Annotated in this window: 50 protein-coding genes and 1 tRNA gene (2 of these 51 only partly in view); 24 read left to right on the top strand and 27 right to left on the bottom strand. The window is 57.7% G+C overall.

Going from position 1 to position 57,403, the window contains the following annotated elements; genetic code table 11:
* The 6 genes from mukF to ACJ8HN_RS09230 form a co-directional block, all read left to right on the top strand.
* Positions 1-449, top strand: the final stretch of a protein-coding gene (gene mukF, locus ACJ8HN_RS09255; protein WP_442523295.1) for a chromosome partition protein MukF. It extends 874 nt beyond the left edge of the window; 449 of the gene's 1,323 nt are visible here — the last part of the coding sequence; its start codon lies off the left edge, out of view; it ends in the stop codon at positions 447-449.
* Positions 430-1,158: a chromosome partition protein MukE gene (gene mukE / locus ACJ8HN_RS09250; RefSeq protein WP_442523294.1), complete on the top strand. Its 729-nt coding sequence runs from the start codon at positions 430-432 to the stop codon at positions 1,156-1,158. Before mukF ends, mukE begins: the two co-directional genes overlap by 20 nt.
* The gene (gene mukB / locus ACJ8HN_RS09245; protein WP_442523293.1) at positions 1,155-5,603 is read left to right on the top strand and encodes a chromosome partition protein MukB; all 4,449 of its coding nucleotides are present in this window, start codon (positions 1,155-1,157) and stop codon (positions 5,601-5,603) included. Before mukE ends, mukB begins: the two co-directional genes overlap by 4 nt.
* A 220-nt stretch (positions 5,604-5,823) precedes the next feature.
* The gene (ldtD, locus tag ACJ8HN_RS09240; RefSeq protein ID WP_442523292.1) at positions 5,824-7,632 is read left to right on the top strand and encodes a L,D-transpeptidase; all 1,809 of its coding nucleotides are present in this window, start codon (positions 5,824-5,826) and stop codon (positions 7,630-7,632) included.
* Between the two features lie 180 nt (positions 7,633-7,812).
* On the top strand, positions 7,813-8,361 hold the full coding sequence (locus tag ACJ8HN_RS09235) for a YcbK family protein (RefSeq protein ID WP_033637866.1): 549 nt from the start codon (positions 7,813-7,815) through the stop codon (positions 8,359-8,361).
* A gap of 64 nt (positions 8,362-8,425) precedes the next feature.
* The gene (locus ACJ8HN_RS09230) at positions 8,426-9,073 is read left to right on the top strand and encodes an MBL fold metallo-hydrolase (protein WP_033646596.1); all 648 of its coding nucleotides are present in this window, start codon (positions 8,426-8,428) and stop codon (positions 9,071-9,073) included.
* Between the two features lie 76 nt (positions 9,074-9,149).
* Here the strand turns inward: ACJ8HN_RS09230 and ACJ8HN_RS09225 are convergent, their stop codons facing one another.
* From ACJ8HN_RS09225 to ACJ8HN_RS09205, 5 genes are all read right to left on the bottom strand, one after another.
* A complete protein-coding gene (locus ACJ8HN_RS09225; RefSeq protein ID WP_033637868.1) occupies positions 9,150-10,340 on the bottom strand; it encodes an amino acid aminotransferase in 1,191 nt (396 codons plus the stop codon).
* A 244-nt stretch (positions 10,341-10,584) separates the two neighbouring features.
* Positions 10,585-11,712, bottom strand: coding sequence for a porin OmpC (ompC, locus tag ACJ8HN_RS09220; RefSeq protein WP_043147158.1), 1,128 nt, complete (start codon positions 11,710-11,712; stop codon positions 10,585-10,587).
* A 301-nt stretch (positions 11,713-12,013) separates the two neighbouring features.
* Positions 12,014-13,414, bottom strand: coding sequence for an asparagine--tRNA ligase (asnS, locus tag ACJ8HN_RS09215; protein WP_033637870.1), 1,401 nt, complete (start codon positions 13,412-13,414; stop codon positions 12,014-12,016).
* A 213-nt stretch (positions 13,415-13,627) separates the two neighbouring features.
* Positions 13,628-14,833 (bottom strand): nicotinate phosphoribosyltransferase, encoded by a 1,206-nt coding sequence (pncB, locus tag ACJ8HN_RS09210; RefSeq protein ID WP_442523291.1) that lies wholly within the window; start codon positions 14,831-14,833, stop codon positions 13,628-13,630.
* A 255-nt stretch (positions 14,834-15,088) separates the two neighbouring features.
* A complete protein-coding gene (locus tag ACJ8HN_RS09205) occupies positions 15,089-16,789 on the bottom strand; it encodes a GGDEF domain-containing protein (protein ID WP_033637872.1) in 1,701 nt (566 codons plus the stop codon).
* A gap of 336 nt (positions 16,790-17,125) precedes the next feature.
* On the opposite strand from ACJ8HN_RS09205, the gene pepN reads away from it, so the two are divergent.
* On the top strand, positions 17,126-19,744 hold the full coding sequence (gene pepN, locus ACJ8HN_RS09200; RefSeq protein ID WP_033646587.1) for an aminopeptidase N: 2,619 nt from the start codon (positions 17,126-17,128) through the stop codon (positions 19,742-19,744).
* A gap of 56 nt (positions 19,745-19,800) precedes the next feature.
* Here pepN and ssuB read toward each other — a convergent pair whose 3' ends face one another.
* Genes ssuB through ssuE form a run of 5 tightly spaced genes read right to left on the bottom strand, consistent with a single transcriptional unit; the run spans position 19,801 to position 24,114 of the window.
* Positions 19,801-20,574 carry an aliphatic sulfonates ABC transporter ATP-binding protein gene (gene ssuB / locus ACJ8HN_RS09195; protein WP_193169102.1) on the bottom strand — a complete coding sequence of 258 codons (774 nt, stop codon included), beginning with the start codon at positions 20,572-20,574 and terminating at the stop codon, positions 19,801-19,803.
* Positions 20,571-21,365, bottom strand: a complete 795-nt coding sequence (gene ssuC, locus ACJ8HN_RS09190) for an aliphatic sulfonate ABC transporter permease SsuC (protein ID WP_033646585.1) — start codon at positions 21,363-21,365, stop codon at positions 20,571-20,573. Before ssuC ends, ssuB begins: the two co-directional genes overlap by 4 nt.
* 11 nt (positions 21,366-21,376) lie before the next feature.
* Entirely contained in the window at positions 21,377-22,525 is a 1,149-nt protein-coding gene (ssuD, locus tag ACJ8HN_RS09185) for an FMNH2-dependent alkanesulfonate monooxygenase (RefSeq protein WP_033646584.1), read from the bottom strand.
* Positions 22,526-22,545: 20 nt separating this feature from the next.
* On the bottom strand, positions 22,546-23,511 hold the full coding sequence (locus ACJ8HN_RS09180; protein WP_049213677.1) for a sulfonate ABC transporter substrate-binding protein: 966 nt from the start codon (positions 23,509-23,511) through the stop codon (positions 22,546-22,548).
* Positions 23,512-23,535: 24 nt separating this feature from the next.
* On the bottom strand, positions 23,536-24,114 hold the full coding sequence (gene ssuE / locus ACJ8HN_RS09175) for an NADPH-dependent FMN reductase (protein ID WP_154029697.1): 579 nt from the start codon (positions 24,112-24,114) through the stop codon (positions 23,536-23,538).
* A gap of 258 nt (positions 24,115-24,372) precedes the next feature.
* Between ssuE and pyrD the strand changes: the two genes are divergently transcribed.
* Together pyrD and ACJ8HN_RS09165 are read left to right on the top strand one after the other, a co-directional pair.
* Positions 24,373-25,383 (top strand): quinone-dependent dihydroorotate dehydrogenase, encoded by a 1,011-nt coding sequence (gene pyrD / locus ACJ8HN_RS09170; protein ID WP_019454516.1) that lies wholly within the window; start codon positions 24,373-24,375, stop codon positions 25,381-25,383.
* Between the two features lie 176 nt (positions 25,384-25,559).
* Positions 25,560-26,108 carry a cell division protein ZapC gene (locus tag ACJ8HN_RS09165; protein WP_033637882.1) on the top strand — a complete coding sequence of 183 codons (549 nt, stop codon included), beginning with the start codon at positions 25,560-25,562 and terminating at the stop codon, positions 26,106-26,108.
* A gap of 6 nt (positions 26,109-26,114) precedes the next feature.
* Here ACJ8HN_RS09165 and ACJ8HN_RS09160 read toward each other — a convergent pair whose 3' ends face one another.
* Positions 26,115-27,218, bottom strand: a complete 1,104-nt coding sequence (locus tag ACJ8HN_RS09160; RefSeq protein WP_442523290.1) for a YcbX family protein — start codon at positions 27,216-27,218, stop codon at positions 26,115-26,117.
* Between the two features lie 103 nt (positions 27,219-27,321).
* On the opposite strand from ACJ8HN_RS09160, the gene rlmKL reads away from it, so the two are divergent.
* From rlmKL to rmf, 6 genes are all read left to right on the top strand, one after another.
* Positions 27,322-29,448: a bifunctional 23S rRNA (guanine(2069)-N(7))-methyltransferase RlmK/23S rRNA (guanine(2445)-N(2))-methyltransferase RlmL gene (gene rlmKL / locus ACJ8HN_RS09155; protein ID WP_442523289.1), complete on the top strand. Its 2,127-nt coding sequence runs from the start codon at positions 27,322-27,324 to the stop codon at positions 29,446-29,448.
* A 5-nt stretch (positions 29,449-29,453) separates the two neighbouring features.
* Entirely contained in the window at positions 29,454-31,358 is a 1,905-nt protein-coding gene (locus tag ACJ8HN_RS09150; protein WP_103773264.1) for an ABC transporter ATP-binding protein, read from the top strand.
* A gap of 73 nt (positions 31,359-31,431) precedes the next feature.
* Complete coding sequence (pqiA, locus tag ACJ8HN_RS09145; protein ID WP_442523288.1) at positions 31,432-32,748, top strand: membrane integrity-associated transporter subunit PqiA; 1,317 nt, start codon at positions 31,432-31,434, stop codon at positions 32,746-32,748.
* The gene (pqiB, locus tag ACJ8HN_RS09140) at positions 32,735-34,381 is read left to right on the top strand and encodes an intermembrane transport protein PqiB (RefSeq protein ID WP_033637887.1); all 1,647 of its coding nucleotides are present in this window, start codon (positions 32,735-32,737) and stop codon (positions 34,379-34,381) included. The genes pqiA and pqiB overlap by 14 nt, the downstream gene beginning before the upstream one ends.
* On the top strand, positions 34,378-34,938 hold the full coding sequence (gene pqiC, locus ACJ8HN_RS09135; protein ID WP_033646576.1) for a membrane integrity-associated transporter subunit PqiC: 561 nt from the start codon (positions 34,378-34,380) through the stop codon (positions 34,936-34,938). Before pqiB ends, pqiC begins: the two co-directional genes overlap by 4 nt.
* A 270-nt stretch (positions 34,939-35,208) precedes the next feature.
* Entirely contained in the window at positions 35,209-35,379 is a 171-nt protein-coding gene (gene rmf / locus ACJ8HN_RS09130; protein ID WP_004928150.1) for a ribosome modulation factor, read from the top strand.
* Between the two features lie 63 nt (positions 35,380-35,442).
* On the opposite strand, the gene fabF is transcribed toward rmf, so the two are convergent.
* The 4 genes from fabF to ACJ8HN_RS09110 form a co-directional block, all read right to left on the bottom strand.
* On the bottom strand, positions 35,443-36,720 hold the full coding sequence (fabF, locus tag ACJ8HN_RS09125) for a beta-ketoacyl-ACP synthase II (RefSeq protein ID WP_442523287.1): 1,278 nt from the start codon (positions 36,718-36,720) through the stop codon (positions 35,443-35,445).
* Positions 36,717-37,244 carry a winged helix-turn-helix transcriptional regulator gene (locus ACJ8HN_RS09120; protein WP_442523286.1) on the bottom strand — a complete coding sequence of 176 codons (528 nt, stop codon included), beginning with the start codon at positions 37,242-37,244 and terminating at the stop codon, positions 36,717-36,719. Before ACJ8HN_RS09120 ends, fabF begins: the two co-directional genes overlap by 4 nt.
* Before the next feature lie 328 nt (positions 37,245-37,572).
* The gene (gene fabA / locus ACJ8HN_RS09115; RefSeq protein WP_019454507.1) at positions 37,573-38,091 is read right to left on the bottom strand and encodes a bifunctional 3-hydroxydecanoyl-ACP dehydratase/trans-2-decenoyl-ACP isomerase; all 519 of its coding nucleotides are present in this window, start codon (positions 38,089-38,091) and stop codon (positions 37,573-37,575) included.
* Positions 38,092-38,159: 68 nt separating this feature from the next.
* Complete coding sequence (locus tag ACJ8HN_RS09110; protein ID WP_033646573.1) at positions 38,160-39,908, bottom strand: AAA family ATPase; 1,749 nt, start codon at positions 39,906-39,908, stop codon at positions 38,160-38,162.
* A gap of 210 nt (positions 39,909-40,118) precedes the next feature.
* On the opposite strand from ACJ8HN_RS09110, the gene matP reads away from it, so the two are divergent.
* The gene (matP, locus tag ACJ8HN_RS09105) at positions 40,119-40,577 is read left to right on the top strand and encodes a macrodomain Ter protein MatP (protein ID WP_442523285.1); all 459 of its coding nucleotides are present in this window, start codon (positions 40,119-40,121) and stop codon (positions 40,575-40,577) included.
* Between the two features lie 88 nt (positions 40,578-40,665).
* Here the strand turns inward: matP and ompA are convergent, their stop codons facing one another.
* Positions 40,666-41,745, bottom strand: coding sequence for a porin OmpA (gene ompA / locus ACJ8HN_RS09100; protein ID WP_033638719.1), 1,080 nt, complete (start codon positions 41,743-41,745; stop codon positions 40,666-40,668).
* A gap of 357 nt (positions 41,746-42,102) precedes the next feature.
* Positions 42,103-42,609, bottom strand: a complete 507-nt coding sequence (sulA, locus tag ACJ8HN_RS09095) for an SOS-induced cell division inhibitor SulA (protein WP_033654220.1) — start codon at positions 42,607-42,609, stop codon at positions 42,103-42,105.
* A 229-nt stretch (positions 42,610-42,838) separates the two neighbouring features.
* On the opposite strand from sulA, the gene ACJ8HN_RS09090 reads away from it, so the two are divergent.
* Positions 42,839-43,495 (top strand): TfoX/Sxy family DNA transformation protein, encoded by a 657-nt coding sequence (locus ACJ8HN_RS09090; protein WP_033646570.1) that lies wholly within the window; start codon positions 42,839-42,841, stop codon positions 43,493-43,495.
* A 4-nt stretch (positions 43,496-43,499) separates the two neighbouring features.
* Here ACJ8HN_RS09090 and yccS read toward each other — a convergent pair whose 3' ends face one another.
* Together yccS and ACJ8HN_RS09080 are read right to left on the bottom strand one after the other, a co-directional pair.
* Positions 43,500-45,635 carry a YccS family putative transporter gene (yccS, locus tag ACJ8HN_RS09085; RefSeq protein WP_442523284.1) on the bottom strand — a complete coding sequence of 712 codons (2,136 nt, stop codon included), beginning with the start codon at positions 45,633-45,635 and terminating at the stop codon, positions 43,500-43,502.
* Between the two features lie 26 nt (positions 45,636-45,661).
* Positions 45,662-46,114 (bottom strand): YccF domain-containing protein, encoded by a 453-nt coding sequence (locus ACJ8HN_RS09080; protein ID WP_033637896.1) that lies wholly within the window; start codon positions 46,112-46,114, stop codon positions 45,662-45,664.
* Between the two features lie 166 nt (positions 46,115-46,280).
* On the opposite strand from ACJ8HN_RS09080, the gene helD reads away from it, so the two are divergent.
* Positions 46,281-48,335: a DNA helicase IV gene (gene helD / locus ACJ8HN_RS09075; protein ID WP_033637897.1), complete on the top strand. Its 2,055-nt coding sequence runs from the start codon at positions 46,281-46,283 to the stop codon at positions 48,333-48,335.
* 32 nt (positions 48,336-48,367) lie between these two features.
* On the opposite strand, the gene ACJ8HN_RS09070 is transcribed toward helD, so the two are convergent.
* Both ACJ8HN_RS09070 and ACJ8HN_RS09065 read right to left on the bottom strand, forming a co-directional pair.
* Complete coding sequence (locus ACJ8HN_RS09070) at positions 48,368-48,826, bottom strand: methylglyoxal synthase (RefSeq protein WP_015377363.1); 459 nt, start codon at positions 48,824-48,826, stop codon at positions 48,368-48,370.
* A 123-nt stretch (positions 48,827-48,949) separates the two neighbouring features.
* The gene (locus tag ACJ8HN_RS09065; RefSeq protein ID WP_060429882.1) at positions 48,950-49,615 is read right to left on the bottom strand and encodes a DUF2057 family protein; all 666 of its coding nucleotides are present in this window, start codon (positions 49,613-49,615) and stop codon (positions 48,950-48,952) included.
* Positions 49,616-49,870: 255 nt separating this feature from the next.
* Between ACJ8HN_RS09065 and ACJ8HN_RS09060 the strand changes: the two genes are divergently transcribed.
* Positions 49,871-50,284 carry a CoA-binding protein gene (locus tag ACJ8HN_RS09060; RefSeq protein ID WP_033637899.1) on the top strand — a complete coding sequence of 138 codons (414 nt, stop codon included), beginning with the start codon at positions 49,871-49,873 and terminating at the stop codon, positions 50,282-50,284.
* 57 nt (positions 50,285-50,341) lie between these two features.
* Here the strand turns inward: ACJ8HN_RS09060 and hspQ are convergent, their stop codons facing one another.
* The gene (hspQ, locus tag ACJ8HN_RS09055; RefSeq protein ID WP_033637900.1) at positions 50,342-50,659 is read right to left on the bottom strand and encodes a heat shock protein HspQ; all 318 of its coding nucleotides are present in this window, start codon (positions 50,657-50,659) and stop codon (positions 50,342-50,344) included.
* 60 nt (positions 50,660-50,719) lie between these two features.
* Positions 50,720-51,904 (bottom strand): 23S rRNA (cytosine(1962)-C(5))-methyltransferase RlmI, encoded by a 1,185-nt coding sequence (rlmI, locus tag ACJ8HN_RS09050; protein ID WP_060420513.1) that lies wholly within the window; start codon positions 51,902-51,904, stop codon positions 50,720-50,722.
* Positions 51,905-52,277: 373 nt separating this feature from the next.
* On the opposite strand from rlmI, the gene ACJ8HN_RS09045 reads away from it, so the two are divergent.
* The 3 genes from ACJ8HN_RS09045 to yccX all read left to right on the top strand — a co-directional run bounded on the left by ACJ8HN_RS09045 (position 52,278) and on the right by yccX (position 54,446).
* Complete coding sequence (locus tag ACJ8HN_RS09045; RefSeq protein ID WP_146224402.1) at positions 52,278-52,676, top strand: hypothetical protein; 399 nt, start codon at positions 52,278-52,280, stop codon at positions 52,674-52,676.
* Positions 52,677-53,047: 371 nt separating this feature from the next.
* Complete coding sequence (locus ACJ8HN_RS09040) at positions 53,048-54,010, top strand: acyltransferase family protein (protein WP_442523283.1); 963 nt, start codon at positions 53,048-53,050, stop codon at positions 54,008-54,010.
* A gap of 157 nt (positions 54,011-54,167) precedes the next feature.
* On the top strand, positions 54,168-54,446 hold the full coding sequence (yccX, locus tag ACJ8HN_RS09035) for an acylphosphatase (RefSeq protein ID WP_442523282.1): 279 nt from the start codon (positions 54,168-54,170) through the stop codon (positions 54,444-54,446).
* A gap of 34 nt (positions 54,447-54,480) precedes the next feature.
* Here the strand turns inward: yccX and tusE are convergent, their stop codons facing one another.
* Positions 54,481-54,810, bottom strand: coding sequence for a sulfurtransferase TusE (tusE, locus tag ACJ8HN_RS09030; RefSeq protein ID WP_442523281.1), 330 nt, complete (start codon positions 54,808-54,810; stop codon positions 54,481-54,483).
* Between the two features lie 111 nt (positions 54,811-54,921).
* Positions 54,922-55,581, bottom strand: coding sequence for an FtsH protease modulator YccA (yccA, locus tag ACJ8HN_RS09025; RefSeq protein WP_004928091.1), 660 nt, complete (start codon positions 55,579-55,581; stop codon positions 54,922-54,924).
* 230 nt (positions 55,582-55,811) lie between these two features.
* On the opposite strand from yccA, the gene ACJ8HN_RS09020 reads away from it, so the two are divergent.
* Positions 55,812-55,899: transfer RNA gene (locus ACJ8HN_RS09020), tRNA-Ser, on the top strand.
* 227 nt (positions 55,900-56,126) lie between these two features.
* Entirely contained in the window at positions 56,127-56,342 is a 216-nt protein-coding gene (locus ACJ8HN_RS09015; protein WP_442523280.1) for a hypothetical protein, read from the top strand.
* Positions 56,343-56,435: 93 nt separating this feature from the next.
* On the opposite strand, the gene ACJ8HN_RS09010 is transcribed toward ACJ8HN_RS09015, so the two are convergent.
* The gene (locus ACJ8HN_RS09010) at positions 56,436-56,918 is read right to left on the bottom strand and encodes a hypothetical protein (protein WP_033646562.1); all 483 of its coding nucleotides are present in this window, start codon (positions 56,916-56,918) and stop codon (positions 56,436-56,438) included.
* A protein-coding gene (locus tag ACJ8HN_RS09005) for a winged helix-turn-helix domain-containing protein (RefSeq protein WP_442523279.1) crosses the window boundary here: on the bottom strand, positions 56,919-57,403 show its 3' portion. It continues 313 nt past the right edge of the window; only the last 485 of its 798 coding nucleotides appear in the window; its start codon lies off the right edge, out of view — the gene reads right to left on this strand; its stop codon occupies positions 56,919-56,921.

Below are 57,403 nucleotides of genomic sequence, written 5' to 3'. Positions count from 1 at the left end.
ATAAAAACCGCGTGTTCGCCCAACGCCTGCGCCAGTCGGTGCAAACCTATTTCGACCACCCGTGGGCGCTGACCCATGCCAATGCCGATCGTCTGCTGGACATGCGCGACGAAGAACTGGCGCTGCGCAGCGAGGAAGTGACCGGGGAACTGCCGCCGGATCTAGAGTTCGAAGAGTTCAGCGAAATTCGCGAACAGCTGGCGGCGATGATCGAAGAGGCGCTGAAGGTGTATCAGGAACAGCAGATGCCGCTCAACCTTGCAGCGGTGATGCGCGATTATCTGGCGCAATATCCGCGTGCGCGTCATTTCGACGTGGCACGTTTAGTGGTCGACCAGGCTGTGCGCCTCGGTGTGGCTGAAGCAGATTTTTCAGGGTTGCCGGCGGAATGGCAGGCAATCAATGATTACGGAGCCAAGGTCCAGGCCCATGTCATCGACAAATATTGAACAAGTAATGCCAGTCAAGCTGGCCAAAGCGCTGTCCAACTCGCTGTTCCCGGCGCTGGACAGCCAACTGCGCGCGGGTCGTCACATCGGTATCGATGAGCTGGACAACCACGCCTTTTTAATGGATTTCCAGGATGAGCTGGAAGAATTTTACAACCGTTACAGCGTCGAGCTGATTCGGGCGCCGGAAGGTTTCTTCTATTTGCGTCCGCGCTCCACCACGCTGATCCCGCGTTCGGTGCTGTCCGAGCTGGATATGATGGTGGGCAAGATCTTGTGCTACCTGTATCTCAGCCCCGAGCGCCTGGCGCACGAAGGCATTTTCAGCCATCAGGAGCTGTACGACGAGTTGCTGAGCCTGGCTGACGAGAACAAACTGCTGAAGTTCGTCAACCAGCGTTCCACCGGATCGGATCTCGATCGGCAGAAGCTGCACGAAAAGGTGCGCACCTCGCTGAACCGCCTGCGCCGCCTCGGCATGGTCTACTTCATGGGCAATGACAGCAGCAAGTTCCGTATTACCGAGGCGGTGTTCCGCTTCGGCGCCGACGTGCGCAGCGGCGACGATCCGCGTGAAGCGCAACTGCGCATGATTCGCGACGGCGAGGCGATGCCGGTTGAAAACAGCCTGTCGCTGAACGATGAGAATGAGGCTGAGGATCAGCAGGTTGATAACGCTCCTGACGGTGCAGAGGATGAACAGGAATGATTGAACGCGGTAAATTTCGCTCGCTGACGCTGGTAAACTGGAACGGTTTCTTCGCCCGCACCTTTGATCTGGATGAGCTGGTGACCACGCTGTCCGGCGGTAACGGGGCGGGGAAGTCCACCACCATGGCGGCCTTCGTCACCGCACTGATCCCCGATCTGACGCTGCTGCACTTCCGTAACACCACCGAAGCGGGCGCCACCAGCGGTTCGCGCGACAAAGGCTTGCACGGCAAGCTGCGCGCCGGCGTGTGTTACTCCACCCTCGACGTCGTCAACTCGCGCCACCAGCGCGTGGTGGTGGGCGTGCGTCTGCAGCAGGTGGCGGGGCGTGATCGTAAGGTCGACATCAAACCGTTCACCATTCAGGGCCTGCCGACCGCGGTGCAGCCGACCGAGCTGCTGACCCAGACCGTGGGTGAGCGCCAGGCGCGCGTGCTGTCGCTGCAAGAGCTGAAAGATCGCGTGGAAGAGATGGAGGGCGTGCAGTTCAAGCAGTTCAACTCCATCACCGATTACCACTCGCTGATGTTCGATCTGGGCGTGATCCCGAAACGTCTGCGTTCGTCCGCCGATCGCAGCAAATTCTACCGTTTGATTGAAGCGTCGCTGTACGGCGGTATTTCCAGCGCCATCACCCGCTCGTTGCGCGATTACCTGCTGCCGGAAAACAGCGGCGTGCGCAAGGCGTTCCAGGACATGGAAGCGGCGCTGCGCGAAAACCGCATGACGCTGGAAGCGATCCGCGTCACCCAGTCGGACCGCGATCTGTTCAAGCATCTGATCTCCGAGGCCACTTCCTATGTGGCGGCGGACTATATGCGCCACGCCAACGAACGCCGTATCCATCTGGACGGCGCGCTGGCGCTGCGTAGCGATCTGTTGGGCAGCCGCAAGCAGCTGGCCGCCGAACAGTATCGCCATGTGGAAATGGCGCGTGAGCTGAGCGAACAGAGCGGTGCCGAATCCGATCTGGAAACCGATTACCAGGCCGCCAGCGATCACCTGAATCTGGTGCAGACGGCGATGCGCCAGCAGGAAAAGATCGAACGTTATGAAGCCGATCTGGAAGAGCTGACCTACCGTCTGGAAGAGCAGAACGAAGTGGTGGCCGAGGCGAGTGAGCAACAGGCCGAAAACGAAGCGCGCGCCGAAGCGGCCGAGCTGGAAGTGGATGAGCTGAAGAGCCAGCTGGCCGACTACCAGCAGGCGCTCGACGTGCAGCAGACCCGCGCCATTCAGTACCAGCAGGCGCTGCAGGCGTTGGAGCGCGCGCGCGCGCTGTGCCAACTGCCGGATCTGACCGCCGACAACGCCGAACAGTGGCTGGACACCTTCCAGGCCCGCGAGCAGGAAGCGACCGAAGCGTTGCTGATGCTGGAACAGAAGCTGAGCGTGGCCGACGCCGCGCACGGCCAGTTCGAACAGGCCTATCAGCTGGTGGGCAAAATTGCCGGCCAGGTCAGCCGCAGCGAAGCCTGGCAGTGCGCGCGCGAATTGCTGCGCGACTGGCCTTCGCAGCAACATCTCGCCGAGCGCGTTCAGCCGCTGCGTTTGCGCCTGAGCGAGCTGGAACAGCGCCTGCGCTCGCAGCAGGATGCCGAGCGTCTGCTGAACGAATTTTGCAAACGTCATGGCCAAGAGTACCAGCCGGACGATCTCGACATGCTGCAACAGGAGTTGGAAGAGCGCCTGGAGGCGCTGTCGCAGAACGTCAGCGAAGCCGGCGAACGCCGCATGGAGATGCGCCAGGAACTGGAGCAGATCCAGCAGCGCATCCGTGAGCTGACGGCGCGTGCCCCGGTGTGGCTGGCGGCGCAGGACGCCCTGGGCCAGCTCAGCGATCAGAGCGGAGAGCCGCTGGAAAACAGCCAGCAGGTGACTGAATACATGCAGCAGTTGCTGGAGCGCGAGCGTGAAACCACCGTCGAGCGCGACGAAGTGGCGGCCCGCAAACGTGAAGTGGAAGCGCAGATCGAACGTCTCAGCCAGCCGGGCGGCGCGGAAGATCAACGCCTGGTCACGCTGGCCGAACGTTTCGGCGGCGTGCTGCTGTCGGAAATTTACGATGACGTCACCATCGACGACGCGCCTTACTTCTCGGCGCTGTACGGCCCTTCGCGCCACGCCATCGTGGTGCCGGATCTGTCGCTGGTGCGCGAGATGCTGGAAGGGCTGGAAGATTGCCCGGAAGATCTTTACCTGATCGAAGGGGATCCGCAGTCGTTCGATGACAGCGTATTCGCCGTCGAAGAGCAGGAAAAAGCGGTGGTGGTGAAAATCGCCGATCGCCAGTGGCGTTACTCCCGCTACCCGGAAGTGCCGTTGTTCGGCCGCGCGGCGCGCGAAAACCGCCTGGAAGTGCTGCATGCCGAGCGTGAAACGCTGGCGGAGCGCTACGCCACGCTGTCGTTCGACGTGCAGAAAACCCAACGTTCGCACCAGGCTTTCAGCCGCTTTATCGGTACCCATCTGGCGGTGGCGTTCGACGCCGACCCAGAAGCGGAGATCCGCGGCCTGAACGCCCGCCGTGGCGAAATCGAACGCGCGCTGAACAATCACGAAGCGCAGAACCAGCAGCAGCGTCAGCAGTACGATCAGGCCAAAGAGGGTATTTCCGCGCTCAACCGCCTGATGCCGCTGGTGTCGTTGCTGAACGATGAAACGTTGCAGGACCGCGTCGACGAGATGCGCGAAGAGCTGGAAGAAGCGCAGGACGCCGCGCGTCATATTCAGCAGCACGGCGTGTCGCTGGCCAAGCTGGAGCCGCTGCTGTCGGTGCTGCAGAGCGATCCGCAGCAGCATGAACAGCTGCAGCAGGATTACGCGCAGGCGCAAAGCGTGCAGCGTCAGGCTAAACAGCAGGCGTTCGCGCTCACTGAAGTGGTGCAGCGTCGTGCGCACTTCAGCTATACCGACTCCGCCGGCATGCAGAACGCCAACAACGATCTGAACGACAAGCTGCGCCAGCGTCTGGAGCAGGCGGAAGCCGAACGCGCCCGCGCCCGTGAGCAACTGCGCCAGTATCAAACCCAGTTCACCCAGTACAGCCAGGTGCTGGCTTCGCTGAAAAGCTCGTACGACGCCAAGCGCGACATGCTGAAAGAGCTGAGCCAGGAGCTGGTGGACATCGGCGTGCAGGCCGACGCCAATGCCGAAGCGCGCGCCCGCGCGCGTCGCGACGAACTGCATGCGGCGCTGAGCAACAACCGCGCTCGCCGCAATCAGCTGGAAAAACAGCTGACCTTCTGCGAAGCCGAAATGGACGGCCTGCAGAAGAAGCTGCGCAAGCTGGAACGCGATTATCATCAGCTGCGCGAGCAGGTGGTGACCGCCAAGGCGGGCTGGTGCGCGGTGATGCGCCTGGTGAAAGACAACGGCGTGGAACGCCGCCTGCACCGCCGCGAGCTGGCGTATATGGATGGCGACGAGCTGCGCTCGATGTCGGATAAGGCGCTCGGCGCGCTGCGTCTGGCGGTGGCGGATAACGAACACCTGCGCGACGTGCTGCGCCTGTCGGAAGATCCGAAGCGGCCGGAGCGTAAGATTCAGTTCTATATCGCGGTGTACCAGCACCTGCGCGAGCGCATCCGTCAGGACATCATTCGCACCGACGATCCGGTCGAGGCCATCGAACAGATGGAGATCGAGTTGGGCCGTCTGACCGAAGAGCTGACCGCGCGCGAGCAGAAGCTGGCGATCAGTTCGAAAAGCGTGGCCAACATCATTCGCAAAACCATTCAGCGCGAACAGAACCGCATTCGCATGCTGAACCAGGGGCTGCAGGCCGTTGCCTTCGGCCAGGTGAAGAGCGTGCGGCTGAACGTCAATGTGCGCGAAGCGCACGCCACTCTGCTGGACGTGCTCTCCGAGCAGCAGGAACAGCATCAGGATCTGTTCAACAGCAACCGCCTGACCTTCTCCGAAGCGTTGGCCAAACTGTATCAACGCCTGAATCCGCAGATCGACATGGGGCAGCGCACGCCGCAGACCATCGGCGAGGAGTTGCTGGACTACCGCAACTACCTGGAGATGGAAGTGGAGGTATACCGTGGCTCCGACGGCTGGCTGCGTGCGGAAAGCGGCGCGTTGTCTACCGGTGAAGCCATCGGTACCGGGATGTCAATCCTGGTGATGGTGGTGCAGAGCTGGGAAGAAGAGTCCCGTCGCCTGCGCGGCAAAGACATCTCGCCGTGCCGCCTGCTGTTCCTCGATGAAGCGGCGCGTCTGGATGCCAAGTCGATCGCTACGCTGTTCGAGCTGTGCGACCGTCTGGAGATGCAGCTGATCATCGCGGCACCGGAAAACATCAGCCCGGAGAAGGGCACCACCTATAAACTGGTGCGTAAGGTGTTCCAGAACCACGAGCATGTGCACGTGGTGGGGCTGCGCGGTTTCGCCGGCGAGCCGCCGGCGCTGGGTGCTGCGGCGGTTGAAACGCCGTAACGCAGAAAAACGCCCTAAAAATCCGAAAATAGCCGCCGCAGGGTGGCTATTTTTTTGTGCGCGTGGATGATAGTCCTGCTTTTTTATCCGTTGAAAAGCGGTTAGTTTAATCACATAAACAGTTATTCGGCGCCCGCAGGGCGAAACGGCCTTTCTGTTTGTATACTGAAACTATATGCAGTTTTTGACGTTTTTTTTGTGAGCATACAGGGGGCAAGGGATGTTGCTTAAAAAGGGAAACTCTCTACGACGTTTGGTGCTGAGTGGCGCTATCGCCTGTAGTCTTGTGTCGTCGTTTTCCGCATCGGCCACCGTCCCGGCGTTGCCGGTGGCATCAGCAGGCATGTCCGTTGCGCAGAGCCGTTCTGAACTGCTGGCCGCGTTGCCGCGCGGCATGGATTTGCACTACCTGTCCACGCTGGCGCCGCTGTATGCGGCGAATCACATGCAGCCGATGTGGCAGGATCGCGAAGCCGTTCAGCAGTTTCAGCAGCAGCTGGCCGAGCTGGCGATGTCCGGCGTGCAGCCGCAGTTCACCCAATGGGTGAAGATGTTGACCGATCCGGCGCTCAGTGAAGCGGGCCGCGATGCGGTGCTGTCCGATGCGATGCTGGGCTATTTGCAGTTCGTCTCCGCCATCGGTGCCAACGGCAACAACTGGCTGTACAGCAATATTCCCTACAAGCTTGGCTTGCCGCCCACCGCGGTGATCAACCAATGGCAGCTGGCGGTGCGCCAGGCGCGTACTCTGAGCTACGTGAATTCGCTCGCGCCGCAGCATCCGCAATACGCCAAGATGCATCAGGCGCTGCGCGACATGCTGGCGGATAATCGTCCCTGGCCGCAGGTGGGCAGCGGCCCGAGCCTGCGTCCAGGCCAAATGAGCAATGATATTCCGGCGCTGCGTGAGATCCTGACGCGCACCGGTATGCTCGCCGCCTCGGCGCCGGAAGCGGATCCGGAACCGGCGGTGGTCTCGGCGAAGATCAATGAGCCCGACGACGGCGGGCTGACGGTAGACGAAGAGAAAAGCCGCGTGACGGTCAGCCCATCGGCAGCGCCGGTGACGGAGCTGACCGCGGAACAGACGCCGCCGCAGATTGGCAGCGTGGTGAGCGATAACCTCTATACCGACGAACTGGTGGAGGGCGTCAAGCGCTTCCAGAAATGGCAAGGGCTGACGGCGGATGGCGTGATCGGCGTGCGCACCCGCGAGTGGCTCAACGTGTCACCGAAAACCCGCGCCGCACTACTGGCGCTGAATATCCAGCGCCTGCGGATCCTGCCGGGGCATGTCGGCACCGGCATTATGGTGAACATTCCCAACTACTCGCTGACTTACTACCAGAACGGCAATGAGGTGCTGTCTTCCCGCGTTATCGTCGGGCGGCCGAGCCGCAAGACGCCGCTGATGAGCAGCGCGTTGAACAACGTGGTGGTCAACCCGCCGTGGAACGTGCCGACTACCTTGGTGCGTGAGGACATCGTGCCGAAGGCGATGCGTGACGGTAACTACTTCCAGAAACACGGCTATACCGTGCTGTCGGGCTGGAGCAACGATGCGGAAGTGATCAACCCGGCGATGATCGACTGGAGCATGGTCTCTGCGCGCAACTTCCCGTATCGCGTGCGTCAGGCTCCGGGCGCGACCAACTCGCTGGGGCGCTTCAAGTTCAATATGCCGAGCTCGGACGCTATCTACCTGCACGATACCCCGAACCACAGCCTGTTCCAGAAAGACATCCGCGCGCTCAGCTCCGGCTGCGTGCGGGTGAACAAGGCTTCCGATTTGGCGAATATGCTGCTGCAGGACGCCGGCTGGAACAACAGCCGCGTGTCTTCCACGCTGAAAGAAGGGAATACCACTTATGTGAATATTCGCCAGCGTATTCCCGTAAAACTGTATTATCTGACCGCCTGGGTTTCGGATGACGGCCAACCGCAATTCCGTACAGATATTTACAATTATGATAATACGGTGCGATCGGGCGCACAAATTTTGGCTCAGGCCAAAAAATTAATGCAGTAAATGCAGTAATTATAAATAAATAACGGTCAGAATGTTTGGCTATACCGCAGGCCCTCGTAGCCGGGGGCCTGTAAACCTAGGCGTATCGCGGGTTGACTCAGCATACGCAGGCGGTTATGGTTCGGACAGTGCGCTGCTTTGTGCATTTATTTTGACATTCTTGCCGGGTTTAACAGAGTCATGGACAAAATTGATCATCACCGCCGTAAATGGCTGGCGCTAGGTGGCGCCGCTATGGGCATAGCGCTGCTTCCAGGGCAGGCGTTTGCCAGTATTTCCACCGCTCGACCGCGTATTTTAGTGTTGAATAACCTGAATACCGGTGAATCTATTAAAGCCGAGTTCTTTGACGGCAAAGGTTACAATAAAGAAGAGTTGGTGCGGCTAAATCATCTGTTCCGCGATTATCGCGCCAACAAGGTTAAATCGATCGATCCCCGCTTGTTTGATCACCTCTATCGTCTGCAGGGGCTGCTGGGCACCAGCAAGCCGGTGCAGCTGATCTCCGGATACCGTTCCGTAGACACCAACAACGAACTGCGTGCGCATAGCCGCGGCGTGGCCAAGCACAGCTACCACACCAAAGGCCAGGCGATGGATTTCCACATTGAAGGTATCCAATTGAGCAATATCCGCAAAGCGGCGTTAAAAATGCGCGCCGGTGGTGTAGGATATTACCCACGTAGCAACTTCGTACACATCGATACCGGCCCGGTTCGGACCTGGTAATCGCTGTGCCGTCAGTGAATAACGCCGCCCCTTGCGGAAGCGGCGTTATTGTCGTTGGAGCCTTATGAAATACCATCTTATTCCCGTTACCGCCTTTAGCCAGAACTGCAGTCTGATTTGGTGTGAAAACACGCAGCAGGCGGCGTTGGTCGATCCCGGCGGTGAAGCGGAAAAAATCAAAGCGGAAGTCGCGCGGCAGGGGGTGACGGTCACCCAGATTTTGCTGACGCACGGCCATTTGGATCATGTCGGCGCGGCGGCGGAGCTGGCGGACCATTATCAGGTGCCAATCTATGGCCCGGATAAAGAAGACGCGTTTTGGCTGGACGGTTTGCCGGCGCAGAGCCGGATGTTTGGGCTGGAAGAGTGCGCGCCGCTGACGCCGACCCGCTGGCTGTCGGAAGGCGATGAGATGCAGGTGGGCGAGATGACGCTCAAGGTGTTGCATTGCCCTGGGCACACGCCGGGCCACATCGTCTTTATCAATGAGCAGGCGCGTTTGGCGCTGGTGGGCGACGTGCTGTTTAACGGCGGCGTGGGGCGCAGCGACTTCCCGCGCGGTGACCATCAGGCGCTGATCGCCTCTATTCGCACCAAACTGCTGCCGTTGGGCGACGACATGCGCTTTATTCCCGGCCACGGCCCGATGTCGACCTTCGGCCACGAGCGCCAGACCAACCCGTTCCTGCGCGAAGAGCCGGCGGTGTGGTAACGATTATTTCCCGGCAGAAATAATCAAGGGCGCATAGAGCGCCCTTTTTTACGATTTATGACCTGCGTCGATGCCTTTAGAGCACGGCGACGATGGCTTCACACAGCGGCGCCATGTTGTCCGGCGTCATGCCGGCCACGTTCACCCGGCCCGAGTTCACGGCATAGACGCCGAACTCTTCGCGCAGACGCAGCACCTGTTCTTTGGTCAGGCCGCTGAACGAGAACATGCCGTTCTGCTGGATGATGAAGCTGAAGTCCTGCTGCGCGCCTTTCTCCTGCAGGGTGTTCACGAACAGCTGACGCATGCGGTGAATACGCTGGCGCATGTCGGTCAGCTCCTGCTCCCACATCGCGCGCAGCGCATCGTTGCCCAGAATGGTGGCGACAACCGCCGCGCCGTGTGACGGCGGGTTGGAGTAGTTGGCGCGAATGGCCGCTTTCACCTGGCTGAAGGCGCGATCGGCGGTTTCGGCATCGGCAGCCACAATGGTGCAAGCGCCGACGCGCTCATTGTACAGGCCGAAGTTTTTCGAGTAGGAGCTGGCAACGATCAGCTCTTGATGTTTGGCGGCGAAAATACGCAGGCCCTGCGCATCTTCTTCCAGACCGTTGGCGAAGCCCTGGTAGGCGAAATCGAACAGCGGCAGCCAGCCATTGGCGACGGAAAGCTCAGCCAGCTGTGCCCACTGTTCCGCCGTTGGATCGATACCTGTCGGGTTATGGCAGCAGCCGTGGAACAGCACCACATCACCGGCCTGTGCCTGTTTCAGGCTGTTCAGCAGGCCGTCAAAGTCCAACGCGTGGTTGGCGGCGTCGTAGTAGGCGTACTCCAGCACTTCCAGGCCTACGGCGCTAAAGACGTTCTTGTGGTTTGGCCAGCTTGGGTTGCTGATCCAGATGCGCTTGGCGCTGGTCTGGTTGGCGATAAAGTCTGCCGCCACGCGCAGGCCGCCGGTGCCGCCGGGCGTCTGTGCGGTACGCGCGCGCCGCGCGGTAACGATCGGGCTCTCTTTGCCGAACAGCAGCTCTTGCGTGCAGCTGGCGAAAGCCGGAATGCCTTCAATGCCGAGATAGTTTTTGGTGGTCTCGTTTTCCAGCAGATACTGTTCAGCTTTTTTTACGCTGGTCAGCACCGGCGTTTTGCCGGTTTCGTCTTTATAAACGCCAATCCCTAAATTGATTTTATTCGGGCGGGCGTCGGCGCGGAAAATGTCGGTCAGGCCCAGGATCGGGTCGGCGGGTGCGGCGGTGATTTTTTCAAACATGTCAGGTGCTTCCAAATCTCGGAGTTAAGCAGACAGAAGCATCAGGGTAGCGCCAGTTATCGGCTTTGCCAACCGTTTGCGATAAAAACACCGCGATCTTGTGAACGGGAAGGATTCGACAGAAAAAATGATGGGGAAGGGGAAATCTGCAGGATAAAACGTTACCGGGAGACACAAATAAAAACAGGGCCGAAGCCCTGTTTTTTAACTTAGCCGACGGTAAACCGCCGTTAAGCGAGACAACTTAGAACTGGTACACCAGACCAACGGCTACGATATCGTCGGTAGCGGTGCCGGTTGCTTTGGTGAACTCGTTGTCATCCAGCAGGTTGATTTTGTAATCAACGTAGGTGGACATGTTTTTGTTGAAGTAGTAAGTGGTACCAACAGAAACATATTTAACCAGATCCTGGTCAGAGCTTACGCCTGGGACGTTCAGGTTCTTGCCTTTAGACTGCAGGTAAGACACTTCTGGACGCAGACCGAAGTCGAACTGGTACTGAGCAGTGACTTCGAAGTTCTGAGTTTTGCTCGCGAAGCCACCGCACTTGTCATCGGTAGCTGCACAGCCTGCACCGAAGTTACCGCCGCCGAACGGAGTCATGTTGCGGGTTTCTGCGTACATCGCCGCCAGGTAAACGTTGTTGGCGTCGTATTTCGCACCCACGGTCCATGCGTCAGCCTTGTCGCCACGTTCGTTGGAACGCAGTTTCTGGTCGTCGGTACGGTTGGAAGAAGCGTATGCAGCGCCGAAGCTTACGCCTTCGCCGATGTCATAAGTAGAGGAGATGCCCCAGCCGTCGCCGTTTTGTTTCTTGATGTCGCGATCGTCGTTCTGGTTCTTGCCCTGGTATTGCAGAGCGAAGTTCAGACCGTCAACCAGACCGAAGAAGTTGTTGTTACGATAGGTCGCAACGCCGTTGGTACGGCCGGTCATGAAGTTGTCGGAGTAGGTGTAGGTATCGCCACCGAACTCTGGCAGCATATCGGTCCAGCCTTCCACGTCGTACAGTACGCCGTAGTTACGGCCGTAGTCGAAGGAGCCGTAGTCAGCGAATTTCAGACCGGCAAAGCCCAGACGGGTTTTGGTGCCTTCGGTGCCCTGAGATTCGGCGTGGTTGGACTGAACGTTGTATTCCCACTGGCCGTAACCGGTCAGTTGGTCAGTAATCTGGGTTTCACCTTTGAAGCCGAAACGAACATAGGTCTGATCGCCGTCATTGCCTTTGTCGTCGGAGAAGTAGTGCAGACCGTCAACTTTGCCGTACAGATCCAGCTTGTTGCCGTCTTTGTTGTAGATTTCAGCTGCGTTTGCTGCACCAGCAGCCAACAGAGCCGGGATAACCACTGCAAGAATGTTGCGCTTCATCATTATTACCCTCATTGGTGTTATTCGGACACCTTTGCCACTGCCGCCAATAATTCTTTGGGAACTATTGTTGATAGATTGGTGTCGTCCTGTGTCTGAACGCAGTGTTCCATTCACAGGCGGGTTAATCTAGGACGAAAATGATACCAATGTCCCAATCAGGTTGCAAAAGGAAAGTATGTGTAACCAAATGTAATTTTTCGGGAACTTTGTGATGTGCGTCAATATTAAAAAATGCGAAAGGCCAGCGAGGCTGGCCTTTGTTTTGTAACGAAATCGTTTAAAAAACGTTTGATCGTATGAATTAGAAGCTTGCGTTACGTGGTGTGCGTGGGAACGGGATCACATCGCGCACGTTTTGCACGCCGGTGACATAGGCGATTAAACGTTCAAAACCCAGGCCGAAACCGGAATGCGGCACGGTGCCGTAACGACGCAGATCGCGATACCACCAGTAGTCTTCTTTATTCAGGCCCATCTCTTCCAGACGTTGATCGAGCATGTCGAGGCGTTCTTCACGCTGCGAACCGCCGATGATTTCACCGATGCCCGGCGCCAGCACGTCCATGGCCGCGACGGTTTTACCGTCTTCGTTCATGCGCATATAGAACGCTTTGATGTCTTTCGGGTAGTTCTTCACCACCACCGGCGCCTGGAAGTGTTTCTCCGCCAGATAACGCTCATGTTCGGAAGAGAGATCGATGCCCCAGGAAACCGGGTTTTCGAAGGTTTGGCCAGAGGCCAGCAGGATCTCAATGGCGTCGGTGTAGTCCACCTGGGCGAAATCGGAAGAGACGAAGCGCTCCAGACGAGAGATTGCGTCTTTATCCACGCGTTCGGCGAAGAATTTCAGATCGTCTGCACGTTCATCCAGCACCGCCTGGAACACATACTTCAGCATGCTTTCGGCCAGGCCGGCGACATCGTCCAGCGTCGCGAAGGCCACTTCCGGCTCGATCATCCAGAACTCCGCCAGGTGGCGGCTGGTGTTGGAGTTTTCGGCACGGAAGGTTGGGCCGAAGGTGTATACCTTGGACAGCGCACAGGCGTAAGTTTCGCCGTTCAGCTGGCCGGAAACGGTGAGGAAGGCTTCCTTACCGAAGAAGTCCTGGCTGAAATCGACGGCGCCCTTGTCGGTGCGCGGCAGGTTTTCCAGATCCAGCGTGGACACGCGGAACATTTCGCCGGCGCCTTCGGTGTCGGAGGCGGTGATCAGCGGGGTGGACACCCAGAAATAACCATTTTCATGGAAGAAGCGGTGGATTGCCTGCGCCAGGGTATGACGCACGCGCGCCACGGCGCCGATCAGATTGGTGCGCGGGCGCAGGTGGGCCACTTCGCGCAGGTATTCGATGCTGTGGCGTTTGGCCGCCATTGGGTAAGTATCCGGATCGTCGACCCAGCCGACCACGTTGATCGCGGTAGCCTGCAGCTCGAAGCTCTGGCCTTCGCCCGGTGAGGCGACGACCTTGCCGGTAACTTCAACTGAGCAACCGGTGGTCAGGTGCAGCACTTCATCCTGATAATTCGGCAGAGAATTATTAACGACGGCCTGTAACGGATCAAAGCAGGAACCGTCATAGACGGCCAGGAAGGAGATACCAGCTTTTGAATCTCTCCGGGTACGTACCCAGCCGCGTACGGTGACTTCACTGTCAACCGCAGCACGACCTTGCAGTACGTCGACTACAGGCACTACGCTCATAGATTTCTCTCTTTAATAATTTGGTTTAGAAATAGCTTACAACCCAAGAATATGGGGGTAATGGCTATGTTACTTGCCGCGGTGCAGAGCACAAGCAGAAATCATCGGATTGGCGCAACATTTATCGTGGCTGGCTGAAAAGAGGGCGGTCGAGATAAAAACAAAAAAGCCGGCGCCTGAACCGGGCCGGCTTTCTCTCTATATATAGAAGGCTCAGCTGGCTTTCTTCACCAGTGGCAGATCGAAGGCCTTGCGCAGAGCCCTGACGAACGCCTGATCCTGGCAAATGGTTTTGCCGGGGCTGTCGGAGAGCTTGGCCACCGGCTTGCCTTTGCACTCGACCAGCTTGATCACGATATTCAGCGGTTTGACGCCGGGAATATCGCAGGTCAGGCGCGTGCCGATGCCGAAGCCGAGATTGATGCGCTGGTAGAAATGGCGATAGAGCGCCAGCGCTTTTTCCAGCTCCAGGTTGTCCGAGAACACCAGCGTTTTGCTCATCGGATCGATGCCCAGCTTTTGATAATGGGCAATGGCCTTTTCACCCCACTCGACGGGATCGCCAGAATCGTGGCGCAGCCCCTGATAACGTTCGGCGAACTGCGGGCCGAAGTCGCGCAGGAAGGCATCCATGGTGATACAGTCGGTGAGCGCGATGCCAAGCTGATCCGGGTATTCATCCAACCAGGCTTGCAAGGCGGCGCGCTGGCTGTTGGCCAGCACCGGGCTTATTTGCTGATGCGCCTGGAACCACTCATGTGCCTGAGTGCCGACCGGCGCCAGGCCGAGCTGATGCGCCAGATCGTAATTGCTGGTGCCCGACAGGTACGGGAATTCGGCCTGCAAGGTGCTGACGATGGCCTGTTGCACGCCTTGAGAGAAACGGCGACGGGTGCCGAAGTCCATCAGCTTGAAGCGCGAAAGATCCAGATCGCCCGCCAGCGTCTTGAACTGAGCCAGCTTGGTTTGCAGATGCGCCACCGCCTGTTCCGGCGTCGCCAGCGGAGAGCGCCGACGGTGCACCACTTCGCTGATCACCGCCAGCAACGGCACTTCCCACATGATCACTTCACGCCAGGGGCCGGCGATGCGGATTTGCAGCTTGCCGTCGCGGTTGTCTATGGTGACCTGCTGCGGATCGTAGCGGAACGTTCGCAGCCAGTTCAGGTAATCCTGACGGAAGAAGGGCAGGCCCGAAAGATAAGCGAATTCGGCGTCGGTCAGCGCCAGCCGGCTCATCAACGCCACCTGCGCGCGGATCTCGTCGGCATATTCGCCCAGCAGTTCGTCGCCGCGGCAGCGGAATTCCGCCGCCACGCTGATCGCGGGATAGCGATGGAACACTGCTTGCTGCATATGAAGCTTATAAGCATCGGTATCAAGCAGTGATGTCAAAATCGGGGAAGCGTATTGAGTCATAGCGCGTTACAGCATCCTCGTCAGGCGCGTGTCCAAATCCGGATAATCATAAAAGTGGGGGGGGAGTATACCCGGATTATCCTGTTATTGAAGCTGCATCACACCATAAATCACCAAAGCGGGTCGAGGATTAAACGTGCCTTTATGGCGGCCTGATAGCGGCGGGGAGGAAAAAAAGCCAGATATGCCTGTAAGGTGAATGACTTAGCCTAATTAGTCATAAAAATTATAATGTTAATTATTTTAAACAGCGAATCAGATATAGCCGGCCTGGGTATGCACGCTGACCCGATCCTTGCCGTTCTTTTTGCAAAAATAGAGCGCTTCGTCCGCCTGTTTGATCGCCGCCTGCAGCGCGGTGAATGCGTTGACCGGCGCAATGCCGCAGCTGGTGGTAAAACGCACTTGCCGTCCATCGGCCAGATTTAGCGTCAGGCGATGAGTGCGGGCGCGCAATTGCTCCATGATGTCCCGCGCGTTGTCCAACGAACAGTTGCCCAGCAGCACCGCGAACTCTTCGCCGCCGTAGCGGCAGAAGATGTCGCTGGCGCGGAACGCGCGTTGCAGCAGGTGGCCGAATGCCACCAGCGCCCGGTCGCCCACGTCGTGGCCGTAGCTGTCGTTGAGCTGTTTGAAGTTGTCGATGTCAATCAGGCAAAAGGCCTGCGGGTAGCTGCCGTCGCCCAGCAGCTGACATTCAAGGAAGAATTTACGGCGGTTGTAAATATTGGTAAGCGGATCGAGGAAAGAAGAGGCCTCGAGCTCTTTAATCAGCAGTTGTTTCTCACTTTCCAGCGAGACCTTGTCCAACTGGTATTGCCTGAGCTGCTGAATGGCGTCGCTGATGGCGATCAATTCCTGGCTGTAGAAGGCGTCGTTGCGATCGATATTTATCTCGCCGCGCGACAGCCGCACGATATTGTTGTGGGTCTTGGTCAGCCAGCGGTTGATGCTGGTGCAGAACACCAGCGCCGGCAAAATGAACAGCAACACCACCAGGCCGGCGAGTGCAATCATGCCGTAAATGGTCGTCTGGCTGTCGTAAATCTTGTGACGCGACGCGAGGGTTTCCAGTTCGAAGCTGCGTTGATACAGCGCCTGCGACAGCCCGCTCACATCGTCGACATAGCGCGAAATAAGCGCGGTGGGGTAGGGCTGATGGGTATCGATAGCGGTGTACAGCCCATGGGTAATCTGTTGGAGGCGCTCAGCGGAAACCTGGGCGAGCAATGCATTGACGATGTTGGTGATTTGTCCATCGTCGTAGTTGATCTTCATGAAGATCAATCGGGTGCTCAGCGCGTTCAGTACGCCGGTCAGCTGAATGGACTTCAGGTAGGCGTCTTTGCGAACGAGCGGTCTGACGTTGACGTCGATAATCTGATCGCTCAATTCCGTCAGTGACATATTCAGCCGGTTATTAAGGCGGATGGCCTCGAGAAACATAAAAGAGTCGGTATCCACCATCCGGGTATCGTAGGTGTAGCGGTAATAGCTCTTACTGGTTTGCGAGATGTAATAGGCGCTGTTGATGTTGAACAGATTGGCGTTGGTGTTATTGACCTGCGAAAGCTGCAGGTTGTCATTATCCAGCAGCTGTTCCATCAGGCTGATCATCGACAGCGCGGCGATTTTTTGCCGAACCCCGAGCTGTCTGGCGACCTCATCGTCCAGATGTTCGCGGATGCGGGTAATTCTTTCGCGCGCCGCCCGATCGGCGGCCAAACATTGCGCTCGGGTGATTTGCGGATCGATCAGGCTCAAGCGTTTGAGGCGGTGCGCCTGCAAGGCAGCCTGAAAGGCTTCGGAGATTTCTTTGGCGCGATCAATTTTGTACAGATTGAGTTGGTTATCGCGGTAGTCGGTATGGGCTTCGAGCAGCTCATCGACGATGAACAGAGAGAAGGAAGTCATCAGGCACAGGGTAAAAAAATAGATTGCGTATTTAATTTTCATAGTGCGAGTCATCCTGAGCCTGATGCCGCAATTATACCACCATGCCGCCTGCGTCGCCTCAACTATGCCGGCGCCCTCCGGTGGCGGTTTTTTAGCATTAAATGCTGATTTTTATTTAGCCATTGGTCACCTGCGCTATCGCCTGGCGGGCGATTTATGATTTGCCTCTGATTTCTCTCTCGTGGTCGCCCGGCGACTCTGGGCTTTTCGGCCAGCTGTGATACAGTTTATTCACAATTCAGGCCCACCGCGCGCCGCAGGGGAACACTCCGGCTGCGGTACGAAGCAGAAGAGCGGCCTGGCACCTATAACTCACCGAGACGTTTAAGGGTTTTTATGACACAACAGCCACAGGCAAAATACCGCCACGATTATCGCGCGCCCGATTACACCACGACCGATATCGATTTGGACTTCAGTCTGGACGCGGAAACCACGCGCGTGACCGCCGTCAGTAAAATCAAACGTCAGGGCGCGGCCGGCGCACCGCTGGTGCTGGATGGCGAAGATCTGACGCTGGTGAGCATTCAGGTGGACGGCCAACCGTGGAGCGCCTACCGCCAGCAGGATAACCAGCTGATCATCGAAGCGTTGCCGGCACAATTCACTCTTACCATCGTCAACGACATTCACCCGGCGAAAAACACCGCGCTGGAAGGGCTGTACCTGTCCGGCGATGCGCTGTGCACGCAATGCGAAGCCGAAGGTTTCCACCACATTACCTATTATCAGGATCGCCCGGACGTGCTGGCGCGCTTTACCACCCGCATCGAGGCCGACAAGGCGCGCTATCCGTTCCTGCTGTCGAACGGCAACCGCATCGGCCAGGGCGAATTGGCCGATGGCCGCCACTGGGTGCAATGGCAGGATCCGTTCCCGAAACCTTGCTACCTGTTCGCGCTGGTGGCGGGAGACTTCGACGTGCTGCGCGACAGCTTCACCACCCGTTCCGGCCGTAAGGTCGCGCTGGAGCTGTTCGTCGATCGCGGCAACCTGGATCGCGCCGACTGGGCGATGACGTCGCTGAAGAACTCGATGAAGTGGGACGAGACCCGCTTCGGCCTGGAATACGATCTCGACATTTATATGATTGTGGCGGTCGATTTCTTCAATATGGGCGCGATGGAGAACAAAGGGTTAAACATCTTTAACTCCAAATACGTGCTGGCGAAGGCGGAAACCGCCACCGACAAGGATTACCTGAACATTGAAGCGGTGATCGGCCACGAATACTTCCACAACTGGACCGGTAACCGCGTAACCTGCCGCGACTGGTTCCAGCTCAGCCTGAAAGAGGGGCTGACGGTGTTCCGCGACCAGGAGTTCAGTTCCGATCTGGGATCGCGTTCGGTCAACCGCATCGACAACGTGCGCGTGATGCGCGGCGCGCAGTTCGCCGAAGACGCCAGCCCGATGGCGCACGCCATCCGCCCGGACAAAGTGATCGAGATGAACAACTTCTACACCCTGACGGTGTATGAAAAGGGTTCCGAAGTGATCCGCATGATGCACACCTTGCTGGGGGAGGAGAACTTCCAGAAAGGGATGCAGCTCTATTTCGAACGCCACGACGGCAGCGCCGCCACCTGCGACGATTTCGTGCAGGCGATGGAGGACGCGTCCAACGTCGATCTGTCGCGCTTCCGCCGTTGGTATAGCCAGTCCGGCACGCCGCTGTTGACGGTTCGCGACGATTACGACGCGGAAACCCAGCAGTATCGCCTGCATGTCAGTCAGCAAACCGCGCCGACCGCCGATCAGCCGGAGAAATTGCCGCTGCATATCCCGCTGGATATCGAACTGTACGACAGCGAAGGCAACGTCATTCCATTGCAAAAGGGCGGCCTGCCGGTCAATAACGTGCTGAACGTCACCGAAGCGGAGCAAACCTTCGTGTTCGACGGCGTGGCGCATAAGCCGGTGCCGTCGCTGCTGCGCGAATTCTCCGCGCCGGTGAAGCTGGACTATCCGTACAGCGATCAGCAGCTGACCTTCCTGATGCAGCACGCGCGCAATGAATTTGCGCGTTGGGATGCGGCGCAGAGCCTGCTGGCGACCTATATCAAGCTGAACGTGGCGCGGCACCAGCAGAAGCAGCCGCTGTCGCTGCCGCTGCACGTGGCCGATGCGTTCCGCGCAGTGCTGCTGGACGAAAAACTGGATCCGGCGCTGGCGGCGCAGATCCTGACGTTGCCGTCGGAGAACGAAATCGCCGAGCTGTTCGCCACCATCGATCCGGAAGCGATCGCCGCGGTGCATGAAGCGATCGTTCGCTGCCTGGCGCGGGAGCTGGCCGATGAGTGGCTGGCGGTATATCACGCCAACAAGACCGACGGCTACCGCGTGGAGCACGCCGAGATCGCCAAGCGCGCCTTGCGTAATGTGTGCCTGGGCTATCTGGCGTTCGGCGAAGATGTGGCGCTGGCGGATCAGCTGGTGAGCGAACAGTATCGCCAGGCGGACAACATGACCGACTCGCTGGCGGCGCTGTCTGCTGCGGTCGCGGCCCAGCTGCCGTGCCGCGATGCGCTGCTGGCGGCGTTCGACGAACGCTGGCATCAGGATGGCCTGGTGATGGATAAATGGTTCGTGCTGCAGGGCAGCAGCCCGGCGGCAGACGTGCTGAGCAAGGTGCGCGCGCTGCTGCAACACCGTTCGTTCAGCCTGAGCAACCCGAACCGCACCCGTTCGCTGATCGGCGGCTTCGCTTCCGGCAACCCGGCGGCGTTCCATGCCGCGGACGGAAGCGGCTATCAGTTCCTGGCGGAGATCCTCAGCGATCTCAACCAGCGCAACCCGCAGATCGCCGCGCGCCTGATTGAACCGCTGATTCGCCTGAAGCGTTACGACGCGGGCCGCCAGGCGCTGATGCGCAAGGCGCTGGAACAGCTGAAAGGATTGGAAAACCTGTCCGGCGATCTGTACGAGAAGATCAGCAAGGCGCTCGACGCCTGATCTTTTCGCGCTGGATAGATCAAGGGACGGCCTGCGCCGTCCCTTTTTTCATCCCTTCAATTCGCCGCCCGACGGCCGCTGGCCGCTGTGGCCAGCGGTGATAACACCCGCTCCAGCACTTCGGCCTCCAGTTCCGCCAGCCGGGCGGAACCTTTGCGGCGCGGCCGCGGCAGATCGAGAGTCAGATCCAGCCCGATGCGGCCCTCTTCAATCAGGATCACCCGATCCGCCAGCGCGATGGCTTCGCTGACGTCGTGCGTGACCAGCAGTACGGTAAAACCGTGCTGTTGCCACAGCGTTTCTATCAGCCCCTGCATCTCGATGCGCGTCAGGGCATCCAACGCCCCGAGCGGTTCATCCAGCAGCAGCAGGCGAGGGCGGTGGATCAGCGCGCGCGCCAGGGCGACCCGCTGCTTTTGCCCGCCGGACAGCGCCGCCGGCCAGTCGCGGGCGCGATCCGCCAAGCCGACCGCGTCCAGCGCCTGCAGCGCCGCATCGCGCCACTGGCCGCGCAGCCCCAGGCCCACGTTGTCGATCACCGTTTTCCACGGCAGCAGGCGCGCATCCTGAAACATCAGCCGGGTATCCTCTTTAGCGGCGGCAAGCGGCGCGTTGCCGCTGAGCAGCGCGCCGCTGCTGGGTTGTTCCAGGCCGGCCAGCAGGCGAAGCAGGGTGCTCTTGCCGCAGCCGCTGCGGCCGACCACCGCCACGAACTGCCCGGCGGAAATGCGCAGCTGAATATTGTCCAGCACGGTGCGGTTGCCGTAACCTTTGCCGATGGACTCCAGCGTCACCGGCGTGCCTTGCGCAAGGCGAGCGGGAAGGGTCATAGCGCTTCTCCCTGTTTCAGTTGGTAGGCCGGATGCCAGCGCAACCAGACGCGCTCCAGCAGTTGCGCGCCCACGTCCGCCAGCTTGCCGAGCAGGGCGTACAGCACGATCGCCACCACCACCACGTCGGTTTGCAGGAATTCACGCGCGTTCATCGCCAGGTAGCCGATGCCCGAATTGGCCGAAATGGTTTCGGCGACGATCAGCGTCAGCCACATGAAGCCGAGAGCGAAACGCACGCCGACCATAATCGACGGCAGCGCGCCCGGCAGCACCACCTGCGTAAACAGGCGGAAACCGCTCAGGCCGTAGCTGCGGGCCATCTCCAACAGGCCGCGATCGATGTTCTTGATGCCGTGATAGGTATTGAGATAAATCGGGAACAGCGTACCGAGCGCCACCAGAAAGATCTTGGCGGATTCATCGATGCCGAACCACAGGATCACCAGCGGGATCAGCGCCAGGTGCGGCACGTTGCGGATCATTTGCACCGAGCTGTCCAGCAGGCGTTCGCCCCAGCGCGACAGCCCGGTAATAAAGCCGAGGATCAGCCCGATGCTGCCGCCGATGGCAAAGCCGATCAGCGCGCGCTGGCTGCTGATGCTCAGGTGCTGCCATAGTTCGCCGCTTTGGCTCAGGCTCCAGAAGGCGGCCAGCACCGCGCTCGGCGCCGGCAAAATGCGGTTGGACAGCCAGCCGGTTTCGACGGCGATCTGCCAGAGGATCACCAGCGCCAGCGGCAGCGCCCAGGGGGCCAGCCGATACAGGATGCGTTGCGCGTTCTTTGCCATCGGGGCGCTCCTCAGCTCTGCGACACTTTTTGCGGAACATAAATGTTGGCCACCACTTCGCCCTGCGGGCGCACCGGCTGAAGGCGCGCGGGCGTTTCCTCCTGCGCCAGATCGAGGTGCGGGAACAGCAGTTCGCCGACGCGGTAGGCCTCTTCCAGATGCGGATAGCCGGAGAGAATAAAGGTGTCGATGCCCAGATCGGCATATTCCTGCATGCGCGCCGCGACCGTCGGGCCATCGCCCACCAGCGCGGTGCCGGCGCCGCCGCGCACCAGGCCGATGCCGGCCCACAGGTTCGGGCTGATCTCGAGGTTGTCCTTCTTGCCGCCGTGCAGCGCCGCCATGCGCCGTTGGCCGACGGAATCGAAGCGCGCAAAGGCCTGCTGCGCGTCGGCGATGGTTTCCTCATCGAGGTGGGCGATCAGCCGATCGGCGGCGCGCCAGGCCTCTTCGGTGGTTTCCCGCACGATGACATGCAGGCGGATACCGAAGCGTACCTGGCGGCCTTTCGCCGCCGCTTTGGCGCGCACCTCTTCGATTTTCTCTTTAACCTGCGCCGGCGGCTCTCCCCAGGTGAGATACATTTCTACCTGTTCGGCGGCCAGATCCTGCGCGGCGGCGGAGGATCCGCCGAAATAGAGCGGCGGGCGCGGCTGCTGCACCGGCGGGAACAGCAGTTTGGCGCCTTTCACCTGAATGTGCTTGCCGTCGAAATCGACGGTTTCGCCTTCCAGCACCCGGCGCCAGATGTGGGTGAACTCGGTTGAGGCTTCGTAGCGCTCTTCATGATTGAGATGCAACCCCTCCGCCGCCAGCTCTTCCGGATCGCCGCCGGTGACCAGATTGAACAGCGCGCGCCCGTTGGACAGGCGATCCAGCGTCGCCGCCTGGCGCGCCGCCAGCGTAGGGGAGATGATGCCCGGCCGCAGCGCGACCAAAAACTTCAGCCGCTGGGTGACCGGGATCAGCGAGGCGGCCACCAGCCAGGAGTCTTCGCACGAGCGGCCGGTGGGGATCAATACGCCGCCGAATCCCAGCCGATCCGCCGCCTGGGCGATCTGCTGCAAGTAACCGTGATCGACGCTGCGCGCCCCCTGTGCGCTGCCGAGATAGTGGCCATCGCCGTGGGTGGGTAAAAACCAGAAAACGTTCAGGCTCATCGTCAGTGTTCTCCCATTGTTTATTGCGCGCTTGGGCGCCAGATGCGTTGTGAGATGTCGACCTTCACCGGCACCAGCCGGTTGGCGTAAAACAGGTCGGCGGTTTGCTGCTGCGCGGCGATCGTCTGCGCATCGAGCGGTGTGATGGCGGTCGGCGGGCGGTGATCCAGATAGCTGGCGATCACCGGCTCCGGCAGCCCCATGGCGTTGGCCAGCAGGGTCACGCTTTGCGCCCGGTCGCTGCGGGTGAGCGCATCGGCCTGGGTCAGCACGGTCAGAACCTGGCTGATAAAGCTGCCGTTGGCTTCGGCGTAGGGGCGCGCCGCCAGATAGAAGGAACCGGTCTGGTTCAGATCGGTGCCGTCGCCGAGCACCCGTACGCCGCCCTGCAGCAGCGCGGCGGAATAATAAGGATCCCAGATGGCCCAGGCATCGACGTTGCCCTGCTGGAAGGCGGCGCGCGCATCGGCGGGGGTCAGATAGGCGGGCTGGATATCCGTAAATTTCAGGCCGGCCTTTTGCAGCGATCGCAGCAGCAGGTTGTGCGAGCTGGATCCTTTCTGGAAAGCGACCTTATGGCCTTTCAGATCGGCGACGGTTTTGATCGGGCTATTTTCCGGCACCAGGATCACCTCCGCCTTCGGTTTGGGCGGCTCAACGCCGACATACAGCAGGTCCGCGCCGGCGGCCTGCGCGAAGATCGGCGGAATATCGCCGGTGCTGCCCAGATCGATGCTGCCGACGTTCAAGGCCTCGAGCATTTGCGGGCCGGCGGGAAACTCGATCCAGCTGATGCGGGTAGCGGGGAAACGTTCCTCCAGCAGCCGGTGGCTCTTCGCCAGCACCAGGCTGACCGATCCTTTTTGGTAGCCGATGCGGAACTGCGCCGGATCCTGCGCGGCGGCGGCAGTGGCCCAAACCAACGACAGCAGGCCGGTGAGGGTAGCGGCGCTCAGCCAGCGCCGTAAAACGATGTGTTTTTTCATTCAGGCTCTCCTTTTCCAGGCATTTCAGGCGGTCTGACGCGCCGCCAGCGGCGAAGCGACGCGCAGCGCGGGTGGTTTGCGGCGGCCAAGCGCCAGATAGAAACTGGCGAGCGCCTCTTCCAGCCGGGCGGCGACGGCGTCGGTGAGCGTGGCGCCTTCGCCGGCCAGTTGGATCTGGCTGTCGTCGGCGAACACGCCATGCAGCACCTCTTGCGCTTTCAGCGCCGCCAGCACCGGTTTCAGCGCGTAGTCCACCGCCAGCATGTGGCCGATCGAACCGCCGGTCGCCAGCGGCAGCACCACCTTATGATCCAGTGCGCGTTCCGGCAGCAGATCCAGCAGGGTTTTCAGCGCGCCGGAGAACGACGCTTTATAAACCGGCGTGGAAATCAGCAGGCCGTCGGCCTGCGCCAGCTGGTCGGCAAACGCCTTGATCGCCGGGCTGTTGAAGTTGGCATACAGCAGGTCTTCGGCATCGAAGTCGTGCAGGGTATAAGCCGTCACTTCCACCCCTTGCTGCCGCAGCCAGTTCTGGCTCAGCGCGAGCAGTGCGGCGGAACGTGATGGGATGCGTGGGCTGCCGGCCAGTGATATAACGCGCATTGCCACTCCTTATAACTAAAAGTTAGGTTTAATTAGAAAATCAATGAGAAGTGTTTTAAACCTACCAGCAACCGGGCGCGTTTTTTAAATCTCATTTTTTGATTTGGATATGCGCAAAAGCGGATTGGCGCCGATTTGGCGGTGAAGCGGGAAAACGATTGCGTAAAAACCGCTTTTTTTGCCTTTAATCAATTCCAATTAGGCGGGGGATACCGGATAATACGCCCCCGGTTTGCAACCGGGAAATCAGGAGAGTCCATGTACTACCCCCTCATCAGGAAAGCGTTGTTCCAGCTCGATCCCGAGCGCGCGCACGAAGTGACCTTTCGTCAGCTCAGCCGTATTACCGGCACCCCATTAGCGTTTCTTGTCCGTCAGTCCGTGCCGACCAAACCGGTCAGCTGCATGGGGCTGTCGTTTAAAAACCCGTTGGGATTGGCCGCCGGTCTGGATAAAAACGGCGAATGCATCGATGCGTTCGGCGCGATGGGCTTCGGCCATGTGGAAGTCGGCACCGTGACGCCGCGCCCGCAACCGGGCAACGACAAGCCGCGCTTGTTCCGCGTGGTTGAGGCGGAAGGCCTGATCAACCGCATGGGGTTCAATAACCATGGCGTGGACAATCTGGTTGAAAACGTTAAGAAATCCCATTTCGGCGGCATTCTTGGGATCAATATCGGCAAGAATAAAGACACCCCGGTCGAACAGGGTAAAGACGATTATTTGATCTGCATGGATAAAGTTTATCCGTATGCCGGTTATATCGCGATTAACATCTCTTCACCGAATACCCCGGGGTTACGATCCTTACAGTATGGCGAAGCGCTGGACGATCTTTTAGCTGCGATTAAAAATAAGCAGCAGGAATTACATGCGCGCCATCACAAATATGTGCCGGTGGCGGTAAAGATCGCGCCGGATCTTTCAGAAGAAGAATTGATCCAAATTGCCGATAGCCTGGTGCGGCATAATATCGATGGCGTGATCGCCACCAATACCACTTTGGATCGAAAATTGATCCAGGGGTTAAATTACTGCGAACAAGCGGGCGGGTTAAGTGGGCGTCCGTTACAATCACGCAGCACGGAAGTGATCCGTCGTCTTTCCACCGAACTTCAAGGGCGCCTGCCGATTATCGGCGTGGGCGGCATCGATTCGCTGACGGCGGCGCGCGAAAAAATGGAGGCCGGCGCGAGCCTGCTGCAAATTTATTCCGGATTTATCTATCACGGCCCGCGTTTGATTAAAGATATCGTTACCCATATCTAATATTTTTCCTCTCATTTTATTCCGGGGGTTTATTTCTGCCCCCGGCTCGTCTATATTTTGTTCGTTAGCATAAATATCGTTCGCGGAATTATCCGATGTTTAAGCTATTTTATCGGTGATAAAATCGCCTTTTAGGGTGAGTGCGGCGTTGGCATAGGCAGCGAGAAGGATACGAAATGAAGATAAAACCTGACGATAATTGGCGTTGGTATTTTGATGCCGAACACGATCGGCTAATGCTGGATTTAGCTAATGGTATGATCTTCCGTTCACGTTTCCCGGCCAAAATGTTAACGCCGGACGCCTTCGATGAATGCGCTTTTTGCGTGGATGACGCCGCCCTTTATTTCACCTATGAAGAACAGTGCAAGCAGATCAAACTCAGCCATGAGCAGCGCGCCGAGCTGGTGTTGAATGCGCTGGTCGCCTACCGCTTCCTGAAACCGCTGATGCCGAAGAGCTGGCATTTCTCGCAGCAGCATTACCCGCTGCAGCCGAAAAACGGCGAGCTGGCGGCGGTGAAGGTGATGGAAAGCGGCGTGGAAGCGCGCTTGCTGGTGGTGGAGGCCGGGGATAACGCCAGCCTGTGCCTGCTGGCGCAAAATCAACTGACGGTCGCCGGCCGCACCATGGTATTGGGCGACGCCATCAAGGTGATGCACGATCGGCTGAAACCCTGCGCGCAGGATGAAAGCGCCGCCCCGGCTTACGACAGGGCGGTATAAGGCGGATTACGCCAACGTCAAATCACTTTTTGGGATACAGCTGCAGCACAGGATGGTGCCGTTGTCGCCCAGCGCGCTTTTCTTCAGCGGCGCGACCTCACCGCTCAACAACGTAATGCGGCAGCTGCCGCAAATCCCGGCGCGGCAGGAGTAAGGCACGTGAATGCCTTGCTGTTCCAGCTGTTCGAGCAGGATCTGCTGGTTGTTGCCGGTAAACACCTTTCCTTCATATTCGATAGTGACGCTGTGCTCGCTGTCTTGCGGCGCCTGCACGCTCTCCACCACTTTGCCGGCGCCATAAGGGCGCGGCGGCTTGGTCGACAGCACTTCCACCGTATCGCCCACGCGGATGATGCCGCTGCTGCGCGCGATCATGTTCTGGCCGAAATCGATATCGCCGTTGTCGGAGGAGCGGAATTTTTGCAGCGTACTCAGCGGTTCGCCGCTCGGGTGCTTGCGGCCGCGCTCGGTGCTGACGGTGGTGAGCACGCAGCGGCTGCAGGGTTTCACCAGATCGAACATCACGTCGCCGACGCGGATCACCTGCCAACCGTCCTCGGCCCAGGCGGCTGCGCCGCTCACCACCAGATTGGGGCGGAACTGCTCCAGCTTGATGCTGCCGGGGCAACGCCGCTGCAGATCGTTGAACGAAGCCTGGTTAATCAGCAGATAAGGGTAGCCGTCGGCAAAGGTCAGCGGGATTTCGGGGTGTTTTTTCACCCGTCGGGTCAACTCCGGCCCCAGCCAGCGCAGTTCAACGTCGCGCTGGAAATAGCCGCTCAGCCAGCGGTTGATCTCATCCGGCGCGATCAGTGCGGTGAAATGGTTGCCCCACACCTCGGTCGGCTGCGGCGCGGCGGCGAAGTCGCTGAAGCGAATGGCGGCGCTTTCGCCGTCCGGCGCGGTCAGGAATAGCCCGTCCGGCAGCAGCGCCGGCGTGAACAGCACCATCTGCGGGTATTGGCGCGCGGTAATAAAGGTGCCATCCGGCTCGGTGATCATAAAGTTGCGGTCGAAGGCCAGACCGCTGCTGCCGACCTGGGCGTAAGAAAGCTGCAGACCGCGCAGTGATTTAACCGGATGGACGTAGAGTCTGGAAAGCGTGATCACCCTCATCTCCGTGCGATTATTAAATAGAAGGGAGCAACTTTATGACAAGCGGTGCGGATTAGCTATAATGCGCAACAATTTTCTTTTTGGTGATAAGCACGATATGAACTCTCTGTTTGCCAGCACGGCGCGTGGATTGGAAGAACTGTTAAAAAGCGAGCTGGAAGCGCTTGGCGCTCACGACTGCAAAGTGGTGCAGGGTGGGGTACATTTTCAGGGTGACGATCGTCTTCTGTACCAAAGCCTGCTGTGGAGCCGCCTGGCTTCGCGCATTCTGTTTCCGCTGAACGAATTCCGCGTGCACAGCGATCTGGATCTGTACCTCGGGGTACAAGCGATCGACTGGCCGAGCATTTTTGGCGTGGATAAAACCTTTGCCGTGCATTTCAGCGGCGTGAACGAAGAGATCCGCAACAGCCAGTATGGCGCGCTGAAGGTGAAAGACGCCATCGTCGACAGCTTCACCCGCAAACTCGACCAACGCCCGACGGTTGCCAAGCAGCAGCCGGATATTCGCGTTAACGTCTTCCTGCAGCGCGATATGGCCAGCGTGGCCCTCGATCTGAGCGGTGAAGGCCTGCATCAGCGCGGCTACCGCGATCTCACCGGCCAGGCGCCGCTGAAGGAAAACCTGGCGGCCGCCATCGTGCTGCGTTCCGGCTGGCAGCCGGGCACGCCGATGCTCGATCCGATGTGCGGCTCCGGCACGCTCTTGATCGAAGCGGCAATGATCGCCGCCGATCGCGCGCCGGGCCTGCACCGCCAACACTGGGGCTTCAGCGCCTGGAACGGCCACAACGCCGAACTGTGGCGTGAAGTCACCACCGAAGCGCAGGTGCGCGCACGCCGCGGCCTGCAGGAAACCGCCTCTCGCTTCTTCGGCTCCGATATCGATCGTCGGGTGATTGAAATGGCGCGCGGCAACGCCCGCCGCGCCGGCGTCGCCGAGCTGATCACCTTCAACGTCGGCGACGTGGCGCGCTTGGCCAATCCGCTGCCGGAAGGCCCGCACGGCACCGTGATCAGCAACCCGCCGTACGGTGAGCGTCTGGAAAGCGAACCGGCGCTGATCGCGCTGCACAACATGCTGGGCCGCGTGATGAAAAGCGCCTTCGGCGGCTGGCAGCTTTCGCTGTTCAGCGCCTCGCCGGAGCTGTTGAGCTGCCTGCAGCTGCGCGCCGAGCGCCAGTTCAAGGCGAAGAACGGCCCGCTGGAGTGCGTGCAGAAAAACTATCAGCTGGCGGCGAACCCGGCCGGCGCCACTACCGGCGGCGTGCAGGTGGCGGAAGATTTCGCCAACCGTCTGCGCAAAAACTTGAAGAAGCTCGACAAGTGGGCGAAACAGCAGGGCATTGAATGCTACCGCCTGTACGATGCCGATCTGCCAGAATACAACGTCGCGGTGGATCGTTACGGCAGCAAGGTGGTAGTGCAGGAGTATGCGCCGCCGAAAACCGTCGATGCGCAGAAAGCGCGTCAACGCCTGTTCGATGTGATCAACGCGACGCTGGCGGTGCTGGAATTGCCATCGAATCAGCTGATCCTGAAAACTCGCGAGCGGCAGAAGGGCAAGAATCAGTACGAGAAGCTGGCGCAGAAGGGCGAGTTCCTGCTGGTGGAAGAGTATAACGCCAAGCTGTGGGTTAACCTGACCGACTATCTCGATACCGGCCTGTTCCTCGATCACCGTATTGCGCGCCGCATGCTGGGCGAGATGAGCGGCGGCAAGGACTTCCTCAACCTGTTTGCCTATACCGGCACCGCCAGCGTGCACGCCGGGCTGGGCGGCGCGCGCAGCACCACCACGGTGGACATGTCGCGCACCTACCTGGAATGGGCGGAGAAGAACCTGCGCGCCAACGGCCTGACCGGCCGTCAGCATCGGCTGATCCAGGCCGACTGCCTGTCGTGGCTGAGCAACGCCAACGAACAGTTCGACGTGATCTTCATCGATCCGCCGACGTTCTCCAACTCCAAGCGGATGGAGAACACTTTTGACGTGCAGCGCGATCATCTGGCGCTGATGAAAGATTTGAAACGGTTGCTGCGCCGCAACGGAACCATCATGTTCTCGAACAACAAGCGCGGTTTCCAAATGGATATGGCAGGGCTGAGCGCGCTGGGCCTGGAGGCGAAAGAGATCACCGCCAAGACGCTGTCGCAGGACTTTGCCCGTAACCGTCAGATCCACAACTGCTGGCTGGTGACTCACGCCGGCGAAGGAAAATAATTACTATGTCGTTAATCAGCATGTCCGGCGCCTGGCTCTCTTTCAGCGATGCGCCGCTTTTAGACAACACCGAAATTCATATCGAAGACAACGAGCGCGTGTGTCTGGTCGGGCGCAACGGCGCCGGTAAGTCCACGCTGCTGAAGATCCTCGGCAAAGAGATCCCGCTGGACGACGGCCGGGTGATCTACGAGCAGGATCTGATCGTGGCGCGCCTGCAACAGGATCCGCCGCGCAATATCGGCGGCAGCGTGTTCGACTTCGTGGCCGAAGGCGTCGCGGAGCAGGCGGAACACCTGAAGGCGTACCATGCGATTTCCCATCTGGTGGAGAGCGACCCGAGCGAGAAAAATCTTGCGCGCATGGCGCAAATCATGGAGATCCTCGATCACCAGGGGCTGTGGCAGCTCGACAGCCGCATCAGCGAAGTGCTGCTGCAGCTGGGGCTGAACGGCGACGCCGAGCTTTCCTCGCTGTCGGGCGGCTGGCTGCGTAAAGCGGCGCTGGGCCGCGCGCTGGTGAGCTCGCCGCGTGTGCTGTTGCTCGACGAACCGACCAACCACCTCGATATCGAAACCATCGACTGGCTGGAAGGCTTCCTGAAAGAGTTCGACGGCAGCATCGTCTTCATCTCGCACGACCGTTCGTTTATCCGCAACATGGCGACGCGCATCGTCGATCTGGATCGCGGCAAGCTGGTTTCCTGGCCGGGCAACTACGATCTGTATCTGCAGAGCAAAGAAGAAGCGCTGCGGGTGGAAGAGCTGCAAAACGCCGAGTTCGATCGCAAGCTGGCGCAGGAAGAGGTCTGGATCCGTCAGGGCATCAAGGCGCGCCGTACCCGTAACGAAGGCCGCGTGCGTGCGCTGAAGGCGCTGCGCGTCGAGCGTTCAGAGCGCCGCGAAGTGATGGGCACCGCCAAGATGCAGGTGGAAGAGGCGACCCGCTCCGGCAAAATCGTGTTCGAGCTGGAAAACGTCAATTATCAGGTGGGCGAAAAAGTGCTGGTGCGCGATTTTTCCGCCCAGGTACAGCGCGGCGATAAGATTGCGTTGGTGGGGCCGAACGGCTGCGGCAAAACCACGCTGCTGAAACTGATGCTCGGTCAGCTGAAAGCCGACAGCGGCCGCGTGCACTGCGGCACCAAGCTGGAAGTGGCTTATTTCGACCAGCACCGCGCGGATCTCGATCCGGAGCGCACGGTGATGGACAACCTGGCGGAAGGCAAGCAGGAAGTGATGGTCAACGGCCGTCCTCGTCACGTCTTGGGCTACCTGCAGGACTTCCTGTTCCACCCGAAACGCGCGATGACGCCGGTGAAGGCGTTGTCGGGCGGTGAGCGTAACCGCCTGCTGTTGGCTAAGCTGTTTCTGAAACCGAGCAATCTGCTGATCCTCGATGAACCAACCAACGATCTCGACGTCGAAACGCTGGAGCTGCTGGAAGAGCTTATCGACGGCTATCAGGGCACCGTGCTGCTGGTCAGCCACGATCGTCAGTTCGTCGACAACTCGGTGACCGAGTGTTGGATCTTCGAAGGCAACGGCGTGATCAACGCCTTCGTCGGCGGTTACTACGATGCGCATCATCAGCGCGCCACGGCGAAACCGATTCGTCAGGCGGCGCCGAGCGCGAGCAAACCGGCGGCGGAGAAAAAGGCCGAACAGCCGAAGAAAGCGGCGGCCAAGCTGAGTTACAACCTGCTGCGCGAACTGGAACAGTTGCCGCAGCGGCTCGAACAGCTGGAGGCGGAGATCGAAGCGCTGCAGGCGCAGATGAGCGACGCCGACTTCTTCACGCGGCCGCACAGCGAAACGCAACAAGTGCTGACGGCGCTGGCTAACGCCGAGCAGGCGCTCGAGCAGGCCTTCGCCCGCTGGGAAGAGCTGGAAGCGATGAAAAACGGCTGACCGTTGCGATACCGCCCGCGCGCTGCTGCGGGCGGTATCGACGTGCCGGTGAGCAACGTTATTTAGGAGGAATATGGTGTGTTCCCACAACAATCATCAGCAGCATAGTCATTCCGCACCTTCGGCGGAGCACCAGGATAACCTGATGCTGTGCCCGCAGTGCGACATGCTGGTGGCGCTGCCGCCGCTGGCCTATGGCAGCAAAGCGGTATGCCCGCGCTGCAAAACCACGCTCAGCGCCCGCTGGGACGAGCCGCGCAAGCGGCCGATCGGTTACGCCCTCAGCGCCCTGTTCATGCTGGTGCTGGCCAACATTTTCCCGTTTATCAATATGCGCGTCGCCGGCATCGGCAATGAAATCCGGCTGATTCAAATTCCGGAAGTCATGGTGGCGGAAGACTACGCCAGCATGGCCACGTTGTTTATGGTGTTCGTGCAGCTGATCCCGGCGTTTTGCATGGTGGCGATCATTCTGCTGTGCGCCAAAGTGCGTTTGCCGCTGAGGCTGAAAGAGTGGATGGCCCGGGTGCTGTTCCAGTTCAAGACCTGGTGCATGGTGGAAATTTTCCTCGCCGGGGTGCTGGTCAGCTTCGTCAAGCTGATGGCCTACGGCGATATCGGCATCGGCAGCAGCTTCGTGCCCTATTGCCTGTTCTGCCTGCTGCAGGTGCGCGCCTTCCAGTGCGTGGACAGGCGTTGGCTGTGGCAGGACATCGAACCGGCGCCGCGTATCGAGCGCCCGCTGACGGTGGGGCGCACCGGCATGCGGCAGGGCGTGCGCTCTTGCGCCTGCTGCACGGCGATCCTGCCGGCCAATCAGGTGCGCTGCCCGCGCTGCCACACCAACGGCTACGTACGTCGCCGCCACAGCCTGCAGTGGACGCTGGCGCTGCTGGTGACCTCCGTCATGCTGTACATTCCGGCCAACCTGATGCCGATCATGGTGACCGAGGCGCTGGGCAACAAGATGAACTCCACCATCATGGCGGGGGTGATCCTGCTGTGGGGCGACGGCTCTTATCCGGTGGCGCTGGTGATTTTCATCGCCAGTATCATGGTGCCGTCGCTGAAAATGCTGGCGATCGGCTGGCTGTGCTGGGATGCCAACGGCAGGAAGAAACCGCGCGCCGACAGCGAGCGCATGCATCTGATTTATGAAGTGGTCGAATTCGTTGGCCGCTGGTCAATGATCGACGTGTTTGTGATCGCCGTATTGTCGGCGCTGGTGCGAATGGGGCAGTTGATGAGCATTTACCCCGCGACGGGCGCCGTGCTGTTCGCGCTCGTGGTGATCCTCACCATGTTCGCCGCCATGACATTTGATCCCCGGCTGACCTGGGATCGCGCAAGTGAAACAATCAACAAGGAGCCGCAAGGTGACGGAAAATAATCATAGCGTCGCGGACGTCGAGAAGATCAAGCGCTGGTCGCCGGTGTGGATCATTCCCATCGTGACCGCGCTGATCGGCGCCTGGATCCTGTTTTACCACTTCAGCCATCAGGGGCCGGTAGTGACGCTGGTCACCACGACGGCGGAAGGGCTGGAAGCGGGTAAAACCAAAATCAAAAGCCGCAGCGTGGACGTCGGCGTGGTGGAAACCGTCACGCTGAGCGAGGATCTGAGCAAGGTGATGGTGCAGGCGCGCCTTAATTCCGGCATGGAGAAATTGCTGCGCCAGGACTCCGCCTTCTGGGTGGTGAAGCCGCAGATCGGCCGTGAAGGCGTCTCCGGGCTGGGCACGCTGCTCTCCGGCGCCTATATCGAACTGCAGCCGGGCAACAAGGGCAAAGACGGCAAAGACAACTATCAGCTGCTCGACGCGCCGCCACTGGCCTCTCCGGATGCCAAAGGGCTGCGCATCGTGCTGGACAGCGAAAAATCGGGCCAGCTCAACGCCGGCGATCCGGTGCTGTTCCGCGGTTACCGCGTCGGCTCGGTGGAAACCAGCTATTTCGATCCTAAAACGCGCGCCATGCGCTATCAGCTGTTCATTACCGCGCCTTACGATCAGTTGGTCACCACCAACGTGCGCTTCTGGAAAGACAGCGGCGTGGCGTTCGACATGTCGGCGCAGGGCATGCGGGTGGAGATGGGGTCGCTGACCACCCTGTTCAGCGGCGGCGTCAGTTTTGACGTGCCGGAGGGCTGGGATCGCGGCGAACAGGCGAAAGAGAAGGCGGAGTACCAGCTGTTCGACAACCAGCGCAGCACGCAGGATTCGCTGTATACCGTGCATAAGGACTACCTGCTGTTCTTCTCCGATTCGGTGCGCGGCCTGCAGCCGGGCGCCCCGGTCGAGTTCCGCGGCATTCGTCTGGGCACGGTGGCGCAGGTGCCGTTCTACAAAGAGGGCATGGCGCAGCGCCTGGACAACGATTACCGCATTCCGGTGTTGATCCGCATCGAGCCGGATCGCTTCCAGAAAGAGCTGGGCGGCAATTTCGATATCGAAGGGCATTTGAAAGACGCCGAGTCCCGCGGCATGCGTGCCTCGATGAAGTCCGCCAACCTGCTGACCGGTTCGCTGTACATCGATCTCGACTTCTATCCGCAGGAGAAACCGTGGAAAGGGCCGCGCGAGCTGTTCGGTTATCCGCTGATGCCGACCACCAGCGGCGGTCTGGCGCAGATCCAGCAGAAACTGATGCAGACGTTGGATAAGATTAATTCGATGCCGATCAATCCGATGATCAACGAAGCGACCAAGACGCTGGCGGAAAGTCAGAAAACCATGAAATCGACGCAGCAGACCATGAAGTCGCTGAACGACATCATCGCCAGCAAAGAGATGCAGGCGCTGCCGCAGGACATGCAGAAAACCCTGCTGGAGCTGAACCGCAGCATGAAAGGGTTCCAGCCTGGTTCGCCGGCTTACAACAAGATGGTGGGCGATATGCAGCGCCTCGACCAGGTGTTGCGTGAGCTGCAACCGGTGCTGCGCACCCTGAATGAGAAGAGCAACGCGCTGGTGTTTGAAGCCGCCGGCAGCACTGACCCTCAGCCGAAGAAGGCCACGAAATGATGAAATGGATCCCGGTAGCCCTGGCGCTGTTGCTCAGCGCCTGCAGCAGTTCGCCACAGAAGACCTACTATCAGTTGCCGGCGCTGGGTGCGCCGGCCGCGGCCGGCAGCAGCGGTGCCTCCACACGCCAGCTGTGGCTGGAGCACGTGAGCGTGGCGGATTATCTGGCGCAGAGCGGCGTGGTGTATCAGACCAACGACGTGCAGTATGTGATAGCGCAGAACAATCTGTGGGCCAGCCCGCTCGACCAGCAGCTGCAGCAAACGCTGGTCACCAACCTGAGCAGCGCGCTGCCGGGCTGGGTGGTCTCTTCGCAGCCGATGAGCAGCGATCAGGATGTGCTCAACGTCACCATCAGCGGCTTCCACGGCCGTTTTGACGGCAAGGCGATCGTTCGCGGCGAGTGGGTTCTGAACCGCCAGGGGCGCTTGATCAAACGGCCTTTCAGCCTGGAATTGAAACAGGGCGAGGACGGCTATGATGCCCTGGTGCGCACCCTGGCGCAGGGCTGGCAGCAGGAAGCTCAGGCTATCGCAGCACAGATGGGCGGCATTTAGTCATAATTTGGTCTAAAATCGTCTAATCCCTGTCAGCGTGAAAATTCGTTTTTTTTCGCTGGCAGGGATTTCTATTTAATTTCAAAAAGTTAAACCCTTCCCCGGCAGATCAGCCACTTAGCACTTTCCTCGGGCGTAGCTCACAAATATGACATTGGCGTGAATTTTGCGCATTGATCTTCTCTTCTTTTAGCGCTATTGATTACTCGTGGCTGCGCAAAAAGCAGCCATTGTTTTCTTTCCACCAGACCAAAATGAGGGAAACGAGGCATGAAGAGACAGAAACGCGATCGTCTGGAAAGGGCGCATTCGAGAGGGTATCAGGCAGGTATTTTAGGGCGTTCCAGGGAACATTGTCCCTACCAATCATCGGTGGACGCCCGGTCTCAATGGCTGGGAGGTTGGCGAGAAGCCATGGAAGACAGGGCTGTGACCGCTTAAGCGGCTCCCTGTCAAATAAAAGGAATAACCTCCGCCCTTGGCGGAGGTTTTTGTTTGTGCCGTTTATTCGTCCTGCCAACGTTTCAGTAAAATACTCGCATTCACGCCGCCAAAGCCAAAGCCGTTTGATAAGGCGTAGGTCATGTCCATCGATTCAGCCCGTTTCGCGACCAGATGCAAGCCTGCCGCCGCCGGATCGGGATTGTCCAGATTCAGCGTTGCAGGAGCTATCTGATCGCGCAGAGCCAGGGCGGTAAAGATGGTTTCCAGCCCGCCGGCGGCGCCGAGCAGGTGCCCGGTCGCTGATTTCGTCGAGGTCACGGCGACAGTCCCGGCGGTGCCAAACAGGTGCTTGATGGCATTGATTTCGCCTAAATCGCCTACGGGTGTCGAAGTCGCGTGCGCGTTTAAATGCTGAACCTCTTCTGGGGCGACATTCGCCTGCTTCAACGCGATTTTCATCGCCCGATAGGCGCCGTTGCCGTCTTCAGCGCCGGATGTCATGTGGTAGGCGTCGGCGCTGGTGCCATAGCCGACAATTTCCGCGAGCGGCGTGGCGCCGCGCGCAAGCGCGTGTTCCAGCGTTTCAATCACCAGCATACCGGCGCCTTCTCCCATGACAAATCCGTCCCGGGCGCTGTCGAAAGGCCGAGAGGCCTGTCGCGCCAACTCGGCCGGTGCGGTGGACATGGCGCGCGCGGCGGCGAATCCGCCCAGGCTGACGGTATCGATAGCGGCTTCGGTACCGCCGCACAGCGCGATATCGGCTTCATCATTGCGGATCAGACGCACAGCGTCGCCAATGGCCTGCACGCCGGCTGCGCAGGCGGTGACCGGCGCACCAATCGGGCCTTTGAAGTGATGCTTGATGGAAACGTGACCGGCCGCCAGATTGACCAGGAAAGAGGGGATGGTGAATGGCGACAGGCGTTTGGCGCCGCGGCTGTCGGTGGTGCGTACCGCCTGGGCAATCGCCGGGAAGCCGCCAATACCCGAGGCGATGACGGTGGCGGTGCGCTCTCGCTTTTCCTCCGTATCGGCTATCCAGCCGGCCTGACGAACGGCTTCATCCGCCGCTGCCATGGCAAACAGGATAAAGCGATCCATTTTCTTTTGATCCTTGGGGGCGACGGAAGCGTCGGGGTTGAATCCCGCTTCAGCATCTTGCGCCAGTTCCGGGACCTGGCCGCCGACCTTGACCGGCAAATCTGCCACGATCTCGTCAGGTAAAGCCCGAATGCCGGACTCTCCTTTTAACAAACGTTGCCAGATGCTCTCCACGCCGCACCCTAACGGGGAAACGGCGCCCATGCCGGTAATAACGATACGACGATTGCTCATGACTGCTCCTTGGTAAGTTCGGATACATCGGCGAGGCGCCGCTGCCGCATCAGTTCGGCGCGTTGACGTATGCCGTCATTTGCCGCAGGCCCTGGTGCCAATGTGACAAACTGCGACGGCACCTGCTGTTGGGTATCGACATTGACCAACTGGACCTGGATCGGCCGATCGGTGCGGCCGTCGACTAACAAGGCGCTAACGTCCCCGTCGATCAAATGGCGATTGCCCCATTCTGAGAAAGCGGCCAGCACGGGGAGAAAATCGTTGCCGCGTTCGGTGAGCAGATACTGATAGCGAGCCGGCCGCGTTTGATAACGTTCCTTGTGCAGAATGCCGTGGGCCACCAAATCCTTCAGGCGCCGGGCCAGGAGCGTCGGCGACATCCCCAGACTTTGTTGGAATTCGTCGAACTTGGACAACCCCTGAAAGGCATCACGCAGGATCAGGATGCTCCACCATTCTCCGACGCGATCTAATGAACGCGCGACGGGGCAAGGTGCATCGCTAAAGCGAGTTTTTTGCATATCGCCTCTTTGTAGGTACATTTATTGTAGTTACATGAATGGGCATACTAGGTGATTTTGAGGGGCAATAAAATAACCGGAAGCAAAAAACTGCTATCGCGTCGATAGCGGGCTGCAGAGAGGAGACTTCGCTCAATGGGCCTGTGGCTTTAACCGTTTCGGATGAGAATAGGGCAGAGAAAGGAGGGAAAAGGCGTTTCAATAGCGGGCGATTAAAGGTGGTGGATGGTCTTTAAACGATCAGAGAAAGAAATGCCGCCACGACAGACGTGACGGCATACGTCGAACGTTGGAAAAGAAGGCGATGGGCGCCTTCTCGTCAGCGTGATTAGAACGCTGCGGTATCCTTGAACAGGCCTACTTTCAGATCGGTGGCGGTATAGATCACTTCACCGTCAACCAGCACTTCACCATCGGCGACGCCCATAATCAGCTTGCGGGTGATGACGCGTTTGAAGTTAATACGATAGGTCACTTTCTTCGCGGTTGGCAGCACCTGGCCGGTAAACTTGACTTCACCGACACCCAACGCACGGCCTTTGCCTTCGCCACCCAGCCAACCGAGGTAGAAACCGACCAACTGCCACATCGCATCCAGGCCCAGGCAGCCTGGCATGACCGGATCGCCGATAAAGTGGCAACCGAAGAACCATAGGTCCGGATTAATATCCAACTCCGCTTCCACATAACCTTTGTTGTGAGTCCCGCCGTCTTCCGTCATCTTGACCACGCGGTCCATCATCAACATGTTACCTGCCGGCAATGGTGGGCCACCGGCGCCGAACAGCTCGCCACGGCCGGATGCTTCGAGGTCTTCTTTCGTATAGGAATCGCGTTTATCTACCATGTTCTCAGTAAGCCTTATTTTAATGAAGGACGCAGGTTAGCTAACACGTGTACGCTGAACAAGTCCGATCAGCCGTGGTTGAACCAGTTGAGCCAGCGCAGCGGCCACGGACGACGGCGTTCCTGCAGGCTCACCTGCGCAATCCGTTCCTGAATGGCCGCCAACAAGTTCGGCTGTTGTTCGTCAGAGTAGAGGCAACCTGTGAGCAAAGGCAAGGCTTCCGCCGCGCTCTCTACCGCCCACAGATGGAATTGCCCTTCGCGTACCGCGTCGACGACATCCTGGCGCAGGCACAGGTGGCGCACGTTGGTCGCGGGCAATACGACGCCCTGTTTACCCGTCAGGCCGCGGCGCAAACAAACCTCGAAGAAACCTTCGATCTTTTCGTTAACGCCACCTATCGGCTGTACGTTGCCGAATTGGTCGACGGAGCCGGTGACGGCGATCTGCTGGGTGATCGGTTGCTGTGACAAGGCGCTGATCAACGCGCACAGTTCAGCCAGCGAGGCGCTGTCGCCGTCTACTTCACCGTAAGATTGCTCAAAGACGATGGAAGCGGAGAAGGGTAACTGCTGATCCAGATCCAGCTCGGCGATCAAAAACGCCTGCATGATCATCATGCCTTTAGCGTGCAGGTTGCCGCCTAGTTCGGCTTTGCGCTCGACGTCGGTGAACTCGCCATCGCCGAGGTGCACAACGCAACTGATGCGCGACGGTTCGCCAAAACTGCGTGGATGGCCGGGATAATCCAGGACTGACAGGCCGTTGATTTGCCCGATCACTTCACCCTCGGTCTCAATCAGAATCTGGCCCAGCTCGATTTCATCCTGCATACGTTCGGCCAGATAGCTTTCACGCCATTCGCGGGCATTTAACGCCGCTTCAAACGCTTTGGCCGTAATGCGATCTTCTTCGGCATACAGTGCGGCTTCGGACAGCTGCTGGCCAAGCCAAACCGGCGAGAGTGGCAGGATGCCCTGGTCGCCGCTGTAACGCACGGCCTGAACGATCAGCGGCGCCCAGGCGTCGCTCGCCAGCATCGGCAACTGCTGGTCGGCAATCACGCCGTTGACGTAGCCGCACCACTGCGCCATATCATCAACTTCAGTCAGCTGCAGATCGTCTTCGAATTCACCGTAGACCGCTTGTTCACTCAGTTCTGGCTCGATATCGTGAAAATCGGCCAGGCCGTGGCGATCGCCGACCACAATCAGCCGCAGCTCCAGCGGCATTGGCGGAATGGCTACCGGCAGCGGGCGGGTTTCGTCTGGCGAAACCCAATGGAACTGACGTTGGCCGATCATTTGCTTCAGCCGCAGCCATAGCAACGGCTGAGCCAACAGGGCGCGGGCCGACAGAATCAAAATGCCGCCGTTGGCCTGGTGCACCAGACCCGGCTGCAGGGTGATGTCGCCATTGTGGATCCGTACGCAGCCAAACAGTTGCTCCGGCTCAACCCACTCCTGGAACAGGCAAGCGCCGCCGGCGGCAAAAGGTTCATCGCCACGGCTGGCCGGCTCTACGCTGACTTTGCCATCCTGAATGACATAGTGGCTGCCGCGGCATGCCGTGTTTTTCGGCAGCAGTGGCGTGACGGCGTGAGCGATCAGTTCCAGATACTCTCGTGTTTCTTGCGCCTTCAACAGCATGAAACGCGGTGGCGATTGGGGGTGGCAAAATAGCGTCAGGGCATTTTCCAGCCGAGGCTGAATGGCGGAAAAGGGCACGGGTGCCAACTGAGCGGCGGTATCAAATATCGCCTGATAAGGCGTTACGTCCGGCAATAAAGATTGCCATTCAAGTCGGTTATTGGTCAAAGTGTTAGATGCAATCGTTAAAAAGGGAAAGGGCGATTATACAAGAATAACGGCGGCTTGATACATGCGGAGTGCCAGTTGGCATCAGGGAGTTTGACATCGCGCGGTGACTGTGCAAAAAACAGTCTAAAAGACGGCTTAATTGCCGGGGAAATTTGGCGCAAAGCTGTTATGCTTATTTGAAGTTACGCGGTCACTGAAGAGCTCAAGATGAAATATCAGCAACTGGAAAATCTGGAGAGCGGTTGGAAATGGAAGTACCTGGTGAAGAAACATCGGGAAGGGGAACTCATTACCCGCTACATTGAAAACAGCGCTGCTCAGGAGGCGGTTAACGAGCTGCTGAAGCTGGAAAATGAGCCGATAAAGGTACTTGCATGGATTGCCGCTCACATGAATCCGGAACTGGATAACCGGATGAAACAAACGATCCGCGCCCGCCGTAAACGTCATTTTAACGCAGAACATCAGCATACGCGTAAAAAATCTATCGATCTGGAGTTTTTGGTTTGGCAACGATTGGCTGCCCTGGCGCGCCGACGTGGCGTTACGCTGTCGGAAACCGTCGTGCAGCTTATCGAAGACGCTGAACGCAAAGAAAAGTATGCGAACCAGATGTCGTCGTTGAAAGAAGACTTGAAGGCGATTCTTGGCAAAGATCCCAAGTAAGTGCGTGAGCGCGCCTTTGTTGCGCTTGGTTTCAACAATAGGACGAAAAAAAACCCCGCTATGCGGGGTTTTTATTAGGCGAGTAAACTTAGCCCTGAGGCTGAGTTACAACGTCTTTGATACCTTTAACTTCGATCTCTACGCGACGATCTGGTGCCAGGCAAGCGATCTGAGCTTTGGTAGCGCGGCCAGATTTGTAGCCACAGGTGTTGCCAGTAACTGCATCTGCTTCACCCATACCACGTGCAGAGATTTTGTCTGACGGGATGCCTTTGGAGACCAGGTAGTCAACAACGCTCTGTGCACGTTGTTCGGACAGTTTCTGGTTGTACTGGTCAGAACCAACGGCGTCGGTGTAACCCAGAACAACTACGGAACCGTCTTTAGGATCCATGGAGCTCAGTTGGCTGTACAGCTGATCCAGAGCCTGCTGGCCTTCTGCTTTCAGAGTAGACTTGTTGAAGTTGAACAGCACGTCAGACTTCAGAGTGAAACGCTTGGTTTCAACAACTGGAGCTGGAGCCGGAGCTGGTGCTGGAGCAACTACGTCATCCTGACCGAAGCGGTAAGAAACGCCCAGGCTCAGCATGGTGTTGTCTGGACGTGCGCCAACGGTACCTGCGTCACCGATGTTGCTTACGAACTGGTAATCCAGGCGAGTAGCCCAGTTTTTGGTCAGTGCGTATTCAACACCAACAGCAGCCAGCGGAGAAACGCCGGTGTCGTGGTCGCTCAGACGCTGACCAGTACGGCCGTAGTTAGCTTTGGAATCTGCACGCCATACCATACCACCCAGACGAGTGTAGATGTCCAGATCGTCAGCAATTGGGTAGCTCAGTTTAGCGGCCAGTTGAACGCCCTGCGCTTTGAAAGCACCGTTGTTCACGCTGCCTTTGTAAGGCATGCGGCCGAGCCAGTCATAGCCCAGTTCGAAGCCCAGGTATTGGTTTGCCTGGTAGCCCAGGAACGCGCCGGCACCCAGCTGATCTTTGTGGGTAGGACCGTTGCCGATACCGTTCTGGTAACCGTTGCCGTAGAAGCCAACGTCATGGTACTGGGACCAGCCCAGTTTAGCACCGGTGTACCAAGTGTTATCTTTTGGAGCGGCTTGCGCTACGGTAGCGAAACCTGCCAGTGCCACTGCTAATGCGATAGCTGTCTTTTTCATTTTGCGCCTCGTTATCATCCAAATAGGCAATGAGCTTTAAAGCTGTTTTAAGCCCTTGGTTAAATTCCTTCGCCAAGGTTTAAGCCCTCGTTTGTTACTCGCCAGTTTTTCTGACGTTATAGAGCAACCTTGGCGATGTAAAGTCTACAACGTGGCGCGAAAGTTACAAGTGTGATGTGATAAGGCTCTAAAAAAAAACGCGGAATCGTACATATTTGCTAACATTCTTAGCCTAAAAAAACGGCGATTCCTTGGGCGTTTTTACTTGCCAAACCGCAGCCGGACTAGCTTTGTGCCTTCCACCGCAAAGGTTCCGCTTATGGGGTGCGAAAATGATGGGAAAAATCCTAAATTTACTTAATGATACAAAGAAGAGTGAATTTTTAGGGTGGAACAGTGTCCGTGAGTCGGGTTAATGTCACGTTGAGGGCGCATGATAAACCCATAGGCATTACCCAATTCTGCCGCACGTCTTAATTTTAGACGATCCTCCTCCGTTAGCTCGGGCAACCAGCCAAGAACCACGCTGTAATTTCCCGTTTGCAGCGCTTTTTCCATAGCCTCGACCGTATTCACCGGGCTGATTTGGCTCAATTGCACCATCTTATCTACAGGCAGGCCGGATTGCTGCAGCCATTGCTTGCTTAATTTTTGCTGCGGTGTCAGCCACAGAAGCCAGCGAGACTGCTTGCCCAGTTGCAGCAGCAGGGGCAACAGCAATTGAGCCACTGCGGGCTGGCGCTCGTTGTAAACAAGTTCACTGATCAAGCCATTCTCTTTGCCGACATCCGTGTTCTTCTCAACATTGCGCGCTGTAAAAGAGCCTTGGCTGAAATGAGGTTGGTAGAGTGATTGAGTACGCATAAAGTTCCCGCCCGTCGTGTTACTGTATGTTTATACAGTATCCCTGATTTGGGATAAGATCAACCCAAATTTTCGTAGCGGCTCGCATAATTGCGATCATTTTTTGTACCGGTGTTTTTTGTGATTGGCATGCGGGTGGATAGTGCGTATTTTCCTAATTAGTTGTTCACGTTACTCTTTTCATTGATAAGAGAAATAATACGACCGGAACCTAAAAAGGAGAAACGCTATGAAAAGGATGTCGATACGAAGGATCGCACAGGCTAAAAATTGCTTCGCGGCGCTGGGCGCCATCACCACGCGGTCACAGTTTGGCGGCTACGGCCTGCTGGCCGAGGGGGTAATGTTTGCAGTGATAGCGGAAGGAGAGTTGTACCTGCGGGCTACGGCGAGCATGGAACCGGCTTTTCGCGCCAGAGGGATGGTCAATATGGTCTATTCCAAGCGTGGAGTGCCCATCACTTTGCGTTATTACTGGGTTGACGAGTCGCTGTGGCGGGAACGCAACGAGCTGGTGGGGCTGGCCTGGCAGGCCGTCAGGGAAGCGCGTCGAGAGCAGCGCCTTAAGGCCGGCGATCACGGTCGATTGAAGGCGTTGCCGAATATCGATGTCAACATGGAGCGCTTGCTATGGCGAGCGGGTATCCGCAACGCCTATGACCTGCGGCTGCAAGGCGCTAAACGCAGCTATCTCCGCCTGCTGCAACAGCAGACCAATCTGGGGCTGCGCGTGCTGCTGTCGCTGGGCGGCGCGATAGCCGGTTATCATCAGGCGGCGTTGCCGGCCGAATTGCGCAACGAACTGGTGCGCTGGTTCGATCATACGATGGCGATGCGCCGCCATGGGCATGAGCCAGTGGTTCAGGGCCCATCGAGCGAGCCCTGAATAATTAGATTGCCTTATTGATTTGGGCGTGGAGTGCGGTGAGCTCCGGCAGCAGTTCGAGCATCAACCCCACCTGTTGCAACACCAACTGCTCTTTGCTTTCAGGTTCCGGAACGGCTCTGCGAATGCGCTCCGCCAGCTGTTCCAGCGCTCGCGCAATGCGCTGGCTGTTCCGTTCTTCCTGATGCAAGGCGCCGTCCACGTAACACACGGCATCATTGAGCAGATCGAGGGTGACAGGGGTATTCAGCCGCTCGCGGTGCGCCCCCAACGCCGAGATATAACTCAGGAGAGTGTGGTTGAGGCAAAGCAGGCGGAAGGCGGCTTCCTGCAATTCCTTGTCGGCCTTGGGATCGGCGGACATGTTGGAGATGACCGAAGCCAGTTCGGCATCGCTGTTGTGGGCATCTCGCCGCGCAATGCGGTAGGCGAGGCCGTTATCTTTACCCTGGTGGTATTGCACCAGAATGGCGTCCAGATAACGGCAGTTGGCATTCAGGGTTTTATCCACCACCGCCGGCAGTTGGCGGAATTTCCAGTCCGGCCAGATAAAGCTGACCGCCGCCCAGGCGATGGCGCAGCCCAACAAGGTGTCGTAAACGCGCGGGGCGGCTACTTCGAATCCTTCACCCAACAGGTTAAAGCATAACAAGACCAGTAGCGTGATGAACATGGTGGCGTGGGCATACTGGACGGTGCGGAAAGCGAAAAATAGAACGCCGGTGATGACGATCAACACCAGCTGTCCTTCCAGTGAAGGCACGAAATAGAGGATCGGCAGGCCGATCAGGATACCGGCCAGGGTGCCGATGATGCGCAGCGCCAGGCGTCGGCGGGTAGCGTTGTAGTTCGGTTGACAGACGAACAGGCTGGTCAACAGGATCCAGTAACCGTGCTGCATGCCGGTGAACTGGATGAAAGCGTAACCCACGCACAGCACCACCGACATGCGGATCGCGTGGCGGAACAGGGCCGATTGCGGCGTCAAATGGCGGCTGATGCGCAGGCGGATGTCGCTCCAGCCGGTTAAGCGATCGTCGGCCAGGCTGTTCTCTTCCGCTTGCCCGCTTGCCAGCGTCTGCTCTGACTCAATATTGGCCAGCTGCGCATCGATCGCATGCAGGTTTTTCAGCAGGTGCGCCAGCGCCTTGGTTTGTTCTGAATTGCCCTGGGTTTCGGCGATGCGCGCCAAGGCCTCCTGAATGCGGCTGAAGGCCGGCTCAAAACGCGGGTTGTGCTGGTATTTTTGCCGCAGCAGGATCGATTGTGCCAGTTGGCGGCAGGCGCGCGCCTGCATGCTCAGCAAACGCTGGAAGCGGAATAAAATATCGCTGTGGCGAAATTGCCGGCTGAGCGCGTGATACTGAACGTGGGAAGAGCTGGCGCGTTCGTGGATATCCTGCGCGACAAAATAGTAGTGCAAGGTACGGCGGGTGCCGCGCTGGCCGCGATCGCCTTTCAGGCGCGTCAGCAGCGAGGCTTTGGTCTGGTTAAGCAACGCGACCAACGCGCTGTTGGCCATCGCAACATCCATCCATGGCAGGTCGGCGTCGCGTTCGGCGTCGGGATCGAACAGGTTGGCTTTGGCATCCAGATAGTTGGCCAGTTGATCGTAGCAGCGCGCCAGGTTCTCTTGCAGTGGCCGGATAGGGAACAGCAAGTGGCCCGCCAGCGTCAGCAGGTTGTACCACAGCGCACCGATCACCAGCAGCAGCGGTTGCTGATACCAGGCATCGTACATGGCGGTGCCGAGCATAGTGTAAACCGCGATCAGCAGTGCGCCGAAGGCGATGGTGGCGTAACGTTGCCCCAAGGCGCCCAGAAGGATAAAACCGCAGGTCGACGTGGTTAAGCCAAGGGCGAACAACCAGGGATAGGGGAACAGCAGCTCGATTGAAGCTGAGGCGACAAAGAAGCACACCAGCGTGATCAGCAGGTTGCGTAACCTGCCGGCCAGGCGGTCATCCAAGTCGGTCAGGGCCGCTGCCACCACGCCCAGCGTCAGCGGGATGGTCAGCTTGGGAATGCCCAGCCACCAGGGAACGGCGGTGGTGCCGATCAGCGCAATAAGGATGCGCAGGTGATACAGCAGATTGCTGTTATAGGTGTAACGACGTACTGCGGGTGCAAAAGAGCGCACGAAAAACTCCTCAAACGGAGAAAAAATTAACGCTGATGATAGTGGCGGCGAGCATTCTCAATACGCGCTTGCTGAGCCATTTCTACCGAGACGACGCGGCGCCCCACCGGCCACAGCGCGATGGCGGCAATTTTGAAATTGGCGATGCCGACCGGAATGCCGATGATCGAAACGCACTGCACGATACCGGCGGCGATGTGTGACAGGCACAGCCACCAGCCGAACAGCACCAGCCAGATAACGTTGAGCAGTGAGCCGCCGGCGGAGAGCAGCGCATTGCTTTTTTCCGGGTAGAGCTCATCGACGTGGATTGCCTCATTGCCGAACGGCACCAGCGACAGCTTGGTGATTTCCCAGCAGGAGCGGGTGAGCGGCAGCGTGATGACCAGCAGCACGCTGAACACCGTGGCGATGAGCCAACCCAGCGTGGTGAAGAAACCGCCCAACACAAAATTAAGAATATTCAGTACAGTACGCATAGACGTCATTCTGCTCTAATGTTGGCCAAACCGCGATGCGGGCGTATTCACGATAAAAACGCAAAATCTATTCTACCCTTTTTTTAGCGCTAGAGTGCCACTGCTTATCGCAGGTAAACTGGCAGATATCCGTTATTTAATCTCAACATAGTCATGGCGCGACGATATGGAACTTAAAGCGACATCGCTGGGGAAACACCTGGCTCAGCACCCTTATAACCGCGTGCGGTTGCTGCACGCCGGCGTTGAGGTGAGCGGGGAAAAACATGAATACCTGATCCCCTTCAATCAACTGATTCAGGTCAGGTGCAAGCGCGGCATCGTCTGGGGCGAGCTGGAATTTGAATTGCCGGACGAAAAAGTGGTGCGACTGCACGGCACCGAGTGGCAGGAAACGCAGCGTTTTTATCACTATCTGCAGCAGGCGTGGCAGCAGTGGAGCGCCGAAATGAGTGAGGTCAGTGCCGGCGTGTTGCAACAGCAGGTGGCACAGATTCAGCGCATTGAGCAGCAAGATAAATGGTTCAAAAAGTCTGAGCTGGGCAAGCTGCAGCAGCAAATCCGTGAAGCCTTCTCCGCGCTGCCAATGCCGGTGGCGCGCCTGGAGGAATTCGATAACTGCCGGGCCGATTACCATCTGTGTCTGCAATGGCTGCAGCAGGGGCAACGCAGTGTCGACCAACGCAACCGGCAGTGGACCGATCGCATGCTGGAGCAACATCACGACTTCTTCCAGACCGTCGAGAGCTCACCGCTCAATGACTCTCAGAGCCGTGCGGTGGTTAACGGCGAGGATTCCGTCCTGGTATTGGCGGGGGCCGGCAGCGGCAAGACGTCGGTGCTGGTGGCGCGCGCCGGCTGGCTGCTGCGCCGTCAGGAGGCGGAGCCGGGCCAAATCTTGCTGTTGGCGTTCGGCCGTCAGGCTGCGAGTGAGATGAATGATCGCATCAAAGAACGTTTGGGCGATGTCGGTATTCAGGCCAAAACATTCCATGCATTGGCGCTGCAGATCATTCAACAAGGCAGCCGCAAAGCCCCGGCCATCAGCCGGTTGGAAACCGATGCCAGCGCGCGCAAAGCGTTGCTGATTGCCCATTGGCGCGAGCAATGTGCAGAGAAAAAAGCCCAGGCGAAGGGGTGGCGTCAATGGTTGACGGAGGAGCTGGAATGGGACGTGCCGGAAGGCGACTTCTGGCAGGATAAACGCCTGGCGGACCGGCTGGCGGGCCGGTTGGAACGCTGGCTGGGGCTGATGCGCATGCACGGCGGCAGCCAGGCGGAAATGATTGAGCAGGCGGATGAAGAAATCCGCGATCTGTTTTCGAAACGCATTCGGCTGATGGCGCCACTGTTGAAAGCCTGGAAAAGCGCCTTGAAAGAGGAAGGAGCGGTGGACTTCTCCGGCCTTATTCATCAGGCGGTCAACATTCTCGACAAGGGGCGCTTCGTCAGCCCGTGGAAACATATTCTGGTCGATGAGTTTCAGGATATCTCGCCGCAGCGTGCGCTGTTGCTGGCGGCGCTGCGTCGGCAGAACAAGCAGACCTGCCTGTTTGCGGTGGGGGATGACTGGCAGGCGATTTATCGCTTCAGCGGCGCAGAGTTGACGTTAACCACGGCTTTTGCCACCCACTTCGGCGAAGGGGCGCAGTGCGCGCTGGACACCACTTATCGCTTCAACGAACGTATCGGCGAGGTGGCCAACCGGTTCGTGCAGCAGAACCCGCACCAGCTGAAAAAACCGCTCAACAGCCTGAGCAAGGGCAATAAAAAGTCGGTGGCGATCCTGCCGCACGAGCAGCTGGAGCCCCTGCTGGATAAACTGAGCGGCTACGCCAAGCCGGATGAGCGCATCCTGGTGCTGGCGCGCTACCATCATCTGAAACCGGAAGCGCTGGCGAAGGCGGCCACCCGCTGGCCCAAGCTGGATCTGGAATTTATGACCATCCACGCCAGCAAGGGGCAGCAGGCGGAATACGTCATCATCGCCGGTTTGCATGATGGGCGTGACGGCTTCCCCGCCGTGGCGCGCGAGTCGGTGTTGGAAGAGGTGCTGCTGCCGCAGCCGGAGGATTTCCCGGATGCCGAAGAGCGCCGTCTGCTGTATGTCGCGTTGACGCGCGCTAAACATCAGGTGTGGCTGTTGCAGGATCGTGAACGTCCTTCGGTGTTCGTTGAACACCTGCAGGATCTTGGCGTACCGGTGCAGAAAAAACCGTAAGCCTGGGCCTGGCGGCTGCCAGGCCGCGAGGACTATTTCAGGCGGTCTTGCAGGTAGCGCTGATAGTCGGGGATGGCGATCTCCACCTCGCTTTTGAACAGCGGAGAGTCGATCAGAAAGTCGGCGGTCGAGCGGTTGGTGGCCACCGGAATATTCCATACGGTCGCCAGCCGCAGCAGCGCCTTCACGTCCGGATCGTGCGGCACCGCGTTCAGCGGATCCCAGAAGAAGATCAGCATGTCTATCTTGCCTTCCGCAATCAGTGCGCCAACCTGCTGATCGCCGCCCATCGGGCCACTCAGCATGCTGGTGACGGGAATGCCGCTGGCGCGCTGGATCAGATTACCGGTAGTGCCGGTGGCGTACAGCTGGTGCTGCGCCAGAATGGTCTTGTGGCTTTCTACCCACTCCAGCAGGGCCTGTTTGCGGTGATCGTGCGCCACCAGCGCAATGTGTTTGCGCGCGGCGATAGTGCGGGTGGTCAATTCCATCTCGGTGTCCTTCGCTAATCGGGGAATGTGCGACAGATTACTGAAACTGTTTTTCACTGCCTAGCGTTTGCGCTTGAAAATGCGAAGAAAAGACGCCTTTACGGGGAAAGGCGCCGGGAGGGATCAGCGAATCGGTTGTTTATTGGCCCAGCGCAGAAAACGCTTCTGTGTTTCCTTGTCGGCCTGTTGAAACCAGTATTGCAGCATTTGTTCCGACACGTTTTCACCTTTCAACGTCACCGTCGGGGCGTTTATCGGCGCGCCGGCCAACGCGAGGGCTGAGGCATTGCCCGCGTTCGCCTGAACAAAGCTCGGAACGGAGGCCGGGCGGTTCTGGCGGTTGTAATCGGTCATCACCTTTTCCAAATCGGTATTGAAGGTGACGCTGTCGGGATGCAGCACATCATGCCGGAACGGCAGGGTGTTGCCGTCTTTATCGACCACCAGATAATTCAACGTTCTGTCAAAGCGTTGCGCATCACGATCGTTCTCGATGCGTGGCAGTTCGATCGCCACCTGGCTGATCTTTTGCGTATTGAAGGTGGCAACCAGCGGCAAGGAAGCATAGGCCTGCGTATGCTGGCCGGAACGTACGGTTTTGGTCACTTTAAACAGCAACTGGTGCTGCCCGCCATCCAGTTCAAGGCTGTCGGCGCCTTTTAACAACGAACCTGTCATTTTCTTGCCGTCGACCACCAGTAGGTCGATGTCCGGGGAGAGTTTCAGGGTCGTAGCCGCGGCAGGCATGCTGATGCTGAGCAACGCCGCAACCACCAGACCAAATTTCATCATTATCTCCTTATAAAGTGGCGTAACGCTAAGTGTTGAACACGGCATAGGTTGTGTCAAAATTTTTCAATCGGGTATTTTGTTTACATTTTTACATATTTTATCGCGATTAGACATGACCATGCGCAGCTGAACCGCGACAGCCTCTGACCATAAGATTGCGGTGAAGTTTCCCTTGCGTTGCGTTTAACCGAACGAATGCCGATCGGTTACACTCGAAATGGAAAGTGACGCAGTGATAAACGGGAGTTGAAGATGCAAGATCAAGAGATTGTTGAGCTGTTGCAACAGGTGAAAACTATCGCGCTGGTCGGTGCCAGCGATAACCCATCACGGCCCAGCTATGGGGTGATGGCGTATCTGTTGGCGCAAGGGTATCAGGTGATCCCGGTCAGCCCAAAACTGGCGGGGCAGACGCTGCTGGGGCAGCAGGTTTACCCTACGCTGGCCGCTATCCCGCAGCCGGTGGATATGGTTGACGTGTTTCGCAATTCAGAAGCGGCTTACGGCGTAGCGCAAGAGGCGATAGCGATCGGCGCCAGGGCGCTCTGGCTGCAGATAGGGGTGATTAACGAGCAGGCGGCAGCGCTGGCGCAACAGGCCGGGTTGCGTGTGGTGATGGATCGCTGTCCGAAAATCGAAATCCCGCGCTTAGGGTTGGAGCGCTAAATAAAAAGGGCCAGGCGCGATGCCAGGCCCTCTCGGGTTTCTCAGGTCTTGGCGCGGTCAATTGCGCAAGCGTGGCGCCTGTAGCTGGTGACGGATGGATTCCGCCAGTTCATCCAGCGATGGTTGCTCGGGGTGTGCCTCCTGGGCTTCGCTATCCAGCTGCGCTTCCGCCAGATAGGTGTGTACCGGTTGGCCTTCCTCGTCTTCCATCACCACGTGGTACCAAGGGGCTGAACGCAGTTCATCGTTCGCCGCTATTTCGTCAGCTTTGGGTTGTTCCAAAGAGTATTCCGGGTCGATATCGATCACGACGCCCAAATACCCCAGCAGTTTATGCCTAACCTGTTGTCCGATACCGAATTTGCTGGCAATCATGATGACCTCCTGAGAAACAATGCCTTGCTCATATATGGGGGCAGGGCAGCGCATTTCAAGTTACATCACCCGACAAGCGAATCCTTTCAGATACAGCCCCTCAGGGTATGTGGCGATCACCGGGTGATCGGCAGCCTGTCGGAACTGCTCTATAAATTGTACATCACGTCCGGCATCTACAGCGGCGTCGGCCAAAATTTTCTGGAACAGGTCGGTCGGCATCAGGCCGGAGCAGGAGAAACTGAGCAGAATGCCGCCCGGATTCAGCAGCTGCAGCGCCAGCATGTTGATGTCTTTGTAGCCGCGGCAGGCGCTGGCCAACTGATTCTTGTTCTCGACGAATTTCGGCGGATCCATGATGATCAGATCGAATTTTTCGCCTTGAGTGCGGTAGTTGCGCAGCAGTTGGAACACGTCATCGCGAACGAACTCCGCTTTGTTCAGATCCAGCTTATTGAGCTCGACGTTCTGTTTGGCGATATCCAGCGCCGCCTGCGAGGTATCCACGCTGATCACCTGCGCGCAACCGCCCATCAAAGCGGAAACGGCGAAGGCGCCGGTGTAGGAGAAGCAGTTCAGCACCCGACGGCCGGCGGAGTAATTGCGCGCCGCCAGGCGGCTGTCGCGCTGGTCGAGGTAGAAACCGGTTTTGTGCCCCTGCTGAATGTCCACCAGCAGCTTCATGCCGTGTTCGGTGATCGGCAGCAGTTCCGGCGGCAGATCGCCAAATACCGGGCCCTGCGCCAGCGGCAGGCCTTCTTTTTTACGTACCGCAACGTCGGAGCGATCGTAGATCGAACATTCCGGGTAGCAATGCTGCAGGGCGGAAAGCAGGGCCGGGCGCTGGTATTCGGCACCGGCGGACAGCAGTTGCAGCACCAGGAAATTCTGGAAGCGATCGATAGTGATGCCCGGCAGGCCGTCGGACTCGCCGGCGATCAGGCGGTATCCGTCCAGACCGTCGCGCTGTGCGACCCAATCGCGCCAGCTTTGCGCTTGCTGCAGGCGGCGAATGAAGAAATCGATGTTAATCTCTTCATCTTGCTGGAAGGTCCAGACGCGTGCGCGGATCTGCGACTCGGGCGAATAGGCGCCGCGTGCCAGCCACTTACCCTGGCTGTCGAGGATATCGATGGTTTCACCGGAGTGGGCTTTGCCCTCAACGCGTTGAACGGCGCCGGAGAACACCCAAGGGTGGCGACGGAGTAAGGACTTTTCACGTCCTTTGGCGAGATATAAGCGCATGGTTAAACTACTTTTTATTCAATGGGTTAATTGGCTGACTTAAGCGTTTGCCAAAATAAGTTCGTCATCATAGCTGAATCTTACGGCGTTCACTACCGCGTTGGATCGGATTGTATCGCGTTATCTCTGCGGGCGTCGCACCGAAGAGAGAGAAAGTGCAGCCTTCAAACTGAAGAAATGGCAGCTTAAATGGGTGTATGATAGCGAAGCAGAGATGACGGTGCGTTGATTATCGTGTGAAGGCGCTTCGTTGCCTATAGCCATCAGTATTCGGCAGGAGGGGTAGAGAAAGTAAGGCTGAAGAGTTATATTTTTATTCGCGTTAAAAAAGATTTTGGATGTTTTTACAATATAACGTAAAGGGAATGTACCGGTGAGATTTTTCTTATTTTTCATTTTTTTGATTTCGGCTAACATAGCATTCGCTAACGAGTGGGTTTTTATTGAAGATGAAAATGCTATAAGTGATGGGGTATTAAAGGTTTCTGTCCAGGGTGGACATTATAAGATTTCATTCCCTCCCTCTGCCAACCCTAATTCAGGTTCTGTGTCGATTAATGGTGAGCGATTTTACGGCAACCGCTCTTTTGGATTCGACGGTAATCAAGCGGACAGAATGATTGAAATGCTCTTAAAGGTAAAGAGTGCTCAGGTCGAATACGATGATCGTTTTAAAACGAAAGTCGTTCGCAAGTCGATTGATTTTTCAGATGTTACAACACCCATTGAAAACTTGAAAAATAAAAACCATTATCATCTCTCCCATAAGTGATGATAGGGCAGACGTCTGTAACTTGAAAGCGGAATAGCGCTGTCACGTGGCAGCTCGACGTCAGGTGCGAACAACGATGACAGGGTGACGGCACTTTCTTGTGAGTAAGCAATCTCATCGTTCAAGAACGTGGATTGAAAATCACCATTTTTTAATCGACTGATTGTTAGTGTTTTTTTGCACGATTGTGAGTGATTGGCTACAGGTTTCCGTTTGTCTCACGAAGGGAAATCTATCTGCTGGTTGATGGAGTTGTAAGTGATTTGTAGGTTTTTTGTGAGTTTTAGGGTTTTTCTCATTGGCAAAAATCTTAACTTAATCTGTTATTGAGCACCTGATGTTTATTATGCAGATATTAGGATTTTTCTTAAATGTCTAAAGAAAGAAGCTTGTCGTTTGATTTTTTGAAAGGGTTACTTATCTTGCTCGTCATCGTGGGACATTTATTGCCAGGCAGCGCTGATGTCGGTTTGCGTGGGGCAATATATTATTTCCATATGCCGCTTTTTCTAGGGGTGACGGGCTACTTTGTTCGGCGTTATTTTCTTGATGGCGGCGTGATTAGCGTGCTGAAAAAGTATCAGTGGCGCATGATAATTCCTTATATGTTGGCGTTCGTTGTTTACAGCGTTTATTCTCTTTACTCCTCAGAAGAAGTCGGTTTAAAGCAGTTCATCGGTCTATTTCTTTACCCCTACTATCATCTTTGGTATATCCCAGCAGTGATCATATTCGTGCTATATACTATGGTCATTTACAAGAGTAATTTCTTAATTGGTTTCTTTCTGTTCACTTCCGCTATGTTATCTATTGTCTGGTACTGTTACGCCGACACGCTGGAAAACCAATATGCCTGGCTGAAATTCATTGGTGATAAGCGTTTCTATTATTACTACTCCTTCTTTTTATTAGGTTTCCTGGTCGGGGATAAGAATTTTCACGGTAACCCGCTGGCGTTGTTCGCTATTGCGTTGGTCGTAGGCATATTAGGGTACTATGAACCGAACGGGGCACTGCTGGATGCCGCCTCATGGTTTGCATTTAATGCTGCGCTGTTGCTGTTGATGGTGAGTTTGTGTAAACGCCTGAAGCTGAGAATTGAGGGCTTTGTGGTCAAAATGGGGCAGGTATCTCTACCTATTTATCTTTGGCATGTGTTACCCATTTTGCTTGTCGGAGCAATGGTCGATAAGGATACGCTAGGTTTTTATCTCAGCGTAACGGCCATTATTTTCGCTCTGGTCATCATATTTATCCGCTTGCGTGGCAAAAGCAGATTTATCGACTCTTTCTTTTACGGGGAAAGGGCCAACTGGCTACCTGCCGAAAAATAGCAAGTCTGTCCCGGCCGAGGGAGCTCGGCCGTCTACTTTTTACGTAAGCCTCTATTATACAAATTGTTGTCCTCTGGCTCCTTGCCTCTTTATCTTTTGATTGAGTTTCTATACTCAATACATACTTATTCTTTAGACAAGATAACAGGGGGCGATTATGACACAAGTTTGCATTGCTGCGTATGTGTATGGCGTGGTGCAGGGGGTCGGGTTTCGCTATTCCACCCAGCGGCAGGCCGAGGCGTTGGGGGTGACAGGCTATGCGCGCAATCTCGATGACGGCAGTGTTCAGGTGGTGGCCTGCGGCACACTGGCGCAGGTGGACAAGCTGCTGGAGTGGTTGAAACAGGGCGGCCCGCGCAGCGCGCGCGTCGAACGTGTGCTGGTGGAGCCGCAGGGCCTGGCTGATTACAGTGGGTTTGGCATTCGTTATTAAACGCTCGCCTGCTGCGGCGCTGCGGGCAGAGCGGTCAAATGCATTTTACCGGTTTCGGCAATCCGGCGATTTTGGTGGCTTGTTTGGCCGGCCCTTTCGGGAACAGGCGATACAGATAGCGGCTGTTGCCTTTTTCTTCGCCGTATTTCTGCGCCATCGCTTTGACCAGCATGCGGATAGCCGGTGAGGTATTAAATTCCTGATAGAAGTCGCGCACGAAACGCACCACTTCCCAGTGTGCTTCGGTGAGCACGATCTCTTCCTGCGCGGCCAGCAGCGGCGCCAGCCCTTCATGCCAGTCGGCGCTGTTTTTCAGATAACCCTGCGTGTCAGTGTCGATAACCTGACCTTCAAACTCCAACATACTGCCTCGATAACGGATAATTCGGAACGGCCGCCAGTTTAGCAAATTTTTTCAGCCGCAAAAAACAAAGCCCCGCCGGAGCGGGGCCTGGAAAGCTGGTGTAACGTGCGATCAGTTGCTGCGGGCGAAGCCCAGAATGCTCAACAGGCTGATGAACATGTTGTAGAGCGACACGTATAGGCTAACGGTGGCGCGAATGTAGTTGGTCTCGCCGCCGTGAATGATGTTGCTGGTTTCCCACAGGATCGCGCCGGCGGAGAACAGGATGAACAGCGCGCTGATGGCCAGGTGCAGGGCAGGGATCTGCAGGAACAGGTTGGCGATCACCGCCACCAGCAGTACCACAAAACCTGCCATCATCATGCCGGACAGGAATGACATGTCTTTACGGGTGGTCAGCACATACGCCGAGCAGCAGAAGAACACCGCTGCGGTGCCGCCCAGCGCCAGCATGATCAGATCGCCCGCGCCGGCGTTCAGGAACGAGCTGAGAATGGGGCCGAGGGCATACCCCATGAAACCGGTCAGCGCAAACGCCGCCAGGATGCCTGCCGGGCTGTTGGCCAGTTTATGGGTCAGGAACATCAGGCCGTAGAAACCAACCAGCATCAGCAGCAAGCCCGGCGCCGGCAGCCCCAGCATCGTGCTGGCGGTCGCGGTCAGCGCCGAGAAAGCCAGCGTCAGGGATAACAGGAAATAGGTGTTGCGCAGGACTTTATGCGTGCTGAGCAGCGAGTCGCGCGAAGAAGATGAGACGACAATGCGGTCCATAATGCTCTCTCTTATCAAGCCATCACAAAATAATCCCGATGATAGGCAGCGCAAGCGCTTGATTAAAGTTTGTTTACCAATCTTTACCCTTAGTTATCATTGTTGCAACAGCAGGGAGGAGCGGACGCGCGTTTGTTCACCGTTTGCTGCGTCTTCGCCGATTTTTCGCGCGGTTGAACGCGCCCGGGCTTTACAAGCGAATGAGGTCTGTTTATAGTGCGCGTCGTTGCGGAGGGGTGGCCGAGTGGCTGAAGGCAACGGTCTTGAAAACCGTCGACGGGAAACCGTTCCAGAGTTCGAATCTCTGCTCCTCCGCCATACATTCTGACCCCGTGCTCTCTGAGCACGGGGTTTTTGTTTTTGCGTGCGCAGAAACCGAGGCGCTTTTGCAGGAAACGCGATCGGCTATTGATAAGGGCTACGCATCGGTGAGATTATGCGGTCATCAAGGTTGGCTGCTCGGATGCCTGCTGCTGTCAGGCACCGCCGGGGTGATAAACAACGCCGCCTTATCGATTTCGCTTAATGCTCTCATGGAGACAGAGATGAACTGGTATCAAGTCGCCCTATGGACCATGATCTTTCTGAAGTCCGGCGCTTTCCTGGTATTCGTGTGGTGGTGGATGTTCAAACGCGCAACCAAACCTTATGTGCGCCCGCAAGACGTCGTGGTGGACGATACGCCGTATGATGAGAACCTCACCATGGAAGAGGTGATGAAAAACCATGGCATCGGCCGTACGGATATGTCGGTAAAATAGCCCTTCCTCCCCAATCGGTATCTGGGGCGTGTTTGCCATAAGCGCGCCCCATTGCGATCCTTCGCTGTCTCTCTATGGCATTCTGTTCTCAGGTTAACGGCATAGCGTTACCGGGAAAAGCACGCCATGAACGATGTACGCATCTTGCCGAGCTTTACGCATCGAAAAAACGCCGTTCTTAATGCCGAGAGAGATCATGGGGATTTCCTGGGTCAGCTCATCCGGCGCGTTGTCGTCGGGCGTTTTACTGATTTCTCGGTGGGTGGTCATGTAAAACCCGTCATCTAACCTCTTTATATCAAAGTTTATTTTCCTATCCAGGCTGTAGGTTTTGCCTCTCACGGTGATGTCCCCACGCTGCACGATCATGGCATGATGTTCGTCATAGATGAATAAACTGCCCGTCACTTTTAATTCCAAGTCATCGCCTGAAGCTAATCGTTTTTTAGTGATCGTATCGGCCTGGCAATTCATATGCACAGGCGCGGCGGGGGTTAAAACGCGAAACAGCACAATGAAGAGAATCACTGCCAAAAATCCGATAGTCAGCATTTTGGGGTTGAGCAATGCGGCCATTTATTTTCCGTTGAGAATTTTGTAGGTAACACACTGGGTATATCGATCTTGTGAGCCGAGATAACACACACCGAGGAAGGTGTTATAAGTCAACGTGTGTTTTACGGAGGAAAAATAGATGTCCGCTTTACTGGCTATACAATCCACACCGCTCTCTTCTAGCGCCTGGTTGACCATGCGCTTTTCCCGTTCGTCATCAATATGCTTGTCCGCATCCAGAGAATACAAGGTGCAGCGGTCTTTTTTCCCTAACGAGATTAAATTTTCTCTGGGTTGATCAGGTGGTTCAACAGGATAGAACGCCGCGACGAACAACAGCGGAATAAATGCGCCGCAGATAGCGGCAATAGCGCGAATATTTACCTGTTTCTGCGGCGGCATGTTATGTGATTCGGCAACCGACGGGAAAGACGAAAGCGGCACTGAGGCGGCAGAAGGGGGCGTTTCATTAACGGTTGCCTGCGGTGATGGGTAAATATCAATCA

Source organism: Serratia sp. CY29653 (genome assembly GCF_052169255.1).
Taxonomy (GTDB): Bacteria; Pseudomonadota; Gammaproteobacteria; order Enterobacterales; family Enterobacteriaceae; genus Serratia; species Serratia sarumanii.
The sequence above is the reverse complement of the archived record's forward strand: the minus strand, read 5'-3'. Positions and strand labels throughout refer to the sequence as shown.

Bases quoted from the DNA above. Each gene is read 5' to 3' on its own strand.
- rmf (WP_004928150.1), top strand. From the start codon at position 35,209: ATGAAGAGACAGAAACGCGATCGTCTGGAAAGGGCGCATTCGAGAGGG.
- fabF (WP_442523287.1), bottom strand. From the start codon at position 36,720: ATGAGCAATCGTCGTATCGTTATTACCGGCATGGGCGCCGTTTCCCCG.
- ompC (WP_043147158.1), bottom strand. From the start codon at position 11,712: ATGATGAAGCGCAACATTCTTGCAGTGGTTATCCCGGCTCTGTTGGCT.
- asnS (WP_033637870.1), bottom strand. From the start codon at position 13,414: ATGAGCGTAGTGCCTGTAGTCGACGTACTGCAAGGTCGTGCTGCGGTT.
- pyrD (WP_019454516.1), top strand. From the start codon at position 24,373: ATGTACTACCCCCTCATCAGGAAAGCGTTGTTCCAGCTCGATCCCGAG.
- fabA (WP_019454507.1), bottom strand. From the start codon at position 38,091: ATGGTAGATAAACGCGATTCCTATACGAAAGAAGACCTCGAAGCATCC.
- ACJ8HN_RS09040 (WP_442523283.1), top strand. From the start codon at position 53,048: ATGTCTAAAGAAAGAAGCTTGTCGTTTGATTTTTTGAAAGGGTTACTT.
- mukB (WP_442523293.1), top strand. From the start codon at position 1,155: ATGATTGAACGCGGTAAATTTCGCTCGCTGACGCTGGTAAACTGGAAC.
- ACJ8HN_RS09070 (WP_015377363.1), bottom strand. From the start codon at position 48,826: ATGGAATTGACCACCCGCACTATCGCCGCGCGCAAACACATTGCGCTG.
- ACJ8HN_RS09180 (WP_049213677.1), bottom strand. From the start codon at position 23,511: ATGAAAAAACACATCGTTTTACGGCGCTGGCTGAGCGCCGCTACCCTC.
- pncB (WP_442523291.1), bottom strand. From the start codon at position 14,833: ATGACTCAATACGCTTCCCCGATTTTGACATCACTGCTTGATACCGAT.
- ldtD (WP_442523292.1), top strand. From the start codon at position 5,824: ATGTTGCTTAAAAAGGGAAACTCTCTACGACGTTTGGTGCTGAGTGGC.
- ACJ8HN_RS09225 (WP_033637868.1), bottom strand. From the start codon at position 10,340: ATGTTTGAAAAAATCACCGCCGCACCCGCCGACCCGATCCTGGGCCTG.
- helD (WP_033637897.1), top strand. From the start codon at position 46,281: ATGGAACTTAAAGCGACATCGCTGGGGAAACACCTGGCTCAGCACCCT.
- yccX (WP_442523282.1), top strand. From the start codon at position 54,168: ATGACACAAGTTTGCATTGCTGCGTATGTGTATGGCGTGGTGCAGGGG.
- ACJ8HN_RS09090 (WP_033646570.1), top strand. From the start codon at position 42,839: ATGAAAAGGATGTCGATACGAAGGATCGCACAGGCTAAAAATTGCTTC.
- matP (WP_442523285.1), top strand. From the start codon at position 40,119: ATGAAATATCAGCAACTGGAAAATCTGGAGAGCGGTTGGAAATGGAAG.
- rlmI (WP_060420513.1), bottom strand. From the start codon at position 51,904: ATGCGCTTATATCTCGCCAAAGGACGTGAAAAGTCCTTACTCCGTCGC.
- ssuB (WP_193169102.1), bottom strand. From the start codon at position 20,574: ATGACCCTTCCCGCTCGCCTTGCGCAAGGCACGCCGGTGACGCTGGAG.
- ACJ8HN_RS09010 (WP_033646562.1), bottom strand. From the start codon at position 56,918: ATGGCCGCATTGCTCAACCCCAAAATGCTGACTATCGGATTTTTGGCA.
- ompA (WP_033638719.1), bottom strand. From the start codon at position 41,745: ATGAAAAAGACAGCTATCGCATTAGCAGTGGCACTGGCAGGTTTCGCT.
- ACJ8HN_RS09015 (WP_442523280.1), top strand. From the start codon at position 56,127: ATGAACTGGTATCAAGTCGCCCTATGGACCATGATCTTTCTGAAGTCC.
- ACJ8HN_RS09080 (WP_033637896.1), bottom strand. From the start codon at position 46,114: ATGCGTACTGTACTGAATATTCTTAATTTTGTGTTGGGCGGTTTCTTC.
- ACJ8HN_RS09165 (WP_033637882.1), top strand. From the start codon at position 25,560: ATGAAGATAAAACCTGACGATAATTGGCGTTGGTATTTTGATGCCGAA.
- ssuD (WP_033646584.1), bottom strand. From the start codon at position 22,525: ATGAGCCTGAACGTTTTCTGGTTTTTACCCACCCACGGCGATGGCCAC.
- ACJ8HN_RS09060 (WP_033637899.1), top strand. From the start codon at position 49,871: ATGCAAGATCAAGAGATTGTTGAGCTGTTGCAACAGGTGAAAACTATC.
- ACJ8HN_RS09205 (WP_033637872.1), bottom strand. From the start codon at position 16,789: ATGAAAATTAAATACGCAATCTATTTTTTTACCCTGTGCCTGATGACT.
- pqiA (WP_442523288.1), top strand. From the start codon at position 31,432: ATGGTGTGTTCCCACAACAATCATCAGCAGCATAGTCATTCCGCACCT.
- ACJ8HN_RS09065 (WP_060429882.1), bottom strand. From the start codon at position 49,615: ATGAAATTTGGTCTGGTGGTTGCGGCGTTGCTCAGCATCAGCATGCCT.
- mukE (WP_442523294.1), top strand. From the start codon at position 430: ATGTCATCGACAAATATTGAACAAGTAATGCCAGTCAAGCTGGCCAAA.
- pepN (WP_033646587.1), top strand. From the start codon at position 17,126: ATGACACAACAGCCACAGGCAAAATACCGCCACGATTATCGCGCGCCC.
- ACJ8HN_RS09150 (WP_103773264.1), top strand. From the start codon at position 29,454: ATGTCGTTAATCAGCATGTCCGGCGCCTGGCTCTCTTTCAGCGATGCG.
- ssuC (WP_033646585.1), bottom strand. From the start codon at position 21,365: ATGGCAAAGAACGCGCAACGCATCCTGTATCGGCTGGCCCCCTGGGCG.
- yccA (WP_004928091.1), bottom strand. From the start codon at position 55,581: ATGGACCGCATTGTCGTCTCATCTTCTTCGCGCGACTCGCTGCTCAGC.
- ACJ8HN_RS09230 (WP_033646596.1), top strand. From the start codon at position 8,426: ATGAAATACCATCTTATTCCCGTTACCGCCTTTAGCCAGAACTGCAGT.
- hspQ (WP_033637900.1), bottom strand. From the start codon at position 50,659: ATGATTGCCAGCAAATTCGGTATCGGACAACAGGTTAGGCATAAACTG.
- sulA (WP_033654220.1), bottom strand. From the start codon at position 42,609: ATGCGTACTCAATCACTCTACCAACCTCATTTCAGCCAAGGCTCTTTT.
- tusE (WP_442523281.1), bottom strand. From the start codon at position 54,810: ATGTTGGAGTTTGAAGGTCAGGTTATCGACACTGACACGCAGGGTTAT.
- rlmKL (WP_442523289.1), top strand. From the start codon at position 27,322: ATGAACTCTCTGTTTGCCAGCACGGCGCGTGGATTGGAAGAACTGTTA.
- pqiC (WP_033646576.1), top strand. From the start codon at position 34,378: ATGATGAAATGGATCCCGGTAGCCCTGGCGCTGTTGCTCAGCGCCTGC.
- ssuE (WP_154029697.1), bottom strand. From the start codon at position 24,114: ATGCGCGTTATATCACTGGCCGGCAGCCCACGCATCCCATCACGTTCC.
- ACJ8HN_RS09120 (WP_442523286.1), bottom strand. From the start codon at position 37,244: ATGCAAAAAACTCGCTTTAGCGATGCACCTTGCCCCGTCGCGCGTTCA.
- ACJ8HN_RS09235 (WP_033637866.1), top strand. From the start codon at position 7,813: ATGGACAAAATTGATCATCACCGCCGTAAATGGCTGGCGCTAGGTGGC.